Raw genomic sequence first — 55,225 nt, 5'->3', positions numbered from 1 at the left:
ATGTGGGTCGACGTGCTGACAGAACCCGGCAACTCGAAGTATCCGCTGCCCGAAGCGCCCTACGCTGCCGATACGCCGACTTATGCGCTCGTGCGGCTCGTAAACTATGACCGGGCGCGCACGAGGCACGGTAGAAAAGGCGATGGCGCGGTGTTGAATGCGATCATCGCCGACAACCGCCTTGCGAAGGATGATCCGATGCGCGTCGCCGCGCTCATTCGCCGCGCATCGGCGCGGGCGGAAGCGCAGGATCTGGCCGGAGCGCGCGCGGACTATCTGGAAACCGGACTTGACGCCCAACAATGTTCGATCATCGATGCCCGGCCCGCGATCCGCAAGACCGGCGTCAGCAGCGACGATTATCCCGAAGATCTTGTGCGGGTCGGGATCGAGGGGTGGACTCGCGTCGAGCATGACATCGCAGCCGATGGACGCACTGCCAACGTCCGCGTCATCGCCGCCTACCCGCCGATGGCGTTCAGCACCAATGCCTCGAAAATCGTCAAGGGAATGCAGTACGAGCAGAGTTATCGGCCCGTCGGCGCGCTGGGATGCAGCGGCAGCAACGCAAATATCAATTTCAAGATGCCGGAATGATCGACTGCCAAGTGCCACTGGCAAAGCGCGCGCGGCTTCCCTAGGTTGGGGGGATGGCACGGCAGGGTCGATCGAATGACTGGGGCTTTCCCCGATGGCGCAGCTATGGCGCGGCGCGCGAGGCGCAGAAGGTGCGGCTGTGCGACCGGCATGGCTGCGACAAGCCCGGTGACTGCCCCGCCCCAAAATCGCCCAACAGCCCGGAACGCTGGTATTTCTGCGCCGACCATGCGGGGGAATATAACCGGAACTGGGACTATTTTCAGGGGCTGGACGCCGAGGAGCGCGAGGCGCGCGCGCGCGACGAGCGGCGTGATGCGGGCGCATATCAGTCGAGCGCCTATAATAGCTGGGGCGGGCCGGGCGACGGCAGCCGGTCGCGCGACGAGCTTCATGCGTTGAAGGCGCTGGAACTGGAGGACGACGCCGATTTCGAGACGGTGAAGAAGAGCTGGCGGCGGCTGGCGAAGGAAAATCATCCCGACGTCAAGCCCGGCGACGCCGGGGCCGCGGTGCGTTTTCAGGCGATTCAGGCGGCCTATGAGGTTCTGCGCGCGGCGGAGGAGCGGCGGACCTGGAAGCCGCGCGGAGCGGCGGATTGAAGCCTCTCGTTCGATCCAACTGGCAGAACGCCGTGCTCGTCTGCCGCAAATGTTCCAAGAAGGTTGACGGCGGCTTCGGGCCGGAGGGCGAGGAGCGGCTGGCGAAGGCGCTGCGCAAGCATCTGGCGCTAAAGAAAGGGCGCAAGGCGGCGGCCGGCGTGGTCGAGGTGGACTGCCTGGGCGTTTGTCCCAAGGGCGCGGTAACTGTGGTGAACGGCGCGGCGAGCCGGGAGTGGCTGCTGGTGCGGCCGGGCGCCGATCTGGACGAACTGGCGCGGGAACTGGATTTGCCGCTTCAGGGACAAGGGCAGCGGCCCACTCGCTTGTCCGGGTCCGCCCGCAACGCGCCGTAGAAGCGGTCCTCCAGGGCAATGCGGGCGTCGAGCGCTTCCAGGATGAGGCGGGTTTCGGAGCAGAAGAGCGGCCATTCGCGGGTGATGCGGTCGTCGCTCCATCCGGCGGTGTAATCTGCGAACCGCTGGGCCAGACCGCCCATCTGGCGCTGAAGCAGCGCTGCCTGCGCGCGCTGATCAGCATCCAGCGACCGCTGGAGCGTGGGATAGACGATGCGGTCTTCGAGCGCGAGATGTGTCATGAGCAGCCGCGCCAGCCGCCAGCGCAACTGGCCGACGCCGGGCGGCTGGACCGACTGCGCGATCGCGTCCGCCAGCAGGCGGGCGGCGTCTGTGATTTCCGCATGTTGTGTGCGCAGCAGGTTTAGGTCCACGGCATTCCCCTGTCGTCACCCAAGACAAAAGGTAATTACGGCCGCTTAACAAATGCTTGCGCTTCGTTCACAAAGGACAAGGCCCGCCGCGCCGGCGGGCGCAGCGGGCCTTGCCTGGCCGGTCGTGGCCGGATCAGCCCTGCTGGTCCGCGCGGCTGACGCCCTGGCCGTCCAAGTTCTGGGCGGCGAAATCCCAGTTGATCGCGTCCTTCAGCACGCGATCGGCATAGTTGGGGCGCGCGTTGCGATAGTCGATATAATAGGCATGTTCCCACACATCGAGAATCAGCAGCGGCGTGTGGCCTTCATGCGCGACGGGCGTGTCGGCGTCATGATAGCTGGTGACTTCGAGCGTGCCGTCCTTGAGGATCAGCGCGGCCCAGCCGCTGGCGAAATGGCCGACGGCTTCGGCTTTCAGCTTTTCGATCAGGGCGTCGACCGATCCGAACGCCGCGTTGATCTTGTCGAGCAGCTCGCCCGAGGGCGCGCTCTTTTCGGGGCTGAGCGAATGCCAGTAGAAGGTGTGGTTCCAGATCTGGCCGACCTGGTTGAAGAGGCCACCCTTGGACGATTTGATCAGCTCGACCAGCGACTTGCCCTGGAGCGCGGGATCGGCGGCAACCAGTTCGTTCGCCTTCACGACATAGGCGTTGTGGTGCTTGCCATGATGATAGTCGAAGGTTTCGGCAGACAATATGTCGCCAAAAGCATCCTTGGCATAGGGCAGGTCGGGCAGAACAAAGGCCATGTCAGAACTCCTCGGGTTCGGTATGGGGCGGCCGCTCAACCGTCGGAGCGGCGCAAAGGTTCACGTGTCCCGGCGTGGCTGCAAGCCCGCCGCGTGCTCCATATGCGTTCCCCGGCGCGGAATGGAAGGGCTATGTGCCTATTGCGAAACGATCGCATAACTTAGCCTTGAGGCGGGCTGGTTTCGCCGATGTCGTCGCTCCTGGCTTCTTCGCCCAGCGTCAGCCCGTGGCGCAGCAGCATGGGGATGTTGGCGGCGGCGAAGACGACCGAGACGATCGTCACGCCCCACACCTTGACCGCCAGCCATGTGTCGAAGCTCATGGTGCGGCGCATCACTTCGTTGGCGATCGCCATCGCAACGAAGAAGAGCGCCCAGTTGCGCGACAGCTTGAGCCACCCGGTTTCGGTGAGGCCGTCATAGGCGGCCTGGAGCAGATATTTGAGTAGCGGCTTGCCGCGCAACAACCCGGCGAACAGCATTAGCGCGAAAAAGGCGTAGATGATGGTCGGCTTGATCTGAATGAAGCTCTGGTCATGGAAATAGATGGTGAGGCCGCCGAAGAAGAGGATCAGCAGCGCCGAGAGCCATAGCATGGGCGAGACGCGGCCGAGTTCCACCTTCGAGACGATGACGGCGATGACGATCGCGGCCATGAAGGCGGCGGTGCCGAAGGTCATGGCGGTGATCGGGTTGCCCGGACCCCATATCCAGCCAGCGCCCTTATAGGTCAGGAAGAAGACCAGCAGCGGCCCGAAATCGAGCGCGAGGCTGAGCGTGCCGTTGTGGGGGGATTTGGTGGCTGTCATCGCATCTTCCGTTCGCCCTGAGCCTGTCGAAGGGCTTCACTGTTCTTCAAGAGAAGGACTGGGCTTCGACAGGCTCAGCCCGAACGGGTTTATAGTCGTTAGCGCGCATAGGCCGTCCCCGCGATCGCCTTCGCCATGTCGCCGGGGTCGAAGGGACGCAGATCCTCGATCTTTTCGCCGACGCCGATGGCGTGGATGGGAAGCCGGTATTTTTCCGCCGCCGCAACGAGCACGCCGCCGCGCGCGGTGCCGTCCAGCTTCGTCATGACGAGGCCGGTGACCTGCGCCGTTTCCTTGAAGACCTCGATCTGGTTCAACGCATTCTGCCCCGTGGTGGCGTCCAGAACCAGCACAACGTCGTGCGGGGCGGCGGGGTTCAACCGGCCGAGCACGCGGCGCACCTTTGCCAGCTCGTCCATCAGCTCGGTCTTGTTCTGAAGCCGGCCGGCGGTGTCGACGATCAGCACGTCGATGCCGGTTTCGGTCGCCTGCTTGACCGCATCGAACACGATGCCGGCCGCGTCGCCGCCTTCCTTGCCCGCGACGATCGGTACGCCGAGCCTCTCCGCCCAGACCTTGAGCTGCCCGATCGCTGCCGCGCGGAATGTGTCGCCCGCCGCCAGCATCACGCCATAATCCTGCTCCAGGAAATTATGGGCGAGCTTGGCAATGGTCGTGGTCTTGCCCGATCCGTTGACGCCGATGACGAGGATGACCTGCGGGCGCGGGAACGCCTCGATCTCCAGCGGGCGGGCGACGGGAGCGAGCACCTTCTCGATTTCCTCCGCGATGATCTCGCGCAGATATTCTTCGGTGATTTCGCGATTGTAGCGGCCTGCCGCCAGCCGGTCGCGCACCCGCGCGGCCATGGCGGGGCCAAGGTCGGTCATGATCAGCGCTTCCTCGATCTCGTCGAGGGTCTGATCGTCGAGCGCGGCCTTGAACAGGCCGGACAGATTTTCACCGAGCTTGTCGGATGTGCGCTTGAGGCCGCCAAAGAGGCGATCGCGCCAGGAAGTTTCAGCCATGTTCAAAAACCATTGTCATTCCCGCGAAGGCGGGGATCCATCTCCCGCCATAGCCCCAAGATCGACGCTCGGGAGATGGATCCCCGCTTTTCGCAAGGATGACGGCAGATAGACGTCCCTGTCATGCAGCCTCTTGCGCGATCAGGACGCCCTTCTCAAGCCCCGTGACCATTGCGGCGACGATGGTGGAGGGCGGTTGTGGCGCAGCGAAGCGGACGGGGGCGAAATTTTCGGCGTGGCCGGTGAGGCCGCTGCGTTCGACGAGGACCGTTTGCACCGTGCCAACGAGGCTGGCGAGCCAGCGGGCGCGGCGCTCTTCGCAGGCGGCGCGCAAGGCAGCGGCGCGGGCCTTGACCGTCGCGCGGTCGACCTGCGGCATCCGGGCGGCGGGCGTGCCTTCGCGCGGCGAATAGGGGAAGATGTGGCCGTGGACGATGTCGCACTCCTCGACGAGGGCGAGGCTATTCCCGAACATCGCATCGTCCTCGGTCGGGAAGCCGGCGATGATGTCCGCGCCGATGCTGATGTCGGGACGGGCGGCTTTGAGGCGCTGGACGATGGCGAGCGCGTCGGCGCGGCTGTGGCGGCGCTTCATACGCTTGAGGATCATATCGTCGCCCGATTGCAGCGACAGATGGACGTGCGGCATCATGCGGGGTTCGTGGGCGAGCAGGTCGAACAGGCGATCGTCCATCTCCACGCTGTCGATCGAGGAGAGGCGCAGGCGGGGGAGGTCTGGCACGCCCTTCAATATGCGCTCGACCAGCAGGCCGAGCGACGGGCTGCCGGGGAGGTCGGGGCCATAGCTGGTCACATCGACGCCGGTGAGGACGATCTCGCGATAGCCAGCGTCCACCAGCTCCCGCGCTTTATCGATCACCGCGCCGGCGGGGACCGAGCGGCTGTTCCCCCGTCCATAGGGGATGATGCAGAAGGTGCAGCGATGGTCGCAGCCATTCTGCACCTCGAGGAAAGCGCGGGCATGGTCGGCGAAGGCGGACGCCATGTGGGGCGCGGTGTCGCGCACGGCCATGATATCGGCAACGCGGACTTTGGGCAGGTCCAATCCACCGTTCGCTTCGAGCGAAGTCGAGAAGTCAGATCGAGCGTAGTCGAGATCGGCTACGCTGCCTGTCCTCGACTTCGCTCGGACGAGGTTCTCGACTTCGCTCGAACTGAACGGAGAAATGTAGCTCGCGGCTTCCATTTTCTCCCGGTTGCCGATGACGGCGTCCACTTCCGTCATGGCGGCGAAGGTCTGCGGCTCGATCTGCGCGGCGCAGCCGGTGACGAGAATGCGGGCGTGCGGACGATCGCGCCGGGCGCGGCGGATCGCCTGGCGGGTCTGGCGCACGGCTTCGGCGGTGACGGCGCAGCTGTTGACGACGATCAGGTCATCCTGACCCGCCGCCATCTGCCGTATCGCCTCGCTCTCCGCGATGTTGAGGCGGCAGCCCATGGTGATGATGTCGGGACCGCTCATGTCAGAAGCGCGACCAGTCCGCCTCGCCGTCGAAGACATGGGTGGCGGGGCCGGTCATCATGATCGTGCCGCCCGGGCGCCAGTCGATGACGAGATCGCCGCCGGGCAGCGTCACGGTGACGGGGCCGGCCGTCAGCTTGCGGCGGATGGCGGCGACGGCGGTCGCGCAGGCGCCGGTGCCGCACGCGCGGGTGAGGCCCGCGCCGCGTTCCCAGACGATGAGGCGGACATGGGCGTCGCCGACGATCTGCGCGAAATTGACGTTGACGCGCTGCGGGAAGAGCGGGTCATGCTCGATCAGCGGGCCGAGGCGGGCGGTGTCCACCGCGTCCAGATCCTCGACGAAGAAGACGACATGCGGGTTGCCGACATTGACGGCGGCAGGCGCGGGCAGGTCTTCCCAGCTGGCCGCCATGGTCAGCGTGTCCATGGCGTAGGCGAGCGGGATCGCGTCCCAGTCTAAGCGAGGCGCGCCCATGTCGACGCTCGCGCCGCCGTCGATCAGCCGGGCGTCGAGCAGGCCGGCCTTGGTGCGGATCGTGACGTCGCGGCCGACGAAGAGCGGCACGCAGCGGGTCGCGTTGCCGCACGCCTCAACCTCGCTGCCGTCGGCGTTGAAGATCTGCATCGACACGTCGGCGTCGGGCGCGTTGCCGATCAGGATAAGCTGGTCACAGCCGATGCCGGCATGGCGATCGGCAATGGCGCGGGCGCGCGCTTCGCTCATGGCTATCGGCGCAGCGCGCGCGTCGATGACGACGAAGTCGTTGCCCAGGCCGTGCATTTTGGAAAAGCGTCCCATGATGGGGGCGCATGTAATGGGGGTGAGGGGAAAAGGCCAGTGATGCCGACGCGATCCATGCCGGACGCATCACCGCGATATGCCTATTGTGCCTGGGTCACGAAAGCGACGCGGAGGGTTTGCAGAAATCCTCTTGGCGCATCGGCCGGCGGCTTGATGTCGGAGACATAGCCTGACTTGAGCTGCGCACAGGCGACCGTGCCCAACTGCGACGGTGGCCCGGCGTCCTTAGTGACTTCGCAATGGGCGACGTGGCCGTCGGGTCCGATCCGGACCGAAACCGGAATGATGTGCTGGGATAGCCCGTCCGGCAGCTTTTCGACGGTCAGCGCCAAATCCGCCTGCGGCGCCTTGGGCGCGGCGGTCGTGCCGGATTGCCCGTCCTTTCGGGGCAGACGCCAGTTCAAGTTGGCTTTATACAGGTCGTGAACCCGCGCGCCGCTCTCATCTTGCGCCGGGGTGAACCGGGGTAGCCGACCGAATACGGCGCATGTCCTGGCGTCGAGGTCGGGAGAACCGCTGGACCGGGCTATGGTGCAGTCTCCGGGCCTCCCGTCGGGACCGACCATGATCGCGACTTCAACCGGACCTTCCTCGCCACGGCGCAGCGCGCCGGGGGGATAATCCATGTTCCGTATCCACATGCCCGGCGATCCGGTTGGTGTCGCGCGGGTCAGGGCGGAGGCAGCGAGGAGGGCGAGGGTGATGCTCATGCGCCCTGCTCCTTCGCCGTCGCCCTTTTCTGCCCGTAGAGAAAATAGACCAGCAGGCCCAAGGCGTTCCAGCCGAGGCAGGCGAGGATGGTCGTCGCGGGCAGGCTGGCGAAGAGATAGGCGCACCCCCCGATCGCGCCGATGCCCACCACCCAGGCGGCGGGCGCGCGGAAGGGGCGTTTCATGGCGGGCGCGCGACGGCGCAGGACGAGGAGGCAGAGGCCCACGGCGGCGAAGGCGATGAGCGTGCCGGCGTTCGCCAGCGCCGCGATCTCGTCGATGGGGAGGAGGCCCGCGATGATCGCGACGAGGATGGCGGTGACGGCGGTAATGCGCGCAGGCGTGCCGCGTTTCGAGATGCGGGCAAGGCTTTGCGGCAGGAAGCCGTCGCGGGCCATGACGAGGAAGATGCGGCTCTGGCCATAGAGGAAGCCCAGCAGCACGGTGGGGAGCGCGATCACGGCGGCGATGGCGACGATGCGGGCGACGCCGCCCTGGCCCATTTCGCGCAGGATGAGCGCGAGCGGCTCGGGGCTGTCGGCGAAGCGGGTGAAGGGCAGCGCGCCGATCGCGGCGGCGGCGACGAGGACATAGATCAGCGTGCAGACGACCAGCGATCCGACGATGCCGATGGCGAGGTCGCGGTCCGGGTTCTTGGCTTCCTCCGCTGCGGTCGAAATGGCGTCGAAGCCGTAGAAGGCGAAGAAGATGATCGCGGCCGCCGCCATCACGCCGCGCTCCACCCCGTCCGGTCCCATATGCTTGGCAAAGCCGAAGGGCATGAAGGGTTCAAGGTTCGCGGCGTCGAACGCGGGCAGCGCGTAGGCGACGAAGAGGCTCAAGGTCACGATCTTGATGAGGACGAGAATGGTGTTGAGCCGGGCGCTTTCCCGCGTCCCGACCATTAGCAGCCCGGCGACCACGGCGATGATGAAGATGGCGGGCAGGTTGATAAAGCCGCCCAGTTCCGGCCCTCTGGTCAGCGCCTCCGGGAAGCCGAGCGGGGTCAGCAGCGGCGCGGCATAGCCCGACCAGCCGACCGCCACGGTCGAGACGACGAGGCTATATTCGAGGATGAGGGACCAGCCGACGATCCAGGCGATCCCTTCGCCCAGCACAACGTAGGAGTAGCTGTAGGCGCTGCCCGCCGCCGGCATCATGGTCGACAGTTCGGCATAGGCGAGCGCCGCGCAGGCGCAGATCGCGCCCGCTATGGCGAAGGAAAGGAGAACGGCGGGCCCGGCCCGGTCCGCGCCGACGCCGATCAGCGTCAGGATGCCCGTCCCCACGATCGCGCCCACACCGAGCGCGAGCAGGTGCGGCCATGACAGGGTGCGGGCGAGCTGATGCCCGCTCTCCTGCGGCACCATCGCCTCCATCGGCTTGCGGCGTGTCCAGCTCATGGCGGTAGGCTCCCCTCTATTTTCCTCCCTTAACTTCGCACATTTCCCGCGCAATGCGACATAAAATTACCGGGGAGTGATCCTATCGGAAAGCAGGGCGCCGCGCGTGAGGATATGCGAACCGGGATAGAAGAGACAGGTCGGTGTGGGACGGGGATTGATTTGCGGCGGCTCGCTCTGCCGCTATCAGGGTCGGCGACCGTTTCAGGTTCAGGGCATCGCCATGCTGCACGTTGACCGCGAAGAAAGCTGTACGTCCATATCTACGCCGGCAGGACTGTCCGACGAAGTGGCGGGATATCAGTGGGCGCGGAGCAAGGTGGGTGAGTCAGGTGCCACGGTCTATCGACTTCATGGGAAGGCGGGAGAACCCGACCTATACCTGAAGCACGGTGAGGGACGCGCTGCGGGTGATCTTGTCGATGAGATGTGCAGGCTCCATTGGCTGGCAGGGCGCATAGCGGCCCCAACGATCCGGCATTTTTTCCACATCCCGGGAGAGTCATGGTTGCTGATGACCGCGATGCCGGGGGAAACAGCCTATCAGGTTCTGACGGCAAGGCCGGGAGAAAGGGCGTATGTTGTCGATGCGATGGCGGATTTTCTCCGGCGATTTCACGATATCCCGGTCAGCGAGTGCCCATTCAACAGTGACTATACGTACCGGCTAAGACTTGCGCGTGAGAGGATCGACGCGGGTTTGATCGATCAGGATGATTTCGACGAGGGGCGGGCGGGCTGGACGGCGGAACAAATTTGGCAAGCGATGACCGACCTGCTGCCATTGGCGCCTGATCCCGTCGTCACGCACGGGGATTTTTCGCTCGACAACCTCTTGATGGTGGACGGAGCCGTTATCGGCTGCATTGACGCAGGTCGCGTTGGCGTCGCCGACCGGTATCAGGACGTTGCTATAGCCTGGAATTGTCTGGGCGAATTTGGCGATGGTCTGCAAGATCGGTTCTTGGAACGCTACGGGACGCCCCGTCCCGACACGCGCAAGTTGCGTTTTCACCTGATGCTGGATGAGCTGTTCTGAAGTCATCGTCGGCCTCGTCCGGTGTCAATTGCTTTAGGTGGGGTTGTTGGCGCCGTTACGGCGCTGGCGGGCTGGCAGGCGTCGCTTGCACTTCCCCCCGCTTTCCCCTAAGGGCGCTCGCAGCATCGGGCGGCGTGCCGTTCGACTCTGACGACTCCAGGACGCCCAGATGGGGCATCGGATGGACGCTGGCCGGCGAGGTTTCGCCCGCCGGCGATTTTGTCGTTTGGGGATGCGACATGTTTTTCAGCGGGGCGCAAGTCCCGGTTTTGAGGTGGTGATGTTCGATTCGCTCAGCGATCGTCTAGGCGGGGTCTTCGACAAGCTGCGGGGGCGCGGTGCGCTCACAGAGGACGATGTCCGCGCCGCGATGCGCGAGGTGCGGATCGCGCTGCTCGAAGCCGACGTCGCCCTGCCGGTGGTGCGCCAGTTCGTCGACCAAGCGACCGAGCGGGCGGTGGGCAGCGACGTGCTGCGCTCCGTCACGCCCGGACAGATGGTCGTCAAGATCGTCTCCGACACGCTGACCGAGACTTTGGGGTCGGACACCAGCGACCTGCTGATCGACGTGACGCCGCCCGCCGTCATCATGATGGTCGGGCTTCAGGGGTCGGGCAAGACCACCACGACCGCAAAGATCGCCAAGCGCCTCAAGGAAAAAGAGCGCAAGAAGGTGCTGATGGCGTCGCTCGACGTGCAGCGCCCGGCCGCGCAGGAGCAGCTTGCGGTGCTCGGCACGCAGACCGACGTGGCGACGCTGCCCATCGTTCCGGGGCAGCAGCCGGTCGAGATCGCCAAGCGCGCGCTCCAGTCGGCGAAGCTCCAGGGCTTCGACGTGGTGATGCTCGACACGGCCGGCCGCCTGCATGTCGACCAGGCGCTGATGGACGAGATGAAGGCGGTCGCCGATGCGGCGAATCCGGCGGAAATCCTGCTCGTCGTCGACTCGCTGACGGGTCAGGACGCGGTCAATGTCGCGACCAACTTTACCGCGCAGGTGCCGCTGACCGGCGTCGTGCTGACCCGCATGGACGGCGATGCGCGCGGCGGCGCGGCGCTGTCGATGCGCGCGGTCACCGGCCGGCCGATCAAGTTCGCGGGCACGGGCGAGAAGCTCGATGCGCTCGAAATCTTTCACCCGGCCCGCGTGGCCCAGCGCATCCTGGGCATGGGCGACGTCGTGTCGCTGGTCGAGCGCGCGGCCGAGACGATCGACGCGGAGGAAGCGGACAAGCTCGCCAAGAAGATGGCGAAGGGTCAGTTCGACATGAACGACCTGCGCGCGCAATTGAACCAGATGCGCCGCATGGGTGGCCTCGGCGCGCTTGCCGGGATGCTGCCCGGCCTGAAAAAGGCGCAGGCGGCGATGGCGGCGAGCGGCGCCAATGACAAGACGCTGGTCCACCTCGACGCGATGATCGGCTCCATGACGCCCAAGGAGCGGGAGAGACCCGCGCTGATCAACGCCAAGCGCAAGATCCGCATCGCCAAGGGCGCCGGCCGCACGGTGCAGGACGTCAACCGCCTCCTGAAAATGCATCAGGAGATGGAAACGGCGATGAAGAAGATCCGCAAGATGGGCGGATTGAAGGGCCTCGCCAAGATGTTCGGCGCCGGAGGACTTGGGGGCGGCCTGGACGGGATGCTGGGCGGCGGCGGCGCGCCGCCGCAGGGCTTGCCGGGCCTCGGCGCACCCAACCTGCCGCCCGGCTTTCAGAATTTCATGAAGAAGTAATTTATTTCAACGCATTAGATTTGAGTAGAAAGGCAAGAAGTTAAGATGGCAACCTCCATTCGTCTGTCGCGCGGCGGCTCCAAGAAGCGCCCCTATTACCGCATCGTCGTGGCTGACAGCCGTGCCCCGCGTGACGGCAAGTTCATCGAACGCATCGGCAGCTACAACCCCGTCCTGCCCAAGGGCGACGAGAAGCGTGTCGTGCTCGACACCGAGCGCGCCAAGCACTGGATCGAAGCCGGCGCGCAGCCGACCGACCGCGTTGCTCGCTTCCTGGACGCCGCCGGCGTGAAGGAGCGCAAGGCGCGCAACAACCCGAACAAGGCCGAGCCGGGCCAGAAGGCCAAGGAGCGCGCCGAAGATCGCGCCGCCAAGCTCGCCGAGGCCGAGGAAGCCCGCAAGGCTGCCGAAGAAGCCGCCAAGGCGCCTGCTGAAGAGCCTGCCGCCGAGGAAGCCGCTCCCGCCGAGGAATCCGCTCCCGAGCAGGCCGAGGGCTGAGCGACTTGACCGACAAGCCCGTCACTCTCGCCGTGATCATCGGCGCGCATGGAGTGACGGGCGAAGTCCGTTTGAAGCTGTTCGGCGATGGGGCGGCGAGCCTCAAAAGCTACAAGAGCTTCGATGCGGGCGGGCGCGTGCTGACGCTGAAGTCGGTCCGCCCCGGCCCCAATGGCGCGGTGGCGCGCTTTGCCGAGATCGGCGATCGCAGCGCCGCCGAAGCGCTGCGCGGCACGGAACTCACCGTCCCGCGATCCGCCCTGCCGCCGCTGGGCGAGGGCGAATATTATCATGCCGACCTGATCGGCCTGCCCTGCACGTCGAGCGAAAGCGAAGCGCTGGGCGTGATTGTCGCGGTCGAGAATTTCGGCGCCGGCGACATTATCGAGATCGAGCGCCCCACGGGGAAACGCTTCATGGCGCCCATGCATGCCGTGGCCTTGGGCGACGGCGGGGCGGTGGTTGACGCGGCTTTCGTGGCGTAGTATATACGGAATGTATATACGGAGGCTGAGCCATGGGCGAGGGCTATAAGGCCAAGATTTTCAAGTCGGGCAACAGTCTGGCCTTGCGCCTGCCCAAGGCGCTGGGGCTGGAGGAAGGCACCGAAATGGTGCTGCGCGAAGAGCATGGCAAATTCACCTTCGAGCCCGCCGACATCGCGCCGCGCAAGATCGACGTCAGCAAATTCGCAGGCAAGGCGCCGTGGCTGGAGCCGCGAACCTATGAGGAAGGCGAGTTCGACGATAGCCCGCGCGATTGGCATCTGCTGGGCCGCGGCGAGGCGGAATGACGATTCGGCTGCTTGACACGAATAGCTGTATCTACGCCTTTACCGGAGCCTACCCGTCGCTGACCGCCCGCATGGCGGAACAGGCGGCGGGTAGTCTTTTCATCTCCGCCATTACCTATGCCGAGCTTGCCTACGGCACGTTTCGGGGGAAGCCGCCTTCACCGGAACTGCTCGACGCCTTCATCAGCGAAGTGGCCGTTCTGCCGTTCGACGACCCGGCGGCGAAAGCCTATGCGCAAATTCCATTCCGCCGGGGCAGCTTCGATCGTCTAATCGCGGCGCAGGCGCTGGCGCTCGGGGCGCCGCTGGTATCGCGCAACGCGCGCGACTTTGCCGATATAGATGGCCTTGTCGTGGAGGACTGGACGCAATGAGGCTTTGGCTCGCGCTGATGCTGCTCTGCCTCCCCACCGTCGCCAACGCACAGGCCGACGAAAACAAGATCGCCGCTGCCGTGCCGGAGATCGACCGGCTGTTCCAGGATTTCCGTCAAGATAGCCACGCGCCGGGCCTCATTTACGGCATCGTCGCCAATGGGCGCCTGGTGCATGTGAAGGGCTTTGGCGTGCAGGATCTGGTGCATAGCCGGCCTGTGACGCCCGACAGCCTGTTCCGCATCGCGTCGATGACCAAGGCGTTCACCGCGCTGTCGATCCTGAAGCTGCGGGAAGAAGGGAAGCTGTCGCTGGACGATCCGGCAGAGCGGTACATCCCCGAAATGCGCGCCTGGACCTATCCCACTGCCGACAGCCCGCGCATCCGCGTCCGCGATCTGCTGACCCACAGCGCGGGGTTCGTGGACGACAATCCCTGGGGCGACCGGCAGACGCCGATGGCGGAGGCGGATTTTGCCCGGCTGCTGGCGCAGGGCGTGCCGTTCAGCACCGCGCCCGGCACCCGCTACGAATATAGCAATTTCGGTTTTGCGCTGCTGGGCCGGATCGTCGCGCAGGTGAGCGGAATGCCCTATCGCCGCTATGTCGAACAGAGCCTGCTGACGCCACTCGGCATGGGGTCGAGCGGTTATGAGATCGCCGAATGGCCCGTGGAGCGGCGTGCGCGCGGTTATCGCTGGGAAACGGGGCGGTGGAAGGCAGAGCCGGACATGGTGGATGGCGCGTTCGGCGCGATGGGGGGATTGCAGACGAGCGCAACCGATTATGCGCGCTGGGTCGCCTTCCTGCTGTCGGCCTGGCCGGCGCGCGATGAGGCCGACACGGGGCCAGTGCCGCGTGCGGCAGTGCGGATGCTGGCGGAGGGTAGCAATTTCGTGCAACTCGCCCAACGCAGCGGCAAGAGCGGCGCGAGCGCGTGCCGGCAGGCGGCGGCCTATGGTATGGGAATGCGGGTGGCGCAGGATTGCGAGCTTGGCCTCACCCTGTCGCATGGCGGGGGCTATCCCGGCTATGGCAGCAATGTGATGCTGATGCCCGACCATGGCGTCGGCATCTTCGTCTTCACCAACCGCACCTATATGGGCGGGGCAGGGCCGGCCTGGGATGCGGCGCTACTACTCCAGCAGGCGGGCGCTCTCGTCGCGCGGCCGGTGGCGGTGTCGGCGCTCCTGGCGGAAGGCTATGCGGCGGCGGGTCGGATGTATGCGGCGGGCGATGTTGATGCCGCGCGCGCGAACCTTGCGATGAATTTCCTGATGGACAGTGACGCGGACAGCTGGGCGAAGAAACTTGCGGCGGTGAAGGCGGAGGTTGGGGCGTGCCGCACCGATGCGCCGGTGAAGGCGACCGGCAATCTGTCGGGCGAGTTCACATGGACCTGCGACAAGGGCAGGGTGGCGGGTAGCCTGATGCTCGCCCCTACGCCGACCGCGCAGATCCAGGAATGGAAGATCAGCGTCAAGACGCCCTGATCTGGACGCTGGCCGCGCCTTCGCCTAAGCGCGGGGCATGGCCCAGATCGTCACCGCGCTTTATCTCCTGCTCATGCTCTTTGCCGGCTGGCGGCTGTTCGGTATCGGCTGGCCACGTGGGCGGAAGATCGTGGCGGCGGTGGCGCTGGTCGCACCCATCCCGATGCTCCTGCTGATCCCCGCGCTGTTGCACCCGGAGCGCCAGTTTGCCGACGTGCTGCGCGCGGTGGGGCTGGCGCTGCTGGTCTGCGGAGCGCTGTGCATGGGCGGCGGCTGGTCGGCGGCGCGGTTGCGGGCGCGGCGGCGGTGAGTTTCACCGCGCAAATCCTCACCCTCTACCCGGAGATGTTCCCCGGTCCGCTTGGGCTGTCGTTGGCGGGGCGGGCGCTCAGCGAGGGGAAATGGACTTGCGAGCCGATCCATATCCGCGATTTTGCGACCGACAAGCATCGCACCGTGGACGACACGCCGGCGGGTGGCGGCGCGGGGATGGTGCTGCGGGCCGATGTGCTCGCCAAGGCGGTCGATCATGCGCTGGAGCGCCGCCCGGACCTGCCGGTGCTGGCGATGACGCCTCGTGGCAAACCCATCACGCAGGGGCGGGTGCGGGCGCTGGCGGAGGGGCCGGGCGCGACGATCCTGTGCGGCCGGTTCGAGGGGTTTGACGAGCGGATTTTCGAGGGCCGCGCCATCGAGCAGGTCAGCATGGGCGACATCATATTGTCGGGCGGAGAGATGGCGGCTTTGCTGCTGCTCGATGCTTGCGTGCGGCTGCTTCCCGGTGTAATGGGCGCGGCTTCCAGCGGAGTCGAGGAGTCCTTTGAAGCGGGGCTGCTCGAATATCCGCATTATACCCGCCCGGTGGAATGGGAGGGGCGCGCGATCCCTGAAGTGTTGCGATCGGGGGATCATGCGAAGATCGCCGCCTGGCGGAAACAACGGGCGGAGGACGATACACGGCTAAGGCGGCCGGACCTTTGGGAACGCCATATCGGCGTTCGGGACCAGCCGCCCTCTGGTGCGCGACGAACGACCAAGGACTGAGTTTAGACATGAACATCATCCAGCAGATCGAGGCGGAAAGCATCGCCGCTCTGGCCAAGGACATCCCCGAATTCCGCCCCGGCGACACGCTGCGCGTGGGCGTCAAGGTGATCGAAGGCGAGCGGAGCCGCGTCCAGAATTACGAAGGCGTGTGCATCGCCCGTTCGAACAAGGGCATGGGATCGAACTTCACCGTGCGCAAGATTTCGTTCGGCGAAGGCGTGGAGCGCGTGTTCCCGCTCTATTCGCCCAACATCGACAGCATCACCGTGGTCCGCCGCGGCGTCGTGCGTCGCGCCAAGCTCTATTATCTGCGCGGCCGCACCGGCAAGCGCGCCCGCATCGCCGAGCGCCGCGACAACCGCGAAGGTTGATCGGCTGGATGTCGAAGGCGCTGCGCGCGCCTTCTTCTCCGCTGTGCAAGAACACATAAAAATCGGGCGCCGAGAGGCGCCCGATTTCTTTTTGCGCTTTAGGCAGCGATCAGATTTTCACCCGCAAACGGGCGTACCAGAAGCCACCGTTGGAGCCGAAAGGCCCGCCGCTGTTGGGATAGATCTGCCCGTTCGACAGGCCGTTGGTCAGCACATAGATCGGGTTTGCGGCGGTCGCCTTGATCTTGTCCGGATAGGTGTTGAACAGGTTGGTCGCACCCACCGCCAGCGTATAATGTTCGGCGATGGTGTAGCTGACCTCTATGTCGGTCGTGAACTTCGAGCCAAAAGTCTGGCCGGGGAAGGCATCTTCAAGACCAAACGAACCGTAGAAATTCTCACGCCCGGTGATCGTGAAGTCGCCGATCGCATAGTTGGCGGTGAAGGTCGCGCGATGCTTGGGGATCGTGCCTTCGATATCCTTCTTCTGCGATGCGCTGATGATGGTCGGATCGAACTTCGTAACCTTCGTCTCATTATAGTTGTAGGCGAGCGTCAGGTTGAGGCTGCCATCGCCCAAGGTGGAGCGGTAGGTGCCGACAAAGTCGATACCCGCCGTCCGCGAGTCATAGGCGCTGGTGGGATATTGCACGTCGCCACCTTCGCCCACGGCCAGCAGGGCCGGCTGGGCGGCGATGTCCGCTGCAGTGACACTGTAGGTCTGCGACGTCCCGATGCGGTCCTTGATCTTGATCCAGTAGCCGTCCAGCGTCAGCGTCAGCGACGGGATCGGGGTGAAAACGAAGCCGAGACCATAGTTGGTCGACTTTTCCGGCTTCAACGCCGTCGCGCCATAATATTGGGCGATCGGGTTGGATACCGGATAAGTACCGGTCTGCACTTGAAGACCGTTGGTGAAAGCGGTCGTCAGGATCTGCACGTTGCTCTGTCCTGGCGACGGTGCGTGATAGCCGGTGCCGACGGTGCCACGGATGGAGAAAGTCGGCGTGGCCTTCCACAGCGCGTTCACCTTGCCCACCGTGGTGCTGCCGAAGGTGTTATAGTCTTCGTAGCGACCTGCAACGCCCATTGAGAAGGTGTCGGTCAGGTCGGCTTCCACGCTGAGGTAGCCGGCGATGTTATGCTGCGAATAGCTGGCAGCGGCGTCCGGGCTGGTGCCGCCATAGCCGCTCGCGCCGACAGGCATGGTCACCGTGGAGTCACGGGTGAACACGCCAGGTGCAGTCTGCACGTAGAGAGTCTGGCTGTAATAAGGTCCGATGCCATAGGATTGCGGATCGCCTTCGGTCGCGGTGTAGGTTTCCTTGCGATATTCGGCGCCGAACGCGATCGTTACCGGACTGGGCAGCCCAGCTTCGAGCGAGTAGACGAAATCGGCATTCAGGTTGGTTTCCTTCTGAATGAGCGATCCGAACTCGAACGTCGTCTGCGAATCCGGCCCGTAGGACGGGCTGAGCGAGTCGAACATCGAGAGTTTGAGAGCGTTGCGGCTAAGCGATCCCGACACGTCGAACGTCAGATTGTCGATCAGGTCGCCCTTGATACCCGCCACGCCGAAAGCCTGATCCTTCACACCGACGAACTGCGGCGTGAAGCCGGCGGGATAGAGGCTGGTGAAGGAATAGGTGTTGTTGTCCTTCACGAAGCCGCCGGCAGGGCAGGTGGCGTTGCCGGCCGGGCAGGGCGTCAGGTAGATCGGATGCGCAAAGGCGCTGTTGCGGGTCTGGTTGCGCACGACGCCGGCGGTGTCCGTCGCAGGGAAGGTTTCCACGGGGCGGTAGTTGAAGCTTTGCGTGATCTTCGAATGCGCGAAGTTGCCGAACGCATAGATACTGGTCTTGTCGGTCACGTCATAATGGGCGTTGACGGCGGCTTTCCAGCCCTCGGCTGGTGAATTGCCGAAGATTTGCACTGGTTTTGGGAAGTTGGGCAGTTGCGCAGCGAGTTCCGGGTGGGCTTGCGCAAACAGCAAGGCGCTCACACGGGTGACGTTACGGATCGTGCCATCATCCTTGTTATATTCGCCGGCCAACGAGAGGAAGCCACGGTCGCCGAGCTTGAAGCCGGCATAGCCTGCAACCTGGCGAGCCTTACCGTCGCCGCCACCGTCGTAGAATTGGCCGTAGCGGGTGCTGAATTCGAAGCCCTCGTCTTCCCGCAGCGTGTAGTTCAGAACGCCAGCGATGGCGTCCGTGCCATATTGCGCGGTCGCGCCTTCGCGCAGAATCTGGAGGCCGCCAAAGGCGATGGTGGGCAGCACCGCGAGGTCGGCGCCCTGCGACAGGTTGTTGGTCGGGTCGCCCGCGGCGACCTGAACCAGCGCGGAACGGTTGAGGCGCTTGCCGTTGATCATGACCAGCGTCATGTCGCCGGCAAGGCCGCGAATGGACGGCGAGCGGACGAAGGTCGATGCGTCGGAAATCTGATTTTGCGCGACGTTAAAGCTGGGGACGATGTTTTTGAGCACCTCCAGCATGTCCGCCGCCGGCTGAGTCTTGAGTTCTTGCGCCCCGATGATGTCGATCGGCGAGGCTGAATCGGTGACCGACCTGTCGGTGCGACGCGTTCCGATGACGACGATCGTGTCGTTGGGACTTTCCTCCGCCGCCTGATCGGGGGCGGCTGGAGTTTGAGAAAATGCGGGCCCGGTCATTGCGGCGAGCGCCGTCGTGGCCAGCAGCGCCTTCGTTAACCAGCGAGCAGATACATGGTTGATCATCGATAGCCCCCTTATGGTGTATGGGCCTTTCCATCCTTCCCCTGGGCGGATTCTATTTAGTCCTGACGGGTGAAACGGATCGGGCGATCGAACCCGCCATGTCCATGGAGCGGCGCGGCAAGCGGATTTCATCTATGTGTCACATAAATGCGACAGTGGCGTGGATTTCAGCGGACCCTCGCTCGCCCGGCCGGCATCGCGATTGAAAAGCGGACGGGATTTTGCAGCAAAGCAGAATGCCGCTCACCCACCGCCTCGCCACGCCCGCCGACGAGCCCCCGCTCCTCGCCGTCATGACGCTGGCGATCGAACGGCTGCAATCCGCTTTTCTGACCCCCGATCAGGTGCGGGCGAGCCATGGCTTTATGGGGCGGGACGGCCGGCTGATCGCGGATGCCAGTTATTTCGTCGTGGAGCGGGACGGAGCGGTCGCCGGCTGTGGCGGCTGGAGCCGGCGCGCGACGCCCTACGGCAACGACAACAGCGCCGGGCGCGACGACCGGCTGTTCGACCCCGCGACCGAGGCGGCGAAGGTGCGGGCGATGTACACCCATCCCGATCATGTGCGGCAGGGTGTGGGGATGGTGATCCTGTCGCTGTGCGAAGCGGCGGCGCGAGCGGAGGGCTTCCCTGCGCTAGAACTTGTCGCAACGATGGCCGGGGTGCCGCTTTATCGGCGCTTCGGTTTCGGGGAGGTGCGCGCCTTCGAGGATGGGGGCGTGCCCCTGATCCTGATGCGGAAGGTGATTTGATGTCCTATGGGTAGCGACTGGTCCACCACAGGCCCGCCAGGCTGATCGCGGCGGCGGCGCTCATGTAGAGACCCACGAGCGCCACACCCTGCGCCGCGATCAGCCAGGTGGCGACGATCGGCGCGAGCGCGCCGCCGATGATGCCGCCCAGATTGAAGGCGAAGGACGCGCCGGTATAGCGCAGCTGGATCGGGAAAAGCGCGGGCAGATAGGCGCCGAGCGGTCCATAGACGAAGCCCATCAGGAACAGCGCCAGCGACAGGATCAGGAACACCGGCAGCAGCGCGCCGGTGCCGATCATCGGGCCGAAGACAATGCCCATCAGGATCGTGCCGCCACAGCCCCAGGCGAGGACGCGGGTCGGGCTTGACCGGTCCGCCCACCAGCCGGCGAGGATGATGCTGCCTGCCATGAACAGGATCGCGCCGAGCTGGAGCGAGAGGAAGATGCTGCGGTCGATCTTGAGCGTGGTGGTGCCGTAGCCGAGCGCGAAAGCGGTGGCGATATAATAGACCGCGAAACAGGCGGCGCAGGCGAAGGTGCCAGCGATCGCCGCGCCGAGATGCGAGGAGAGGAGGGTGGCGAGCGGCACGGCGGGTGGCGGTGCTTCGGCCCTCGCAGCGGCGAATTCGGGCGTTTCGGTCAGCTTCAAGCGTACCCAGAGGCCGAGGAACACCAGCACCGCGCTGCCCAGAAACGGCAGCCGCCAGCCCCAGGCGAGAAAGTCCGCCTCCGACAGCTGCGTAGCCAGGATCAGGAACAGGCCGTTCGCGGCGATGAAGCCCACCGGCGCGCCCAGTTGCGGGAACATGCCGAAGCGCGCGCGCCAGCCGGGCGGTGCGTTCTCCACCGCCAGCAAAGCCGCGCCGCCCCATTCGCCGCCAAGGCCGAGACCCTGGCCAAAGCGCAGCAGGCACAGGATCAACGGTGCCCACCAACCGATCTGCGCGTGGGTCGGCAGGAAACCGATCAACAGCGTGCAGCCGCCCATCAGCATCAGCGACGTGACCAGCGTCGCCTTCCGCCCCACACGGTCGCCATAATGGCCGAAGATCGCCGCGCCCAATGGCCGCGCGAGGAAGGCGAGCGCAAGGCTGCCATAGGAAGCCATCAGCTGCGCGGTGGGCGACGAGGAGGGGAAGAAGAGGGCGGGGAAGATCAGGCTGGCGGCGGTGGCGTAGATGTAGAAGTCGTAGAATTCGACCGCCGTGCCGATCAGGCTGGCGGCGAGCACACGCTTGTGCCGCCACATTTCACCCATGCCGCTTGCGCTCGTCATAGTTCGCTCCCCCGATCGTCTCTGGCCGCGATGGCGCTATGCGGTGGAATTTGCAATCATAGACCGACGCGCACCCGGCGGATCACTCCGAAGCGATGCCCGGATCGCGCGCCACCGCCATCGGCAGGCGCACGACGAAGCGCGCCCCCTTCTGCGCGTCTTCCCGGTCGCCGATGCTGATGCGGCCCTGATGCCCCTCCACGATGGAGCGGGCGATGGCGAGACCGAGGCCCGAATGCTTGCCGAACGCCTCGCCCTCCGGGCGGACGCTGTGGAAGCGGCGGAAAATATGTTCGCGCTCGGATTCGGGGACGCCCGGCCCTTCATCCTCGACGCTGACCAGCACCTGGTCGTCCGCGACCGTCGCGATGATCTGGACGAGACCGCCGTCTGGCGAGAAGGAGACGGCATTGTCGATCAGATTGTCGAGCACGCGGATCAGCCGCCCTTCCTCGCCCAGCGCGACAGCGACATCCTTGCGCGGGCGGGCGAAGGCGAGCCGGACGCCACGCGGCACCCCGCGCGCCTCGCGGGCGATCACCATCTTTTCGATGAGCAGGCCAAGGTCGATCGGCTCGAAGCGGGTGCGGGAGAGTTCGGCGTCGACCCGTGAGGCTTCGGCGATGTCGGTGACGAGCCGGTCGAGCCGCCGCACATCGTCCTGCGCGATGGCCATAAGCTGAGCGCGCAGGTCGGGCTGCTCCACCCGGTCGAGCGCGTCGAGGGCGGAGCGGAGCGAGGCGATCGGGTTCTTGAGTTCGTGGCTGACGTCGGCGGCGAAGGCGTCGGTGGCGTCGATTCGCTGGCGCAGGGCGATGCTCATGTCGGAGAGGGCACGGGCGAGCATCCCGATCTCGTCGCGCCGCTCGGGCAGGCGGGGCACGGTGACTTCGCGCGCCCGGCCCAGGCGCACGCGCACCGCAGCGCGGGCGAGCCGCTGAAGCGGCTGGACGATGGTGCGGGCGAGGAACAGCGAGAGCAGCACCGAAGCGAGGATCGCCGCGGCGAGCACGATGCCCAGGCGGAAGCGCTCGGCGCGCACCACCCGGGTGATGTCGCGCGCATTCTCGGTCGCGAGCAGACTGCCGCCATCCTTCATGCGGACGGCGGCCGAGATCATGAAGGTGCGGTCGGGCGCGTAGCGGTTCGTCGCCTGCGGTCGCCCGGTGCGGCGCGCGGCGACGACTTCCGGCCAGGCGTCGGCACGGTCGATCGCCGGCTCCTCGAAATCGGGCGGGCGGTCGGCGTCCACCACTCGATCGACCATCTCGTCGAGAAACCGGGCGATGTGGCGGCGCAACTGCTCCTCTTCGGGCGACCGCAGGCGGTAGCGCGGCGCGTCCATGGTAAAGCTGTCGGCCACCAGCCGCCCGTCGCGCGCATAGCGGCGCACCCGGTCGCTCGTCTGACGCGCATAGGCGGCGATCAGGGCGTCCTGCCGGTCGGCTGGCGCATTCTCCAGGCCGATCGAGAGCAACTCCAGCTCTCGCGCCGACTGCTCCAGTCGGGCATCGAGGATGCGGGTGCGGTAGCTGTCGAGATAGAAGAAGCCGCCCGCCAGCAGCGCCAGAGCGAAAACGTTGACCGCCAGAATGCGCGGCGTGAGGCTGATCCGCCCCGACCAGCGCACCGCAAGCGGGGCGTCCTCACTCCTCCGAGAAACGGTAGCCGGCGCCATAGAGCGTGTCGATCGCGTTGAAATCGGGGTCCACCTCGCGGAATTTGCGACGCAGGCGCTTGATGTGGCTGTCGATGGTGCGATCATCGACATAGACATCGTCCTGATAGGCTGCGTCCATCAACTGGTTGCGATTCTTGACCACGCCGGGCCGCACCGCAAGCGTTTCAAGGATCAGGAATTCGGTAACGGTCAGCGTGACATCCCGTCCCGCCCATTTGACGCGGTGGCGGGCGGGGTCCATCTCCAGCCGCCCGCGCAGGATCGGATCGGCGACCGGATCGTCGGGCGTCTCGGGCGCAGTGCGGACCTCGGCGCGGCGCAAGATGGCGCGGATGCGGGCGATCAGCAGCCGTTGCGAAAAAGGCTTGGCGATATAATCGTCCGCCCCCATCGCAAGGCCCAGTGCCTCGTCCAGCTCGTCCGCCTTGGAGGTCAGGAAGATGACGGGCATCTGGCTCCGCTCGCGCAGCCGACGCAGCAGTTCGAGGCCGTCCATGCGGGGCATCTTGATGTCGAACACGGCGAGGTCGGCGGGATTGTCCAGCAGCGCCTTCAGCGCGGTTTCGGCATCGGAGTAGATGCGCGTCACAAAGCCCTCGGCCTGAAGCGCGATCGACACCGAGGTCAGGATATTCTTGTCGTCGTCCACCAGAGCGATGGTTGCGGTCATGCGGCGTCCTGCGCGATCCAAGAAGCGTTTAAGGGGGCAAGAGGTGCGTTAGACGAAGCATCGCTCGCCTGCAAGAAAGGCGCGGGCAGGGGGGCACGCGGCTACACAGGTCAAAGGACTGTCGATATTCGGCACAATCGCGCGCCTGCGCTATTTGACGGATAACGAACAAAGCCCTATGCCGCTGCTGTTCCAAAGCAAGGGATGCCGCGTGCAAAGCTGCGGCGCCTGCGGGGCGGATCGGTTGCACAAAGACACCTTGTGCGATGCGACAAACATATCAGGAGCAAAGGCGTGCAGGCCACATCCTCAATAACCCTGGCCGACCAGGGCATTTCCACCCGTGCCGATCTGCATTGGAATTTGGGCACCGCGCCGCTGGTCGAAGCGGCCGTCCGCAACGGTGAGGGCATATTGTCGAAGGACGGCCCGCTGGTCGTCAAGACCGGCAAACATACCGGCCGCAGCGCGAAGGACAAGTTCATCGTCCGCGACGCGGAGACCGAAAGCACGGTGTGGTGGGGCAACACCAACGTCCCCATGACGCCCGAGCATTTCGCAGCGCTGAAGGAAGACTTCTTCAAGGCGCTGGGCGAGAAGGACACGCTCTATGTCGCGGACCTGTTCGGCGGATCGCAGCCCGAGCATCGCGTCAATGTGCGTGTCATCAACGAGCGCGCCTGGCACAATCTCTTCATCCGCACCTTGCTGGTCCGCCCGACCGCCGAGGAGCTGGCGGGCTTCACGCCCGAATATACCATCATCGATCTGCCGACCTTCAAGGCCGATCCGGCGCGCCATGGCTGCCGGACCGAAACCGTGGTCGCGGTCAATTTCAGCGAGAAGCTGATCCTGATCGGCGGCACCGCCTATGCCGGCGAGATGAAGAAGTCGGTGTTCGGCATCCTCAATTACCTGCTGCCGGTGAAGGGCGTGATGCCGATGCACTGTTCGGCCAATATCGGCCCGGATGGCGACACGGCGGTCTTCTTCGGCCTGTCCGGCACGGGCAAGACCACCCTGTCGGCCGACGCCAGCCGCACCCTGATCGGCGATGACGAGCATGGCTGGTCGGATACGGCGGTCTTCAATTTCGAGGGCGGCTGCTACGCCAAGATGATCAACCTGTCGGCCGAGGCCGAGCCGGAGATCTTCGCCACCACCAAGCGGTTCGGCACGGTGCTGGAAAATGTCGTGATCGACGAGGATACGCGCGAGATCGACCTCGACGACAACAGCCTGGCCGAGAATAGCCGTGGTTCCTACCCGATCGACTTCATCCCGAACACGTCGGAGAAGAATCTGGGCCCGGTGCCCAAGAACATCATCTTCCTGACCGCCGACGCTTATGGCGTGCTGCCGCCGATCGCGCGGCTGACCCCCGACCAGGCGATGTATCACTTCCTGTCGGGCTATACCGCGCGCGTCGCGGGCACCGAAATCGGCGTGACGGAGCCGACCGCGACCTTCTCGACCTGCTTCGGCGCGCCGTTCATGCCGCGCCATCCGACCGTTTACGGAAATCTGCTCAAGGAGCGGATCGCCAAGGGCGGCGTCACCTGCTGGCTGGTCAACACCGGCTGGGCGGGCGGCAAGGCGACGATGCCGGGGATCAAGCGGATGCCGATCAAGGTGACCCGTGCCCTGCTTAACGCCGCGCTCGACGGCAGCCTGAACAGCGCCGAGTTCCGCACCGATCCGAACTTCGGCTTTGAGGTGCCGGTGGCGGTGAACGGCGTCGATTCGACCATCCTCGATCCGCGCGCCATGTGGGCGGACAAGGATGCTTATGATACGACAGCGGCGACGCTGGTGAAGGCGTTCGTCGACAATTTCGCCCAGTTCGAGGACCATGTGGACGACAGCGTCCGCAACGCGGCGCTCGTCGCGGCGGCCTGATCGGGCAACAGATTAGGAACAAGGGGCCGGGGGAGGAATCCTCCGGCCCTTTTTTAATATTCCCCTGTAAGGGGAGGGGGACCACGAAATGGTGTAGGGGTGTCACCCTCTCGATAGCTGGACACCCCTCCGTCAGGCGCTTCGCGCTTGTCACTCCCCTTACAGGGGAGGATCAGTTTTGCCTCGCTTCACAGACGCTGCTATCCTGCCCCCTCATCAATGCGGGAGGAACGGGCATGTTCGACGATCTGATCGGGAAGCTGGGCGGACTGGAGGCGGTCGCGGCGCAGGTCGGGCTGGAGCCGGCGCAGATGCAGGCGCTGATGAGCGAGATCGCGGCGAAGATCGGATCGGGCGAAACCAGCGTCAGCGCGCTCGCCGAGGTCGCGGCGGAGCATGGCGTCTCGGCCGACGCGCTTCAGGGGCTGCTCGGCAACCTCACCGGACCCGAAGGCTTGCTGGGCCAGCTTGGCGGCATGTTCGACCGCGACGGCGATGGCAATCCGCTTAACGAACTCGGCGGCATCGCCAAGGGCCTGTTCGGATAAAACGCGGCGGTTTAGCGTCCCCAAGTTTTTTTGCCCTTGCGCCGCGCGCGCGGACGGGCCAATTCGCAAGGCAACATCTTTATTGCGAATGATCCGCAACTGGCCGCCGGGCGGCCGGCACATATGCAAGGACGAACCTGTTGACCGACGCGACGACCGAAAAGCCGGCATTGGAGCCAACCGGCGCGCTTTCCGTGGAGACTGTGCTGTCGGTCAAGCACTGGAACGAACATCTCTTCAGCTTCCGCATCACACGGCCCGCCAGCTTCCGCTTCCGTTCGGGCGAGTTCGTGATGATCGGCCTGCCCGGCGACAATGGCAAGCCGCTGCTGCGCGCCTATTCGGTGGCGAGCCCGAGTTGGGACGAGGAGATCGAGTTCCTGTCAATCAAGGTGCAGGACGGGCCGCTGACGTCCAAGCTCCAGCTGATTCAGCCGGGCGACCAGATTTATCTTGGTCGCAAGCCGACCGGCACGCTCGTCACCGACGCACTGCTGCCGGGCAAGCGGCTGTTCATGCTGTCGACCGGCACGGGCCTCGCGCCGTTCTTGAGCCTTTCGCGCGATCCCGATGTCTATGAGTTTTACGAGCAGGTCGTGATCGTCCATTCGGTGCGGCGGGTGAGCGATCTCGCGTTTCGCGACGAACTGGAAGGCAAGTGGGCGCAAGACCCGCTGGTGTCGGAGCAGGCGCCGGAGCAGTTCCACTATGTCCCGACCGTTACGCGCGAACCATTCGAGGGCAACACGAGCCGGATCGACGCACTGGTCGAAAGCGGCGCGCTGTTTGCCGGCATTCCGGGCGCGGCAAAGTTCGACCCCGAAACCGACCGGATCATGATGTGCGGCAGCATGGAGATGATCAAGCAGTTTGCCGCCTATTTCGAGGGGCAGGGCTTCACCGAAGGCAGCAACGCCGCGCCGGGCCAGTTCGTGATCGAACGGGCGTTCGTCGGGTAAGGGCGTGCGTCGGCGGGTGAAGCGGGGCCCGCTTGTCTTACGGGTGCGCGGATGAATTCTACAGCACGTCGCCGAACATGAACCAGATCATCGCGAGCCAGGCGACCAGCCCGATCGCGCCGAGGATTACGCCGGAGCGGGCGCGGATGGCGGGCCAGAGGCCGCGTGGTTCTTCGTCGTGAACATTCATGCGCCGGGCATAGCGGCCCGGGCCGCGCCGCTCAACCGGCGGCAGGCTGCGGCTGCGGCGGCGTTTTGGCGCGATCGACGGCGGTAAGGCGATTGGTGAAGACTTCGCGCCACCAGCGTATGTCCTGGGTCTCCACACTGTCCATCATCGCGCGCCAGCGCCGCTTGCGCTCGTCCAGCGGCATGGCGAGCGCGCGCAGGATCGAATCCGACATCTCTTCCGGGCTGTAGGGATTGATGAGCAGCGCGTCCTTCAATTGCATCGCCGCGCCGGCGAAGCGCGAAAGGATCAGGACGCCGGGGTCTTCAGGGTCTTGCGCGGCGACATATTCCTTTGCGACCAGGTTCATGCCGTCGCGCAGCGGCGTCACCAGCCCGATCTTCGCCGCGCGGTAAATGCCGGCCAGTTCGTCACGCGGATAGCCCTGGTTGACGTAGCGAATGGGGGTCCAGTCGACATCGCTATATTCGCCGTTGATCCGCCCCGCTAGCGAATCGAGCGTGGCGCGGATTTGCTGGTAGCTTTCCACATCGCCGCGGGATGGCGGCGCGATCTGGGTCAGCACGACCTTGCGATGATGTTCGGGATGATCCTTCAGGAAGCGGGCATAGCCGGTGAAACGCTCCTCTAGCCCCTTGCTGTAATCGAGCCGGTCGACGCCGACGATCAGCGGCCTGTCCTGGAGCGAGGCGCGCACCTTGGCGTACATCGCCTGCGCGATGTCGCTTTCGGCGGCGTCCTTGAAATCCTGCGCGTTGATGCCGATCGGACAGGCGATCGCCTGGATCGTCCGGTCGCCCACGGTCACATAATCGCCGTCAACTGTCCCGCCCATCTCCCGCTCGACATAGTGGCGGAAGGATTCGAGCCATTCCTCGGTATGAAAGCCGACGACGTCGTAAGCGAAAAGGGTGCTGACCAACTTGCTGTGGTGGGGCAGCGATACCAGCAGACGGGTGGGCGGCCAGGGGATGTGGAGGAAGAAGCCCATCCGGTTCTTGAGGCCCCGATCGCGCAGCATCTGGCCCAACGGGATCAGATGATAGTCATGGACCCAGATGACGTCGTCCGGTTCGATCAGCGGGCTGGCCGTCTCGGCGAAGCGCTTGTTGACGCGGTTGTACCCGCCTTCGAAATCGCGGGCATATTCGGCGAGGTCGATGCGGAAGTGGAAGAGGGGCCACAACGTCTTGTTGGCGTAGCCGTTGTAATATTCGTCGACATCCTGTTCTTCCAGGTCGATCGTCGCGGTCTTGACGCCCTGATCCTCGGCAAAGCCGATATGGCCGGTAAAATTTTCGGTCGTTTCCCCCGACCAGCCGAACCAGATGCCCCGGCTTTCGCGCAGCGCCTGCGCTAGCGCGACGGCGAGGCCGCCCTGATTTCCGGATTTGTTGGGGCGACTGACCCGGTTGGAAATGACGATCAGACGGCTCAACGCATCACGCTCCATGGTTTGCTCAGCAAGACGGCGCAGTTGATGATGCCGACGAGGGAATAGGTTTGCGGGTAATTGCCCCAAAGCTCGCCGCTCTGGGGATCGATGTCTTCGGAAAGCAGCCCGGCGGCGGTGCGGCGGGACAGCATCTCCTCGAACAAGGTGCGGGCTTCCTCCGTCCGCCCGGTGCGGTGCAGCGCTTCGATCAGCCAGAAGGTGCAGACGTTGAAGGCCGTGACCGGCTCCCCGAAATCGTCGGGCGCGCTGTAGCGCAGCATGTCGTTGCCGCGCCGCAGGTCCGCCTCCAGCGCGGCGAGCGTGCCGATGAATTTGGGATCGTCGGCGGTCAGGAAGCGCAGGTCGAGCAGCTGGAGCAGCGAGGCGTCGCGCGAGTCGTCCTCGAAATTGGCGGAGATGGCGCGGCTTTCGTCGCGCCAGGCGGCTTCGAGGATGCGCGCCTTCATCGTGTCGGCGCGGTTCTGCCAATGGGCCGCGCGCAGATCGAGGCCGAGCGCGGTCGCGGCGTGCGCAAGCCGGTCGCAGGCCGCCCAGCACATGACCGCGCTGTAGCTGTGGACATGGGCGCGGGTGCGCAGCTCCCACAGGCCCGCGTCAGGCTGGTCATAGACCTGCCAGGCGCGTTCGCCGACCACCTCCAGCGCTTCGAAATCGGCATGGCCGGCCATACGGAGCAGCCGCTGGTCGATGAAGCCTTGCACCGATGAAAGGACGATCTGCCCATAGGCGTCATGCTGGATCTGGCTGTAGGCGGCGTTGCCGACGCGCACCGGTCCCATGCCGCGATAGCCGGGCAGGCTGTCGGCCTCCCACTCGGTCAGCGTCGCGTTGCCGCGCACGTCGTAGAGCGGCTGGATATGTCCGCCCTTCGCGCCATCGACGATGTTACGCAGATAGACGAGGTAGGATTCAAGGACGTCTAGGGCGCCCAGGCGGTTCAGCGCCTCGACGGTATAATAGGCGTCGCGGACCCAGCAGTAGCGATAGTCCCAGTTACGGCCACTATCGGCATGTTCGGGAATGGACGTGGTGAGCGCGGCGACAATGGCGCCGGTTTCCTCATGCTGGCAGAGCTTGAGCGTGATAGCAGAGCGGATTACCGCTTCCTGCCATTCGGCCGGGATCGCGAGGCCGCGTACCCAGAGCTGCCATTCGTTGATCGTGTCGTCCAGCATCCGCTCGATCGCCGGGCGCAGCGCGTCGGAAAAGCCTTCGTCGGGGCCCATGAAGAAGTGCATGTCGGATTCGAGGCGAAACCAGCTTTCCTGGCTGATGAGGCCAATAGGCGCGTTGGTCGACACCCGCATCGCCATGTAGGACAGGACCATGCGGATGTGATTGGAGCCGTAGGTGATCGGCACCTTGTCCGCATTCCAGCTGGTCGTCGGGCGCAGCTTCACCCGGATACGAGGGCTGCCCGCCACCGGCCGCACGATGCGGACGAACGCGACGGGGCGATACATGCGGCCCTTATGCTTGTGGCGAGGGCAGAAGTCGTAAATGTCGATCGCGTTGCCCTGCGCGTCGCGCTGGCGCGTCACCAATATGGGCGTGTTGCGAATATAATGCTGCTCGGCGGCGACGCAGCCTTCCAATTCGATCGTCCAGAAGCCGCGCGATTGGGGATCGTCCCAATCCTTGTCGTCCAGCAGAGCGGAAAAGACCGGATCGCCGTCCACCCGGGGCACACAGGCCCAAATCATCCTTCCGGCACGGTCGATCAGTGCCGATGCCTGGCAGTTACCGATGGGCCAAAGATCGAGACCGCGCTCTTTCAGGCCAAGAAAGCTGTCATTGCCGCTGCTGATGTGTCTTCCCCCGGTGGCGTTGGATCAAGCGGAGAGGCCGCCTGTCAGCCGAGCCGGGCAGCCCCTTCTGCAAGATAATGCCTGACCGCGGCAACCTGTTCCAAAGAAAAGGTTGCGGCGGTGGAACGAGGCGGACCGACCAATATGCCCGCGCCGCCCAGGTCGGCGGCTGCGGCGAAGCCTTCCTCGTCGGTGACGTCATCGCCGATGAAGACAGGAACGGCTTCGGTCATCAGAGGCAGCGCCATCAACGTCCGCACCGCGCTGCCCTTGTCCGCGCCGCCAGGGCGCAACTCGACGAGCATCTTGCCGCGCTGGACGACGAGGTCATGGGTCGCTGCGAGTAGATCGGCGAGTGCGGCGGCTTCACCCCCCCATTGCGGCCCGCCGCGATAGTGGAGGCCCACGCTGATCGACTTGCGTTCGACCAGAAGGCCGGGCTTGTCGGCGGCGAAGGCGTGGAATGCGGCCTCTACCTCATCGATGGCGGGCAGGCGGGCGGGACCGTCGATCCGTTCGCCAGGACGCGCAAATTCAAGGCCATGGGTGCCCGCGAGGAGAAAGTCGGCAAAGCCAAGGTCGCGCAGGGTCGCGACCGCCCGGCCGCTGACGATTGCAAGCCGGCCGCTCAGCCCATCCCGCAACGCCGCCAGCATGGCCAGCAGCGCATCATCGACATGGACGGCATCGGGCGAGTCCGCGAGCGGGGCCAGCGTGCCATCGAAGTCCAGGAACAGGGCGGCCCCCTCCAGCAGCGCCGGCGGCGGCGCGGGGAGGGGGTGGGCGGATAAAGCGGGGGCGGATTCGGACACGGGCGCAAAGTGGCGGCTGTGCCCGAAACTGCAACCCTGTTTTTGCTGCTCCGGCTTCAGGGGCGGCAGCGTTTCGCCGGGCTCCAGGGCGCAGACCATTGCTGGCGGTGAAGCACGCAGAAAGCCTGCATTGTCCGGCGCACCAGCCGGTCGATTGCGTTGCTGGTCTGCTTCCGGCCATATTGCCACAGCCGGTCGTCGATTTCGTCGCGCATGGCGTGATCCTTCTGATGGAGCGGATCGTTCCGCTGCCGTGCATATGCGCCTTTTCCGTAAGGACGGCCAACAAAAGGCTGGACGGCTTTGATAAGCTGAACTTATGATTTGGGTATGTCGTCGCTGCCCTCTCTGTCCGCCATCCGCGTGTTCGAAGCCGCCGCGCGTCGGGAAAATTTCACCGCTGCGGCGCAGGAACTGGGCATGACCCAGGCGGCGGTCAGCTATCAGGTGAAGCTGCTGGAGGAGCGGCTGGGCATCAGCCTGTTCCAGCGCGCCGGGCGCAAGGTGGCGCTGACCGACAAGGGGCGGGAGATCGCGCCGATCCTGACCCGCGCCTTCGACCAGATGCGCGACGGCTTCGCCGCGCTGACGCAGGATCATTCGGCGGTGTTGACGATCAGCTGCACCAACAGCTTCGCCCATCTGTGGCTCGCGCCGCGCATCGGCGCGTTCCAGATGCGGCATCCAAATTTGGCGGTGCGAATCCAGGCGGACGACGCCGTGGTCGATCTGGCTCGCGACGGCGTGGACCTTGCCGTCCGGGGCGGGCGAGGCGAATGGCCGGGGCTGGAGGCGCGGCTGCTGACGCACAACCGGCTGGTGCCCATGTGCAGCCCCGGCTGGCTCGATCAGCATGGGCCCCTGGCGGACGCAAAGGCACTGTACGCGCTGCCGCGCCTGTCGCCCGACGACATGTGGTGGCACGAATGGTTCGCCGCGATGGGGGTGGAGGATGATCCCGCCGTCGGGCCGCCGGGCATCGCGCTCGACAGCCAGGTGATGGAAGGGCGCGCCGCAATCGCAGGGCAGGGCGTCGCCATCCTCAACCATTTCCTCTGGAAGGCGGAAATAGAGGCGGGGTTGCTGGTCGAAGCGGTGCCATCCTATGTCCGCGAACTGGCGAGCTACTGGATCGTCTATCCCTCCCACGCCCGCAATACGCCCAAGGTGAAGGCGTTCCGCGACTGGATCTGCGCGGAATTCGCCGACGCCGTCAGCGCCGATCCCGACGGCGTTTACTTCCCGCGCTGACGAACGGCGCTGGCCCGCAGCGAAACCGTTTCCGTTTCGTGCTCCCTTTGCTAAGCCGTCAGGGATGACAGATTTCCGCGACCCGTTCGACGCCATCAAGGATCATCCGTTCGACGAGGCGCTCTCGCAGCGCTATCTCGTCTATGCGCTCTCCACGATCACGGCGCGGTCGCTGCCGGACCTGCGCGACGGGCTGAAGCCGGTGCATCGCCGCCTGCTCTGGGCGATGCGGTTGCTGCGGATGGAGCCGGGCGGCGCGAACCCCGATGTGCTGGTCGCCAATCCCGCGCGCAACACCACCGCCTACAAAAAATGTGCGCGCGTCGTGGGCGACGTCATCGGCAAATATCACCCGCATGGCGACGCCTCGGTCTATGACGCCATGGTGCGGCTGGCGCAGGATTTCTCGCTTCGCACGCCGCTGGTCGACGGGCAGGGCAATTTCGGCAATATCGACGGCGATAACGCCGCAGCGATGCGCTACACCGAGGCGCGGCTGACCCAGGCCGCGGCCGACCTGATGGCCGGGCTGGACGAGGGCACGGTCGATTTTCGCCCCACCTATAATGGCGAGGACGAGGAACCGGAGGTGTTCCCCGGCCTCTTCCCCAACCTGCTCGCCAATGGCGCAAGCGGCATCGCCGTCGGCATGGCAACCAGCATCCCGCCACATAACGTCGCTGAACTGATCGACGCCGCCAACCTGCTGATCGACGATGCCGACGCCGATCATGCCGCGCTGATGCAGGTGGTGCGCGGGCCTGACTTCCCGACGGGGGGCGTGCTGGTGGACAATGCCGCGATCATTTCCGAAGCCTATGCCACCGGGCGCGGCGCGTTCCGCACGCGGGCACGCTGGCACAAGGAGGATGGCGGGCGCGGCACCTGGGTCGCGGTCGTGACCGAAATTCCCTATCAGGTACAGAAGTCGAAGCTGATCGAGCAGATCGCGGCGCTGATCAACGACCGGAAGCTACCGATCCTGGCCGATGTGCGGGACGAGAGCGACACCGAAATCCGCATCGTCATCGAACCGCGCGCGCGCACGGTGGACGAGCAGGTGCTGATGGACAGCCTGTTCCGGCTCACCGACCTCGAAAACCGATTTCCGCTGAACCTCAACGTGCTGGACGCCAGCCATACGCCGCGCGTGCTGGGGCTGAAGCCGCTGCTGATCGAATGGCTGAAACACCAGATTGACGTGCTGGTGCGGCGCGCACAGCACCGGCTTGCGAAGATCGCCGATCGGCTGGAACTGCTCGACGGCTACATCATAGCCTATCTCAATCTTGACCGGGTGATCGAGATCATCCGCACCGAGGACGAGCCCAAGGCCGTGATGATGACCGAGTTCTCCCTGACCGACCGGCAGGCCGAGGCGATCCTCAACATGCGGTTGCGATCCTTGCGCAAGCTGGAGGAGATGGAACTGCGGCGCGAGCATGCCGATCTTCTCAAGGAGAAGGACGAGCTGGAGAAGCTGGTCGAGAGCCCGGCCCGGCAGAAGACGCGCCTCAAGAAGGATTTTGCCGCGCTTCGGAAGCGCTACGGGCCGGAAACGGACATCGGCCGCCGCCGGACGCTGGTGGAGGAAGCGGCCCCCGCGCGCGAAATTCCGCTGGAGGCGATGATCGAGCGCGAGCCGATCACGGTGATCCTTTCGGAACGCGGCTGGATCAGGGCCATGAGCGGCCACCGCGATCTCGCCGCCGCCGATACGCTCAAGTTCAAGGAAGGCGACGGGCCCCAATTCGCCTTCCACGCCTACACGACCGACAAGCTGTTGATGGCGACCGCGACGGGCCGCGTCTATACGCTCGCATCGGACAAGCTGCCGGGCGGAAGGGGCTTTGGCGATCCCGTGCGCTCTTTGGTCGACATGGACAATGAAGGCGCGGTCGTCACGCTGATGCCCGCGCGGATCGGCGGCGACTTGCTGCTCGCGTCGTCGGATGGGCGCGGATTCGTCGCGGCCGCCGCCGACCTGATCGCCGAAACCCGCAAGGGCAAGCAGGTGGTGAACGTTCGGGCCGGCGCGAAGCTCAGCGTCGTGCGGCCGGTTCCCGCGGAGGCGGACAGCATCGCGGTGATCGGCGAAAACCGCAAATTGCTGGTTTTTGCCCTGAGCGAAATGCCCAAGATGGCGCGGGGGCAGGGGGTGCAGATGCAGCGATATCGGGACGGCGGACTGTCCGACGCCATCGCCTTCCGCCTCGCCGATGGGCTCAGCTGGACGATGGGGGGCGAAAGCGGGCGGACCCGGACCGAAAGCGACATGCTGCCGTGGAAGGTGGCGCGCGGCGCGGCCGGGCGGATGCCGCCAACCGGCTTTCCCCGGGATAACCGATTTTGAAATGAGCCTCGGAAATCAGAGATTTCGCATTTTGCGCGGGTCGTGCCGATCGGTCGCGTAATGTTTCCCGAAAATTTACTCCTCCCCGATACAGCGGAGCCATGGAATCCGTTTCGGTGCGCAATTTGCCGGTAAAACCGGCTGACGCCCTCCCATTGCCGGGGACGGATGGGGGCTGCCGCGACCGCTGCATCGCGATGGAGCATTGGCTTTCCGCGTTGCCGCAACTCGCCGCGATCTTCGCGGTGGGCCGCGAGGGCATAGCGATGGTGTGCGGCAACGACCGCTATATCGCGATGGTGCAGGACGTTCGGGACAGCGCGGCGGTTGCGCGCATCTCGGCCGAGTTCGTCGAGCGGCTGACGTGCTTTTCGCGATCGGACCGTATTTCGGAGACCTTCGAAATCCGTCGCGACGGCAAGCTGGGGCCTGAATATTTCCTTTGCACCATTGGGCGATTGCCGACCGGCGCGAACGACACGCCCCTGTTCCTCTTCACTGCGACCGATCGCACGAGCGAGCGCGCAACCGAGAAGAATCTCCGTCGCGAATTGCTGTCCGACGGATTGACCGCACTGCCCAACCGTACCGGTTTTGGCGAGGAGATCGACGACCGGCTCAGGAACGCCGTGTGGCCCGACAACGCCCAGTTCGGCATCATCGCCATCGATCTCAGTCGCTTCAGCCGCGTCAACGAGTCGCTGGGGCCGATGGCGGGCGACGAACTGCTCATCACCGTGGCCAAGCGGCTCAAGTCCAGCCTGCGGCAGGGCGATGTGCTCGCCCGCATCGGCGGCAACGACTTCGCGATCTTTGCGCGCTTGAACAATGGCTTGTCGGACGCTCTTCAGATCGTGCAGCGGATCAAGGAAGCGCTGAGTTCACCTATTCGCCTCAGCGATCTGCAAATCCGGGTCGACTGCGCGATCGGCTGTGCCCTCTCGGCCAGCCTGGACGACGATCCCGAGGACGTGGTCCGCAAGGCGCAGGCGGCAGTGAAGATCGCCAAACGCAGCGGCAAGGTGGAAATCTATCGCAACGGCGTACTCAAGGAAGCGCATCGCCGCTTTTCGGTCGAAAGCCGGTTGCGCGACGCGCTGGCGCATGGCGGGCTGACGCTCGCCTATCAGCCGCTGATCCATCTCCCGACCGGCGAGGTGACCGGATTCGAGGCGCTGGCGCGGTGGAACGACGCGGAGCTCGGCGACGTGTCTCCGGTCGAGTTCATTGCGGTGGCCGAGGAAAGCGGCCTTATAACCCCGCTCGGGCGCTGGGCGGCCTATGAGGCGGCGCAGGCGCTGGCGCGGTGGGATGCGCAATTCGGCCAACCGCTTTCCGTAGGCGTCAATGTAAACCTGTCGGCGATCCAGATGGCGCGCGATGATGTCGCCTCGATGTTCGAGGAAGCGCTGCGCTATTCCGGGATAGATGGGGAGCGGCTGACCGCCGAACTCACCGAAAGCGCGATCATCGCGGATCCCGACAAGGCGCGCAAATTGCTCGTTGCGCTCAAGGATTTGAAGATGTCGGTCGCCATGGACGATTTCGGCACCGGCTTTTCCAACCTCGCCAGCCTGCACAGCCTACCGATCGATATTTTGAAGATCGACCGCAGCTTCGTCTCTTCCATGCTGGCGGACCACGACAAGGCGGTGATCGTGCGGACGATATTGTCGCTCGCCGAATCGCTGAACCTGAAAGTCACGGCCGAGGGGATCGAGACGCAGGATCTGGCCCATGCGTTGCAGCAGATGGGCTGCTGGCAGGGGCAGGGCTATCATTTCGCGCGGCCGATGTCGGAGGCCGACGCCTTTGCCTACTGGCGCGCGCGATGGAATTTCGAGACGATCTGATCGGCGATCGCGGCGACGCGGGACTCATCGGGGAAATCCTCCGCCACCCAGGCGCGCTCGACCGCCTGCAAGGCTTTTGCGACATCGGGGCCGGCAGTAAGGCCGCGCGCGATCAGGGCGCCGCCGCCGATGGGCAGTTGAGGCGGGGTCCAGCCCTCCAACCGGGCTAGGGCATCGAGTGGCTGGGCGGGATCGAGCAACAGCCTGTCGGTAGCGCCTTCGATCCCTACCCGATAGGCAAGCGCGCGGGGCGTTTCCGGCGCAAGCGCGGGCTCCAGCGCGGTCATCAGCCGCTTGCGGCTTTTATTCGACAATTTGAGCCGCGCGCCGATCTGGTCCGCCAGCGCGGGATCGGTCGGCAGCAGCGCGGCAAGGCGGCGGATCGGCGCGGGCGCGACGCCGGCCTCCGCCTCGCGTGCTATCAGCGCCTCCAGCCGGTCGATGCCGGCGCGGTCGATCTCCGGCAGCACCGGCATCAGGATCGCGCCGTCGATCATCAGGCGAAGCGCTGGGACGGGTGCGAAGACGCCGAGCAGCTTGAGCAACTCGTCGGCGATCCGCTCGCGCGACAGGGCCATCAGGCTGTTGGCGGCGGCGGCGCACGCGGCATAGGCAGCGTCGTCCAGCACATTGCCGCCATAGCGGGCAAGGAAGCGGAAATAGCGCAGGATGCGCAGATGATCCTCGGCGATGCGGGCGGAAGCATCGCCGATGAAGCGCAGCCGGCGGGCCTCCAGGTCGGTGACCCCGCCGAAATAGTCGCTGATCGCGCCGGTCAGCGGATCGGCATAAAGAGCGTTGATGGTGAAATCGCGCCGCGCGGCATCCTCGCGCCAGTCGTCCGTATAGGCGATGGTGGCGCGGCGCCCGTCGGTGCTGACGTCGCGCCGCAGCGTCGTGATCTCGACCGGGCCGTCGGGCAGGACGGCGGTGACGGTGCCATGGTCGATGCCGGTCGGCACCGCCTTGATCCCCGCCTTTTTCAGCCGGTCGAGCACATCATGCGGGTCGAGCGTGGTGGCGACATCGATATCGTTGACCGGCAGGCCAAGCAGCGCGTCGCGGACCGCGCCGCCGACGAAGCGCGCCCTGCCAGCGCCGGCTTCCAGCGCCTCAAGCAGTCCGCCAAGGCCCGGCCGGTGTCGCCATTCGGCGTCAGGCAGCGATGCGGTCATGGCCCAGGCGTCGCGACAGGTTGGCGAGGATGGCGGCGGTGATGCCCCAGATGCGGCGACCTTCCCAGACAATCTCGTAATAATGGCGAGCCGCGCCCGCGAACTCGATCTCGCGCCGGACGCGGTTGGCCGGATCGAGCGCATAGGCGAGCGGCAGTTCGAACCAGTTGGCCACTTCGCCTTCCTGCGCGCGCAGCGGCAGGTCCGGCGGGATGACGGCCAGCACCGGCACGATGTCGAACCCCGTGAAAGTATGGTAGCGATCCGTCGTGCCGACCACCTCGACATGGTTGGGCGCAAGCGCGATCTCCTCCTGCGCCTCGCGCAGCGCGCCGGCGATGGCGTCGATGTCGCCCGGATCGACCCGACCACCCGGAAAGGCGATCTGCCCGGCATGTTTGCGGAGCGTGGTCGCGCGTTCCGTGAGAATGAGTCCCGGTTCGGCGCGATCCGTGACGGCGACCAGCACGGCGGCAGGGGCAAGGTCGATCTCGCCCTGGATACGCGGGTCGACGAGGTCGGAGGGAGGCAGGAGGTCGGCGTTACGATGCCCTTCGTCCAGCGCGGCGCGCAGCCGCTGCGCCAGCGTCATTGCGCCCCGTCCAGTGCGAAGAAGGCCCCGTCGCTCCACAGTCCAACAGGCTCCCATTCTTCGTCCAGGGCGAGGTTCATCAACTCATAATAGACGCTGCGGGCAACCAGCGCCTCTAGCCCGCCGCGCACATGGAGATAGGGGTGCGGCCCGTCCGGCGTCTCGCGCAGGGTCACCGCATGGTCGGGGCCGGCGGTCACCAGATCGCCGCTGTTGAGGCGGAAAGCGAGGGTGCGGTCACGGCCAGCGCCCTCGCTCTTGAGTTCGACCGCCACGAACGGCGCGTCCTCCACCGCTATGTCGAGCTTCTCGACCGGGGTGACAAGGACATGGCGGCCGTCCGGCTCGCGCCGCAGGATCGATGAGAAAAGGCGCACCATCGTCTCGCGGCCGATCGGCGACCCCTGATGATACCAGGTGCCGTCGCGCGCGATCCGCATCTCGCTATCGCCGCAATGGGCGGGGTTCCATTGATCGACGGGCGGCAAGCGCTTTTCCTGCGCCAGCCGCGCGATGTCGGTCAGCGACAGGGTGGAAAGGTCGGGCAGCGGCTCCATCGGCATGAGGCGGAGATAGGAGCCTCGTCGCCCGAAGGCAAAGGGGTAATCAGGCGGCGACGGCGATACGCGGGGCAAGCATCCCCCTCCCGCCGACCGGGTGGCCATCAACCGACAACGCGAGCAGGCGGCGCCGTTCGAATGGGCCGGGCGCGTCCCAGCCGCCGGTTCCGTCAGCGGAAAAGCCCCAGAAGCGGCCATAATATTCGGGGTCGCCGATCATCATCAGAGGCTCGCTCGCCTGCACGCGGGCGGCCGCGACCACCGCATCCATCAGCGCGCGGCCATGGCCGCCCATCTGATGCGCCGGATCGACCGCAACCGGGCCGACCATGATGAGCGGCAAGCGGCCGCCGTCCGTTTGCGCCAGCGCAACGGGCCAGCTTTGCAGCGTGCCGATCAGCGTGCCGGCTTCATCCAGCGCGGCGAAGGAGAGGAGCGGGAGCCAGGCCATCCCTTCCCGGATGCGATAGGCGGTGCGGCCATGCCGGTCGGACCCGAAGGCAGCATCGAGCAGCCGTTCGATCGCGGCGGCAGGCTGGCTATCCAGGGGTACGATATGAGACACGACTTGCCGTTCCGCCATCTATGGCGCATGGGGCAGCGCCGAGCGGCGGGTTTTTAGCGCCCGGTCCGCGAAATGAAAGACTTTATTGGACCCGCCCGACAGCGCGGACGGGCCGAACATGGTGGCTATGCAGACGGGATTTGACGATTTTCTGACGCTGGAGGTGAACAACCTGCATGTCGACGTGCTGACCGGCATCTATTCGGAAGAGACGCATCTGCCGCAGCCGCTCCGCATATCGATTCGCGCGCGGCTGAGAATCGCGGACCATTATGATCCGGCGACGCCGCTAAGCCGATCGAAAAACTACATGGACCTCAAACACGCCGCATCGACGGCATTACCCGAGGGCGTCCACTTCACCCTGATCGAGGCGGTGGCCGACCATATCATCGACACCATCTTCCTTCAGGACGACAAGGTGAGCCATGTTGAGGTCAAGATCGTAAAACTGGCGCTGTCCGAACGGGGCGAGGAGATCGGCATCACCCTGGGGCGCGGGCGGCGTTAGACGCCCGGACAGCTGCGTCCTGCATCATGCAAACCAACGCAATGATGGCCGAACAATATGGCCGCTATCGTTCGGGTCGGCCGGGTTGCACCACGCCGCCCTTTGCGTGCCTGATACCCGATCACGGCAGCGAACGGTAGAAGCGGATCGTCATATCCTCCGCCAGGCAGGCAATGATCGGAGGCACCAGCCGGTCATGAAAGTCGATTTGCATGTGCGTTTCGAACGCCGCATCGTCGCGAAAGGTGGCGACGACTTCGAACAGGTCGGGATCATCGTCGGCCTGGAACAATTCATAGACGATCGCGCCGGGTTCCTGTTCGAACACCAGTTGCTTGAGTTCGGCCTGCAACGCGATGAGTTCGTCGCGCTTTTCGGGACGGGCGCGCAGGCGCGCGATGAAGCTCTTGCCCGGCATCGTCTTCAGCCCTCCCGCGCTTCAAGGTCGTGGAGCAGTTCGCGCGTGTAGGATCCGTCCATGCAGCCGACGATCCGTTCGATCAGTGGCTTGTTGTGCGGATAATCCATATGCGCCTGGTCGGCGGCCTCGTCGACGAAGCTCTCGAACACGGCGAACATGCCCGGGTCGCCCAGGCGGAAAAACTGGTAGTGCAGCGTGCCCGGTTCGTTCTTAGACAAATGCTCCATCTCGCGCACGAGCGCGATGAAATCCTCCTGCCGGTCATCGCGGATCCGGAATCGTGATAGAAAACTGAAGGGCATGGGGATCATTCTCCTCTCCATCCGGCCCGATTTCGCCGCGCCGCATACAAGCGCGCGACGGCCCGGGCCGGTGTTGGAAAACCATAGGCCAGATACAATTAAAAACAATCATGAATGTCTGCGATGGTCGGATTTTAGGGGGCCGCAGAGGGAATTTTTGTGACGGGGCGAGGTCATGTCCCGGCTTCAACAAAAAAACATACATGACTGATTGCCAAATGCTGCGCACATGATAATTCTCGTGACCGAACCCGCAACCAATGGCGGGGGTGCTAGGAGAGAGAGGCATGTTGATGAGGCAGCTTTACCGATCGTCGTGCTCGTTCGCGCTGATGGCCGCGATCGCCGGCGTTCCAGCCTTCGCGCAGGATGGCGCCGGCGCCGTGCCGCAGGCGACCGATACCGAGGCCACGACCGGCCTCGCCGACATCATCGTCACTGCGACCCGGCGGTCGACCGACCTGCAATCGACCCCGGTTTCGGTGTCGGCGGTCGACAGTTCGCTGATCGCGCAGGCATCGCCCCGCGACCTGGGCGAAATCGCGGCCTTCGTGCCCAATTTCTCGGCCGCGACGATCGCCAATTTCAACGCGGCCAGCTTCGCGATGCGCGGCGTAGGGCAGACGTCGATCATCGTCTATTTCGAGCCGCCCGTCGCTGTGCTCGTCGACGATTTTGTGGTTCCGTCGGTCCAGACGCAGCTGCTCGACACGTTCGACGTCGCCCAGGTCGAGGTGCTGCGCGGCCCGCAGGGCACGCTGTTCGGCAAGAATACGACCGGCGGCGTCGTCACCGTGCGGACCAAGCGGCCCGAACTCGACTATATCGGCGTCGAGGGCCGCGCCGAATATGGCGATTTTGGCCAGCGCAAGATTCAGGCGTCGGCCAATGTCCCGATCGGCTCGATCGCCGCGCTGCGGCTGGTCGGCGGCTACGAGAAATCGGACGGCTATTACAAGAATGGCGCCTGCTACGGCCCCGTCACCGGTTTTGTTCCCAACAAGTTCCAGGGACGCAGCGGCTGCCTTGGCGGTGAGACGCTGGGCGGCAAGGATGTGTGGCAGGCCCGCGCCAAGCTGCTGATCGAACCGTCGTCGGATTTGAGCGCGCTGTTCCAGTATGAATGGATCCGCGACACGTCCGATGTCGTCCCTTCGGTCAATGAGAACTATCTTTACACCGGCGCCAATCCATTCCTGACCGATCTGCTCGGCCTGACCGATCCCAATGCGCAGAGCAAGGATCCGCTCGACCGCGCCGCCTATACCGGCCGCAACGACGGCCTGCTGTTCATGGGCCTGGGCCAGCGCATCTCGGTCGACGGCATCTATGCCAATATAGAATATGACACCGGTATCGGCACGCTGACCTCCGTTTCTGGCTATCGCAAGCAGCGCTCGCGCATCCCCAACTCCTATGCCGGCGCAACGGCGGTCGCGGCCGACGGGCAGCGGCTGTCCTTCTTCGACGCCACCCGCGACGACAATCGCAAGACCTGGCAGCAGGAACTGCGCTTCGCTTCCGATTTCGAAGGGCCGTTCAACTTCGTCGCCGGCGGCTTCTACCAGCGTGACAAGATCGACTTCTGCGTCGGGCAGATCCTGGGCTTCCTCGACCTGACTTCCGGCCCGCTGCCCTTCGGCAACTGGAACGACACCCCCTACATCCTCTGCAACGCGCAGCGCGCCAAGTCGCGCGCGCTGTTCCTGGAGGGCACATTCAAGGCGACCGATCGCCTGACGATCACGGCGGGCGGCCGCTACACCTGGGACGACAAGACCTGGCTTGGCCGGCAACAGACGTTCATTCCCGCGCTCGGCGGCGGCTTCGATCCCAGCATCCGCCTGCGCGAATCGCTCGACGCCAGCGTCTATAATTACCCCGCCGGCGTCATTACCGTGTCCGACAAATGGCGCGAACCGACCTATCGCGTCAGTGTCAGCTATCAGGCGACCGATGACCTCTTCGTCTTCGGTGGCTATTCGCGCGGTTACAAGGGCGGGGGCTTCAACGATCAGATCGGCGGTTTCGCCGCGTTCGGCGCGGACCTCGACGCCTTCCGCGAGGCGGCACGCGCGACCGACCCGGAAAAGGCCGACAGCTTCGAACTCGGTATGAAGTCGCAGTTCCTCGACAACCGGCTCCGCTTCAACCTCACCGGCTTCTACGTGAAGTACAAGGATCTGCAAAAGCAGCTCAACGTGCCCATCCAGGTGAACGGACAACCCAACCAGGTGACGCTGTTCGTCAACGCGGCCAGCGCCACGGTCAAGGGGCTGGAGGCGGAACTGTCGGCAAGCCCGGTCGAGGGGCTGACGCTGCGCGGCGTGCTCGGCTATCAGGACGGGAAGTATAAGAGCTATACCGCCGCCAATGCCGGGTACGACCTGGCGTCAGCGCCGCTCGATCGCGCGCCCAAATGGCAATGGACGCTCGATGGCGTCTATTCGATCCCGATCGGCGACTATAAGCTGACCCTGAACGCCAATGCCGCCTATACCGGGCGGAACCTCAACACGCAGGCGATTGACGATCCGCTCGGCAACACCTTCCTCAACGCGCGGACGTTGGTGAACGGGTCGATCACGCTGGCGCAGGCCGACGACAAATATTATCTGCGCCTGATCGGCCGCAACCTCACCGACAAGCGCTATCGCGTCGGCGTCCAGAATGTCGCGGGCCTGTGGCTCAACTCGCAATATGGACCGCCGCGCTATTTCGGCCTCGAGGCCGGCGTCAAGCTCGGCAACAAGCTCTAGGCCAACTAGGGCGCGGCCGGACCTTCCACCGGCCGCGCCTCGTGGAGACATTATGACGAAGACTGACATGCAGTGGTCCGGCTGCCTTCTGGCTGCCACCCTGTCGATCGTTCTGACGGGCTGTTCCGTGTCGGGAAGGGACGATGTGAGGGCGTCAAAAGGCGCCGAACAATGGGAACGGCAACTTGACGATGCCAGCAACGGCGATGACTGGCCCGCCTTCGGTCGCACCTATGGCGAACAACATTACAGCCCGCTCGACCAGATCAACGCCGATACGGTCAAGGATCTTGGCCTTGTCTGGTCGGTGGACCTGCCGCCCGGCAATCCGGCGACCGGCCCGATCTCCGTCGACGGCACCGTCTATCTCGCCAGCGGCTATTCGGTCGTGCGCGCGATCGATGTCGCGAGCGGCAAGGTCAAATGGACGCATGATCCCAAGGCACCCGAAGCATCAGGCATCCGCCTGCGCCAGGGCTGGGGCAGCCGCGGGATCGCCTACTGGAATCACAAGGTCATCACCGCGACGCAGGACGGGCGTCTGGTCGCGCTCGACGAACGCACCGGACAGCCGATCTGGACGGTCCAGACGCTACCTGACGGCGCGCCCATGTTCATTTCCGGCCCACCGCGCGTGTTCGACGGCAAGGTGATCATCGGCAACGCCGGTTCGGACGAGAGCGCCGTGCGCGGCTTCGTGTCCGCCTTCGACGCGGATACCGGCAAATTCCTGTGGAAATTCTACACCGTTCCAGGCAATCCCGCCAACGGGTTCGAGGACGCCGCGCAGGAAATGGCGGCCAAGACCTGGCATGGCGACTGGTGGACCTATGGCGGCGGCGGGTCGGTCTGGAACGCGATCACCTATGACAAGGCCAATGACCAGATCCTGATCGGCACCGGCAATGGCGCGCCGTGGAACCACAAGATCCGGTCAATGGGGAAGGGTGACAATCTCTTTGTCTGCTCGATTGTCGCGCTCGACGCCAAGACCGGCAAATATAAATGGCATTACCAGATCAATCCCGGCGAAAGCTGGGATTTCAATGCCGCGATGGACATGGAACTGGCCGACCTTACCATCGACGGCAAACCCCGCCAGGTCGTGATGACCGCGCCCAAGAACGGCTTTTACTACGTCATCGACCGCAAGGACGGGAAACTGATTTCCGCCGAGCCGTTCGTCGACGTTACCTGGGCGAAGGGCATCGACCGCAAGACCGGGCGTCCCATCGAAAATCCGGGAATACGCTACGAAAGCGGGCGCACGACATTCCGGCCGACGCCGCTGGGCGCGCACAGCTGGATGCCGATGGCCTACAACCCCAAGGTCAACCTGACCTATATTCCCGCCATCGACCTTCAGGTGACATATGACGATAGCGGCATCACGCGCGAGAACTTCAAGTTCGCGGGCGGCATGGGCCTGTCGCCGGGCGTCGGCTATGCGATCGACGCAGGGGGCAAGGATGTCACCGGCTGGCTGATCGCGTGGGATCCGGTCGCGCAAAAGCCGCGCTGGCGGCTGCCGATGGAAACCCATGGCAATGGCGGCATCATGACGACCGGTGGCCGGCTGGTGTTCCAGGGCCGGCCCGATGGCGGCTTTTCCGCCTATGATGCCGAAAATGGCAAGCGGCTTTGGAATTTCGACGCGCGCGCGGGTGTCGTCGCGCCGCCCATCACCTATCGCTACAAGGGGCGGCAATATGTGACGGTGATCGCCGGGATCGGCACCAGCGTTGGCCTGTTCGGCCCGATGTTCGCCCGATACGGCATCGATTACCGGACGCAGGCGCGCCGCGTGCTGACCTTCGCCATCGGAGGCAAGGGCACGCTGCCCGAGCGCATTCCCTATCAGGCCACCGCTTTTGCCGACCCCGATTTCAAGCCTGACGCCGCGCTCGCCGCGCGGGGCGAGGGGATTTTCGGCGGACGCTGTTCGGTATGCCACGGCATGGGCGCGATCGCGGGTGGCACGGCGCCCGACCTGCGCGGGTCAGAAGCGGTGGCCGATGCGGCGACCTTCGCCGAAATCGTCAGGAATGGCGCGCTCGTGTCGGCGGGTATGCCGCAATTTGCCGAGTTCCGCCCCGACCAGATCGAGGCCATCCGCCAGTATCTGCGGACCCGGGCCGATATCCTGCGCCGTGGTGCGCCCGATCCCATTGCCGGATCGGCGCACAAGAAAGGCGAGTAGATCAGGCGGCCTTGGCCCCCCCACTGGCGGCGGGCCGGGCTGCGGATCGCCGGAGTTGACCGATCTGCCGTTGCGCGGTCGCCAGTCGCCCCATGTAGCGCTCGCGTGCCGGATCGCGCAGCACCAGCGTCGCGGTCTGGAGGAAACAGGCCTGCAATTCCGCGCGGCACAACGCCGCATCGCATTGCCGCAGCGACCAGCGGCGATAGACCAGAAATTCGTGCATCACATGCGTGTCGGTCACCTGATCGAGGTCCAGATCGTCGCGCACCGCGCCCTCATCGCATTGCAGGGCAAGCCACGCGCTGAATCGCGCGCGCGCGACGGAGGTCAACTCGCGCACTTCCAGCTCGCGCGGCTCCGGTGAAAAGACGAAGTCAATGACGACCCGCGCATAGAGGCTGTCGCGCTCCAGTTCGCTGACCATCCAGTCCAGTTCCGCCAGCACCACGTCGAGCGTGTAGGTCGCATTGCGGCGGGCGATATGCGCGCGCACCTCGACCATTCGGTCGATCACGGTCGCGCTGATCACCCCATCCTTGTCCCCGAACAGGCGATACAAGGTGCGCTGGGCAACCCCGGCCTCCTCCGACAGACGACGGATGGTGAGCGCCGCGACCCCGCCTTCGCCGAGCAGCCGGTGCGCGGTGTCGACGATGCGCGCGCGCCGTTCGGCCATCGCCGGGCTGGTGTAGCGGCGGCGCGCGGGCCGCTCTTTCACTGGCTGATCTTGCACTGCACCTTGTTCCTCCGCTGCCCATTCGGCCGGCAATTCCTGTGACTTCTAAGGCGCAGCGGCGAAACGGATCAAGCACATCCGGTCGTGACTTGCTGCATCGCGGAAAAACAAATCAATCATGACTGTTTTTTATCTCTTCACAAAAAGGATCATATGTACTCATTTATGCGGGCCGGTCGAGATCGCCGGTACTGATTCGAACTGCCGCCCACAGAGATGGCAGTCGGTTGGAGGGGAAGAACATGCTCAGCAGGACACATCTGAATTGCGTCTTCAAACCGTTCGCTGCCAGCCTGCTGGCCGGCGTGAGCACGGCCGCGCTGGCGCAGGCCGCGCCCGAACAGGGGGCAGCCGCCCCACAGCAGCAGGTTGGCCTGGAGGACATCGTCGTCACCGCCCGCCGCGTATCCGAATCGCTTCAGGATACGCCGGTCGCCGTCTCCGCCTTCACCTCGGCGGCGATCGAGAACAAGTTCGCGACCGACATCCGCGCGCTCGCCGGTGACGTTCCCAACGTCGTCATCACCAACGTACCCGGTTTCAACGCGGCATCGATCGGCATTCGCGGCCAATCGACGGGCGATATCATCCTGACCTTCGAGCCGGCGGTCGCGGTCGTCGTCGACGATTTCGTCCTCGCCCACGTCCAGACGCAGCTGTTCGACCTGTTCGACATCGAACGGATCGAGGTGCTGCGCGGACCGCAAGGCACGCTGTTCGGCAAGAACACGGTCGGCGGCGTCGTCAACGTCATCACCAAGCGGCCCGAGGCCGGTTTCAGCGGCGAAGTGCGCGTCGGCTATTCGAGCTTCAATACCAAGGATGTGAAGGCCGCGATCAACATCCCCTTGGCCGACAATCTCTATTTCCGGGCGGCCGGCTCCTTCCAGGAAAGCGATGGCTTCTACCGCCTGACCAAGAACAACAATGTCGATGGCATCCAGGGCGTACCCGGCCGTGGCCAGCGCTGGCCCGGCACCCGCTATTTCAGCGGCCGCGCCAAGCTGCTCTGGGAACCTTCGACCGACACCAACATCATGCTGACCTACGAAATGCTGCGCGACCGCGGCGATTCGCCGCCGTCGGTGAACGAAACTCCGCCCGGCTTCCTGTTCGACGTGCTCGGCTTTCCGGGCATCCAGACCACGGGCGCCAGCCCGTTCGACACCGGCACGACGCTGTGCGCGGGATCGGCGATCGCGCCGACCTGCCCCGGCACGCTCGACGGGCACCGGATCGACGTGGATGGCGTCTATCTGCGCGGCGAACATACGGTCGATGGCACCGGCACCTTCACCCTGGTCGGTGGCTGGCGCCGGGTGCGTTCCGCACTGCCGTCCGACTATACCGGCGAGAACGCCTATCTCTTCGTGTCCACGCGGGAGGATACGCGCAAGCAATACAGCCTAGAAGGGCGCTTCAGCTCCGACTTTTCCGATGTGCTGAAGTTCACCGTCGGCGCCATGTATTGGGGCCAGACGCTCGACGCGAACGCGACCAGCTTCCTCGGCTTCCTGCGCTTCCTGGGTGATCCAACCGCGCTGACCGACCCCAACCAGTCGACCGCCAATTACAAGGTCGATTCCTACGCCGTGTTCGGGGAAGCGGAGTATAAGGTCGCCGACCCTTTCTCGGTGTTCCTGGGCGCGCGCTATACCAAGGAGAAGAAGGACTTTTCGGTGCGCCCGCAGGTCCGCCGCTCGGTCATCGCGACGGGCTTCTGGCCCGAATATGGCGACAGCCAGAGCTTCAGCAAACCGACCTTCCGCGCGGGCTATCGCTGGGAAATCGGCCAGGGCATCAACAATTATTTCACCTACAGCCAGGGCTACAAGTCGGGCGGCTATAACGAGCAGGCCATGTCCGCCACCTCGGCGCTGCCGTTCAAGGAAGAGACGGCCGACAGCTTCGAACTGGGGTTCAAGACCGAAACGGCCGATCGCCGCCTGCGCGTCAACATCGCCGCCTTCTACGTCAAATATAATGATCTTCAGCGCGACGCCGTCGTTCCCTTCCTCGATCCCATCACCGGCCTGCCCGGACAGGAAACCCGCACCACCAACGCGGGCAAGGCGGAAGTGAAGGGCATCGAGCTGGAAATCTCGGCCGCGCCGACGCCGGGCCTTACCCTTGGCGCGGCCGTGGGCTGGCAGAAGGCGAAATATAATGAGTTCAGCACCGACGTGAATGGCGACGGCATCAATGACGATGCATCATTCCTGAAATTGCGGAACGCGCCCCGCTGGACCGCCAGCGCCAATGCCCGGTACGAATTCCCGCCGACTTCCTGGGGCACCATGTCGGTCAATGCCGACATCAATTATCAGTCGGAATATGAATCGACGACGCTGAACGCCGATTTTTCGCAGGGTGAGGCGCGGACGCTAGTGGGCGCCAGCATCGGCTGGACCGATCCATCCGAACGCTACCGCGTCGCGGTCTTCGGCCGCAACCTGCTCGACAAGGTCTATCGCGTGTCGGCGAACTCCGTCGCGGGCCTGTTCAACTTCACCAACTATGCGCCCCCTCGCAGCTTCGGCATCGAAGGCGCGGTGAAGTTCTGAGGCGATGGCGGCGGTGCGTTCCCAATGGGCAGGTGGGCAGCACCGCTCCCGCACCCTTCCCCCGGCATATGCCTCGTGCCGGGGGAGGGGCTCATCGCAGGCGGTGCGGCCGGCCGATGCCGGCAGGCACCAGGTCGAACGCGAAGCTCACCCGCTCGCCGCCGGCATCGAAAGGCAGCGTCGCGTGCCAGAGATAGGATGGGAACAGGATCATGCGCCCGGCGCGCGGCCGCAGGACGGTGACCGCACCGCCGCCGCCCAGTTCGGCGGGCAGCATCCCGATGCCGAACGCGCCGGCGTTGCCGCCGTCCCCCTCGTCGAAGGCGGGATAATAGACGCCCGACAGCCAGTTGGGCGCGTGGATATGCGCGCCGACCGCGCCGCCGGGCCGCAGGATCGTGCCCCAGAGCGTCAGCGTCCACAGGTCCGGCATTGCCCGAAGGAAGGGATGGTCGGCGGGCATCGCGCCAAGACGTTCACGCTCCACCGCCAGCCGAGCGCGCGCCACCCCGGCCAGCGCGGCGATGGCGGGGCTGGTGGCGTCGGCCAGTTCGTCGCTCTGCCGCCCGTTGCGCGTCACCAACCCCTCCGGCTCGAAGGTGAGCGAGGGGTGGGCGGCCAGTTCGTCCACCAGCGCGCGGTTGAACGCATCCATGTCTGCAAATCCCGGCACGACGGTCAGGTCGTGCACGGTCACGAACCGATCGAGCGCCATCAGCCGCGCGCGCTCGACCGCATCGCCCAGACAGGTGAGCGCGGCAAGTTTCAGGGCGAGCGGCGTGGTGACGCTGGGTTGCGTCGCGAGCAGGCGGTCGCACACGCCTGTCGCTTCACCCGCCGCGTCGCTGCGGATCAACAGGCGTGCCAGGTTGACGCCCAGCGCATGATTGGGGGCGGCAGGGGCGAACGCGGCGCGCAGCACGCCCGCACCCCCATCAGTATCGCCCAGCCCCTCCAGCAACAGCGCCAACTGGTTGGCGGCGCGAACATGGCCGGGCTCGCGGCGCAGGATGGCCGCGAGCAGGTCGCGCGCCTCCTGCGCGGCCCCCAACCGGGCGAGCGCGTCGGCCAGGTTGATGATCGTGTCGACATGCCCCGGCCGTGCGGCCAGCGACCGCCGATAGCTTGTGATCGCCCGGTCGGTCTCGCCCGTCCGCGCCAGCGCCACGCCGAGGTTGGTGAGCGCGTCGGGATGGTCTCCCGCCTCAGCCAGCACGGCGATCGCGTCGTCCAGCCGGTCCATCGCGATCAGGCAAGACCCCATGTTGGCGAGCGTCGCAGCATGGCCGGGGCGCAGGCGCAGCGCTTCTTCGAACACGCGGCACGCCTGCGCGAACGCCCCGCCATTCTTGAGCGCCACGGCCAGGTTCTGTTGCCGCGCCGGATTGGCTGGATTGCCCTCGCACGCCTGCTGGAAGGCCAGGATCGCCGCCGGGCCATCCCCGGTCCGCTGCGCCACGATCCCCGCCAGCGTCAGCGCGTCGGGATCGCCCGGACGGTCGGCCAGCAGCCGCTCGACCAGCGGCCGGGCGGCGGCGGGGTCCGGCCCCTGCGCGATCCGCGCCGCATCCTTCAGCACATCCCCCCACATCACGAAAGGTCCTTCCTATGATTGGCGTCATCATGCATGTCCGTACCAAGCCGGACAAGACCGACGACTTCATCGCGCTCACGACCCAGCTTCAGCGCGACGTGCGCGCCAACGAACCCGACACGCTGCTGTTCCAGGTGCTGCGGTCGCGGGAAGACCCCCATGTCTTCGCCTTCATGGAACTGTTCACCTCGCACGAGGCGCGCAAGGCCCATGCGCAGCAGCCCTATCATGTCGCCATGTCGGCGGCGGGCTATGCCTGCCTTGACGGTGACCCTGATATTCGCGCCTTCGATCCGCTGGGCGAGCCCGCGTTCGCGGGAGCGGCCGCATGAGCGGCGTGCTGGCGGGCCGCGTCGCCCTCGTCACCGGCTGCACCGGCGGCATCGGCAGTGAAATCTCGCGCCAGCTGGCGGGCGCGGGGGCGACCGTCGTCGGCGCCGACCTGCCCTCCGGACGGGGCGGCTGGGACGCGGGCCAGTATCTCTCGCTCGACGTCACCGACGAAGCCTCGTGGCAGGCGGCGATCGCCTCGGTCGAACAGACGCACGGGAAGCTCGACATCCTCGTCCACGTCGCGGGCATCGTCGTCGTTGAAAAGATGGAAAACACCAGCATCGAACAATGGCGCAAGCAGATGGCGGTCAATGTCGATGGCGTGTTCCTGGGAACCAAGGTTGCGACGCAACTGCTCCGCCGGTCGGGCGAGGCGCTGCCCCATGGCGCGTCGGTCATCGTGATCGCGTCGGTCGCGGGCAAGATCGGGTCGCCGCTGCATGTCGGCTATTGCACGTCGAAGGGCGCCGCCACCCTGTTCGTCAAGGCGTGCGCGATGGAGTTTTCCGCGCTCAAATACAAGATCCGCGTCAATTCCGTCCATCCCAGCGGGGTCAAGACCGGGATGGTCGACCATATCCTGCAACGCATCGTCGACAACGGCTTTGCCGGCAGCGTCGAGGAAGCCGCCGCCGGCCTTGCTCCGGCGCATCCCATCGGTCGGATGGCGGACCCGATCGACATCGCCAAGACCGTGCGCTTCCTGGCGTCCGACGATGCCGGCTACATGCACGGCTCTGAACTAATCGTCGACGGCGGGTTCACCGCGCAATGACCGGCCTTGCAGGAAAGCTCGCGCTGGTCACTGGCGGGACGAGCGGCATCGGCGCGGCCGTCTCGGCGCAACTGGTGCGATCGGGCGCGCGGGTCGCCGTGCTCTCGAACGCGCCGCAGGCCGAACTGGACGAAGCCGTCGCCGCCGGGCGGATCGTCGTCGGGCACCATGTCGACATTGCGGACGCGCAGGCGGTGGCGGCCGCAACCGCCGCGATCGAACAGGCGCTCGGCCCCGTCACCTTGCTCGTCAACAATGCCGCCATGTGGGCGCCCAACCCCGTGCCCGACAGCCCGATCGCCCTGTTCGACCGGCATATCGACGTCAATCTCAAGGGCAGCTTCTATGTGACCCAATCGGTGCTGCCCGGCATGATCGAAGCGGGCGGCGGCGCGATCGTCTTCATCGGATCGGTCAGCGGCACGGCCGGGCGGGCGGGCGACAGCGCCTATAGCGCGTCGAAGGCGGGCGTCGCCATGCTGGCGCGCACGCTGGCGGCGGAACTGGGGCCGCGGGGCATCCGCATCAACTGCGTCTGTCCCGGCGCGGTCGCGACGCCGCTCACCGCCGGGCTGCGCAAGCCCGAGGGCGAACAGGCGATCGCCGCCCTGATGGACGGCCATCCCAGCCCCCGCCGCCAATTCTTCATGGACCCCGAACAGATCGCCGATCTCGTCTGCTTCCTGCTGGAGGACCGGTCGAGCGCGGTGCACGGCGCCGTCATCGCCGCCGACGAAGGACTGACCGCCACCATGTAACGCCAGCCACTGGCAGGAGGAGAGCATCATGACGACCGCGCACGACGCCGGAAAGACCGGCGACCTCATCGTCAACATCAAGGATTGCCGCCCGGTCACGCTGGGCGCGGGCACCACCATCCGGCTGCTGCGCTACAGCGAGGAGACGGGCGACTGGGTGCTGTGGGTGCAGATGGAGCCGGGCGCGACCTTCGCCCCACACTGGCATCTGGGCCATGGCCAGTATTTCGTGACCAAGGGCGAGCTGATCTACGACGTCGGGTCCGCGCCGGCGGGCACCTATGGCTATGAACCCATCGGCTCGCGCCACAGCGAGGCGCGCTGCGAGGAGCCGACCGAATATCTGTTCATGGGCCATGGCGCGGTCGCCTTCACCGATGAGGATGGCGGCATCCGCTTCATCCTCAACCACGAATATCTGCGCGACGTGGCGCGGGGCGACATTGCGTCCGATATTTCCAACGACGCGATGGAGGAGGCGGCATGACCCCCGCGACCAATCCGCGCGCCGACCGGCTGCGCGCGATGATGGCGGCCGAGGGGCTGGACGCCGTGGTGCTCAGCCATCCACATGACGTGCGCTATGCCACCGGCTACCATTCGGTCCTCGAACGCTGGGGCCAGATGGAGGCGATGGCCGCCGCGATCGTCTATGCCGACCCGGCAAAGCCGCTGACGCTCGTCATTCCGGAGGCCAATCTGGGCCTCGTCGCGGTGCTCAATCGCGACGGGCCGACCTGCACCTTCGGCGAGATCCGCACTTTCGACATGCTCAATTTCTGCGAGGTCAGCCGCTACATCGACCCCGACCGGCCAGTCACGCGCCTTGCCGAAGATGCCGGCAGCCTCATCGGCACGATCGCGGGCGCCTGCCAGAGCGACATCGTGGCCGCGATCGCGTCGGGCCTGTCGGATCACGGCATGGCGGGGTGCGTCATCGGCTTCGACGAACATCGCGTGTCGGCCCGCATCGCCCCCGCTATGCCGCATGACCATCGCGACTTGCTCGACTTCATGATGCGCGTGCGCGTCGTCAAGACGGCGGAGGAACTCGACCGCTATCGCAAGGTCGGGCGCATCGCCGATGCGATCATCGACCATGCCGGGTCGCTGCTGCACGAGGGCGCGGACTGGAACGACGTGCAGGCGCGCATCTGCGACTTCATGGTCCGCAACCAGGTCATCCCGGTGGACGAGGGCGCGATGCTGTTCGGCGGCGCCTATGAGGCGGACGACTTCATCCCCGACCTGTTCCGCACGCGCGGCAATCGCACGCTGCGGCGCGGCGATATCGTGATCCTGGAAACGCAGGGCATCCATGACGGCTTCTGGGTCGACATCAACCGCACCGCCGTCATCGGCCCGCCCAGCGACGCCTATCGCGCGCAGCACGACATCCTGCGCGATGCGTTCCTCAAGATGGTGGATCATCTGCGCCCCGGCGTCTCGACCGCCGACCTGCCCCGGATCGGCCACGACCATCTCGCCGCGCATGGCGTCGCCACGCCCGAAAAGCTGCTCGTGGTCGCGCATGGCATCGGCCTCATGCCGCTCGAAATCCCGCTTCCCTATCCCGCTGCCGGCCTGTCGGGCGTCAAGCAGGGCTTCGTCATGGAGGAAAATATGCTGATCTCGCTCGACAGCCTGTATTTCGGCGCGAAACTTGGACCCTGCCATATGGAGAATGTCTACGCGATCACCGCCCATGGCGCGGAGCCGATGTACGCCGCCCCGCTCGCCCTGATCGAGGCACCCGTGCGGGAGATGGCGCATGTCTGACGGCGTGGCCCGGATCGGCGACAATGACCGCCGCCTCGAAAAATATCGCCGGATGCAGCGCATCCGCCAGTTCGAGACGAAGGCGGAAACCATCCATGCCGCCGGCGAAATCCCCGGCGCGCTCCACACCTATGCCGGGATGGAGGCGTCGGGCGTCGGCGCGTGCATGGCGCTGCGCGAGGACGACTATATGGTCGGCAACCATCGCAGCCACGGCCATCCCATCGCCAAGGGTGCGGCGCTGCGCCCGTTGATGGCCGAACTGCTGGGCAAGGTGACGGGCATCTGCCAGGGGAAGGGCGGGTCGATGCACCTGTCCGACTTTTCGGTCGGAAGCCTGGGCGAAACGAGCATCGTGGGATCGGGCGGCCCGGTCGCGGCCGGCGCGGCGCTCGGCGCCAAGCTTCAGGGCCTCGATCGCGTGGCGCTCTGCTTCTTCGGCGATGGCGCGTCGAGCGAGGGCGCGATCCACGAGGCGATGAACCTGGCGGCTGTCTGGCAGCTGCCCGCGATCTTCGTGTGCGAAAATAACCGGTTCGGCATGTCGACGCCGACCAGCGCGGCGGTCGCGGGCGCCAATGTCGCCGATCGCGCGCATGGCTATGGCATTCCCGGCGTCATTGTCGACGGCCAGGATGTCGACGCGGTCGAACAGGCGGTGCGCGAGGCGGTGGACCGCGCCCGCGCGGGCAAGGGGCCGACGCTGGTCGAGACCAAGACCTACCGCTATGCCGACCACGCGGTGAACATGGGCCGCGACCTGACGCCGCGCGGTCCCGAACATGACGAATGGGTGGGGCGCGATCCCATCTCGCTCTACCGCGCGCGGCTGCTGGCCGACGGGGTGCCGGACGACACGCTCGACGCGATCGACGCGGCCGTTGCGCAGGAGGTCGCCGACGCGCTCAGCTTCGCCCGCGAGAGCGCCTATCCGACCTTCGAGGAAGCGTTCGACCATGTCTTCGTCGATCGCCTGCCCATCCCCGACGATGTGCGCGCGCACGCCTGATCAGGAGAAGACCATGCCCAAGATCACATTTCTCGAAGCGATCCAGCAGGCGCAGGCGGAAGAACTGGCGCGTGAC

At 65.4% G+C, this 55,225-nt stretch carries 56 protein-coding genes (2 of these 56 cut by a window edge); 31 read left to right on the top strand and 25 right to left on the bottom strand.

What is annotated here, in order from left to right; all coding sequences use genetic code 11:
* The 3 genes in view from ACETPF_RS01575 to ACETPF_RS01565 are tightly spaced (at most 53 nt apart) and all read left to right on the top strand, a layout consistent with a single transcriptional unit that may run on beyond the window.
* A protein-coding gene (locus ACETPF_RS01575) for an energy transducer TonB (RefSeq protein WP_373932511.1) crosses the window boundary here: on the top strand, window positions 1-597 show its 3' portion. Its footprint begins 1,350 nt before the window's first position; only the last 597 of its 1,947 coding nucleotides appear in the window; the start codon falls outside the window, past its left edge; the stop codon is at window positions 595-597.
* 53 nt (window positions 598-650) lie between these two features.
* Entirely contained in the window at window positions 651-1,199 is a 549-nt protein-coding gene (locus tag ACETPF_RS01570) for a J domain-containing protein (protein WP_373932510.1), read from the top strand.
* A complete protein-coding gene (locus tag ACETPF_RS01565; protein WP_373933042.1) occupies window positions 1,172-1,552 on the top strand; it encodes a (2Fe-2S) ferredoxin domain-containing protein in 381 nt (126 codons plus the stop codon). Before ACETPF_RS01570 ends, ACETPF_RS01565 begins: the two co-directional genes overlap by 28 nt.
* On the opposite strand, the gene ACETPF_RS01560 is transcribed toward ACETPF_RS01565, so the two are convergent.
* The 8 genes from ACETPF_RS01560 to ACETPF_RS01525 form a co-directional block, all read right to left on the bottom strand.
* Window positions 1,495-1,926, bottom strand: coding sequence for a hemerythrin domain-containing protein (locus tag ACETPF_RS01560; protein ID WP_373932509.1), 432 nt, complete (start codon window positions 1,924-1,926; stop codon window positions 1,495-1,497). The genes ACETPF_RS01565 and ACETPF_RS01560 overlap by 58 nt on opposite strands.
* 133 nt (window positions 1,927-2,059) lie before the next feature.
* Window positions 2,060-2,674 (bottom strand): superoxide dismutase, encoded by a 615-nt coding sequence (locus tag ACETPF_RS01555; RefSeq protein ID WP_373932508.1) that lies wholly within the window; start codon window positions 2,672-2,674, stop codon window positions 2,060-2,062.
* A gap of 161 nt (window positions 2,675-2,835) precedes the next feature.
* Window positions 2,836-3,483, bottom strand: a complete 648-nt coding sequence (gene ispZ, locus ACETPF_RS01550) for a septation protein IspZ (protein ID WP_373932507.1) — start codon at window positions 3,481-3,483, stop codon at window positions 2,836-2,838.
* A gap of 98 nt (window positions 3,484-3,581) precedes the next feature.
* Window positions 3,582-4,511, bottom strand: a complete 930-nt coding sequence (gene ftsY / locus ACETPF_RS01545) for a signal recognition particle-docking protein FtsY (protein ID WP_373932506.1) — start codon at window positions 4,509-4,511, stop codon at window positions 3,582-3,584.
* Between the two features lie 121 nt (window positions 4,512-4,632).
* Entirely contained in the window at window positions 4,633-5,994 is a 1,362-nt protein-coding gene (gene mtaB / locus ACETPF_RS01540) for a tRNA (N(6)-L-threonylcarbamoyladenosine(37)-C(2))-methylthiotransferase MtaB (protein WP_373932505.1), read from the bottom strand.
* A gap of 1 nt (window position 5,995) precedes the next feature.
* Window positions 5,996-6,796, bottom strand: coding sequence for a diaminopimelate epimerase (gene dapF, locus ACETPF_RS01535; RefSeq protein ID WP_373932504.1), 801 nt, complete (start codon window positions 6,794-6,796; stop codon window positions 5,996-5,998).
* An 83-nt stretch (window positions 6,797-6,879) separates the two neighbouring features.
* Window positions 6,880-7,509, bottom strand: a complete 630-nt coding sequence (locus tag ACETPF_RS01530; RefSeq protein ID WP_373932503.1) for an energy transducer TonB — start codon at window positions 7,507-7,509, stop codon at window positions 6,880-6,882.
* Window positions 7,506-8,912, bottom strand: coding sequence for an amino acid permease (locus ACETPF_RS01525; protein ID WP_373932502.1), 1,407 nt, complete (start codon window positions 8,910-8,912; stop codon window positions 7,506-7,508). The genes ACETPF_RS01530 and ACETPF_RS01525 overlap by 4 nt, the downstream gene beginning before the upstream one ends.
* Window positions 8,913-9,135: 223 nt before the next feature.
* On the opposite strand from ACETPF_RS01525, the gene ACETPF_RS01520 reads away from it, so the two are divergent.
* The 10 genes from ACETPF_RS01520 to rplS all read left to right on the top strand — a co-directional run bounded on the left by ACETPF_RS01520 (window position 9,136) and on the right by rplS (window position 16,262).
* The gene (locus ACETPF_RS01520) at window positions 9,136-9,951 is read left to right on the top strand and encodes an APH(3')-I family aminoglycoside O-phosphotransferase (protein ID WP_373932501.1); all 816 of its coding nucleotides are present in this window, start codon (window positions 9,136-9,138) and stop codon (window positions 9,949-9,951) included.
* Between the two features lie 280 nt (window positions 9,952-10,231).
* Complete coding sequence (gene ffh / locus ACETPF_RS01515; protein WP_373932500.1) at window positions 10,232-11,686, top strand: signal recognition particle protein; 1,455 nt, start codon at window positions 10,232-10,234, stop codon at window positions 11,684-11,686.
* 45 nt (window positions 11,687-11,731) lie between these two features.
* Window positions 11,732-12,184: a 30S ribosomal protein S16 gene (rpsP, locus tag ACETPF_RS01510; RefSeq protein ID WP_373932499.1), complete on the top strand. Its 453-nt coding sequence runs from the start codon at window positions 11,732-11,734 to the stop codon at window positions 12,182-12,184.
* A 5-nt stretch (window positions 12,185-12,189) separates the two neighbouring features.
* Window positions 12,190-12,669: a ribosome maturation factor RimM gene (rimM, locus tag ACETPF_RS01505; RefSeq protein WP_373932498.1), complete on the top strand. Its 480-nt coding sequence runs from the start codon at window positions 12,190-12,192 to the stop codon at window positions 12,667-12,669.
* Between the two features lie 32 nt (window positions 12,670-12,701).
* Window positions 12,702-12,977, top strand: a complete 276-nt coding sequence (locus tag ACETPF_RS01500; RefSeq protein ID WP_373932497.1) for an AbrB/MazE/SpoVT family DNA-binding domain-containing protein — start codon at window positions 12,702-12,704, stop codon at window positions 12,975-12,977.
* Entirely contained in the window at window positions 12,974-13,351 is a 378-nt protein-coding gene (locus tag ACETPF_RS01495; RefSeq protein WP_373932496.1) for a type II toxin-antitoxin system VapC family toxin, read from the top strand. The genes ACETPF_RS01500 and ACETPF_RS01495 overlap by 4 nt, the downstream gene beginning before the upstream one ends.
* Window positions 13,348-14,844: a serine hydrolase domain-containing protein gene (locus ACETPF_RS01490; RefSeq protein WP_373932495.1), complete on the top strand. Its 1,497-nt coding sequence runs from the start codon at window positions 13,348-13,350 to the stop codon at window positions 14,842-14,844. Before ACETPF_RS01495 ends, ACETPF_RS01490 begins: the two co-directional genes overlap by 4 nt.
* Before the next feature lie 37 nt (window positions 14,845-14,881).
* The gene (locus ACETPF_RS01485; RefSeq protein WP_373932494.1) at window positions 14,882-15,154 is read left to right on the top strand and encodes a hypothetical protein; all 273 of its coding nucleotides are present in this window, start codon (window positions 14,882-14,884) and stop codon (window positions 15,152-15,154) included.
* A complete protein-coding gene (trmD, locus tag ACETPF_RS01480) occupies window positions 15,151-15,888 on the top strand; it encodes a tRNA (guanosine(37)-N1)-methyltransferase TrmD (RefSeq protein ID WP_373933041.1) in 738 nt (245 codons plus the stop codon). The genes ACETPF_RS01485 and trmD overlap by 4 nt, the downstream gene beginning before the upstream one ends.
* Window positions 15,889-15,896: 8 nt before the next feature.
* Complete coding sequence (rplS, locus tag ACETPF_RS01475) at window positions 15,897-16,262, top strand: 50S ribosomal protein L19 (RefSeq protein WP_373932493.1); 366 nt, start codon at window positions 15,897-15,899, stop codon at window positions 16,260-16,262.
* A 109-nt stretch (window positions 16,263-16,371) separates the two neighbouring features.
* On the opposite strand, the gene ACETPF_RS01470 is transcribed toward rplS, so the two are convergent.
* The gene (locus ACETPF_RS01470) at window positions 16,372-19,002 is read right to left on the bottom strand and encodes a TonB-dependent receptor plug domain-containing protein (RefSeq protein WP_373932492.1); all 2,631 of its coding nucleotides are present in this window, start codon (window positions 19,000-19,002) and stop codon (window positions 16,372-16,374) included.
* Window positions 19,003-19,238: 236 nt separating this feature from the next.
* On the opposite strand from ACETPF_RS01470, the gene ACETPF_RS01465 reads away from it, so the two are divergent.
* Window positions 19,239-19,754, top strand: coding sequence for a GNAT family N-acetyltransferase (locus ACETPF_RS01465; protein WP_373932491.1), 516 nt, complete (start codon window positions 19,239-19,241; stop codon window positions 19,752-19,754).
* A 4-nt stretch (window positions 19,755-19,758) separates the two neighbouring features.
* Here ACETPF_RS01465 and ACETPF_RS01460 read toward each other — a convergent pair whose 3' ends face one another.
* The 3 genes from ACETPF_RS01460 to ACETPF_RS01450 form a co-directional block, all read right to left on the bottom strand.
* Window positions 19,759-21,033 (bottom strand): MFS transporter, encoded by a 1,275-nt coding sequence (locus ACETPF_RS01460; protein WP_373932490.1) that lies wholly within the window; start codon window positions 21,031-21,033, stop codon window positions 19,759-19,761.
* An 82-nt stretch (window positions 21,034-21,115) separates the two neighbouring features.
* Entirely contained in the window at window positions 21,116-22,711 is a 1,596-nt protein-coding gene (locus ACETPF_RS01455; RefSeq protein ID WP_373932489.1) for a sensor histidine kinase, read from the bottom strand.
* Window positions 22,680-23,384, bottom strand: a complete 705-nt coding sequence (locus tag ACETPF_RS01450; RefSeq protein WP_373932488.1) for a response regulator — start codon at window positions 23,382-23,384, stop codon at window positions 22,680-22,682. Before ACETPF_RS01450 ends, ACETPF_RS01455 begins: the two co-directional genes overlap by 32 nt.
* 294 nt (window positions 23,385-23,678) lie before the next feature.
* On the opposite strand from ACETPF_RS01450, the gene ACETPF_RS01445 reads away from it, so the two are divergent.
* The 3 genes from ACETPF_RS01445 (at window position 23,679) to ACETPF_RS01435 (ending at window position 26,790) form a co-directional block, all read left to right on the top strand.
* Window positions 23,679-25,283: a phosphoenolpyruvate carboxykinase gene (locus ACETPF_RS01445; protein WP_373932487.1), complete on the top strand. Its 1,605-nt coding sequence runs from the start codon at window positions 23,679-23,681 to the stop codon at window positions 25,281-25,283.
* 236 nt (window positions 25,284-25,519) lie between these two features.
* Window positions 25,520-25,831, top strand: a complete 312-nt coding sequence (locus ACETPF_RS01440; protein WP_373932486.1) for a hypothetical protein — start codon at window positions 25,520-25,522, stop codon at window positions 25,829-25,831.
* A gap of 140 nt (window positions 25,832-25,971) precedes the next feature.
* Complete coding sequence (locus ACETPF_RS01435; protein WP_373932485.1) at window positions 25,972-26,790, top strand: ferredoxin--NADP reductase; 819 nt, start codon at window positions 25,972-25,974, stop codon at window positions 26,788-26,790.
* Window positions 26,791-26,848: 58 nt separating this feature from the next.
* On the opposite strand, the gene ACETPF_RS01430 is transcribed toward ACETPF_RS01435, so the two are convergent.
* The 5 genes from ACETPF_RS01430 to ACETPF_RS01410 form a co-directional block, all read right to left on the bottom strand.
* Window positions 26,849-26,980 carry a hypothetical protein gene (locus ACETPF_RS01430; RefSeq protein ID WP_373932484.1) on the bottom strand — a complete coding sequence of 44 codons (132 nt, stop codon included), beginning with the start codon at window positions 26,978-26,980 and terminating at the stop codon, window positions 26,849-26,851.
* Between the two features lie 31 nt (window positions 26,981-27,011).
* The gene (otsA, locus tag ACETPF_RS01425; RefSeq protein WP_373932483.1) at window positions 27,012-28,418 is read right to left on the bottom strand and encodes an alpha,alpha-trehalose-phosphate synthase (UDP-forming); all 1,407 of its coding nucleotides are present in this window, start codon (window positions 28,416-28,418) and stop codon (window positions 27,012-27,014) included.
* Window positions 28,415-30,184, bottom strand: a complete 1,770-nt coding sequence (locus ACETPF_RS01420) for a glycoside hydrolase family 15 protein (protein WP_373933040.1) — start codon at window positions 30,182-30,184, stop codon at window positions 28,415-28,417. Before ACETPF_RS01420 ends, otsA begins: the two co-directional genes overlap by 4 nt.
* Before the next feature lie 104 nt (window positions 30,185-30,288).
* Window positions 30,289-31,056 (bottom strand): trehalose-phosphatase, encoded by a 768-nt coding sequence (gene otsB, locus ACETPF_RS01415; protein ID WP_373932482.1) that lies wholly within the window; start codon window positions 31,054-31,056, stop codon window positions 30,289-30,291.
* A gap of 56 nt (window positions 31,057-31,112) precedes the next feature.
* Window positions 31,113-31,271 carry a hypothetical protein gene (locus tag ACETPF_RS01410; RefSeq protein WP_373932481.1) on the bottom strand — a complete coding sequence of 53 codons (159 nt, stop codon included), beginning with the start codon at window positions 31,269-31,271 and terminating at the stop codon, window positions 31,113-31,115.
* Window positions 31,272-31,386: 115 nt separating this feature from the next.
* Between ACETPF_RS01410 and gcvA the strand changes: the two genes are divergently transcribed.
* The 3 genes from gcvA to ACETPF_RS01395 all read left to right on the top strand — a co-directional run bounded on the left by gcvA (window position 31,387) and on the right by ACETPF_RS01395 (window position 36,513).
* A complete protein-coding gene (gcvA, locus tag ACETPF_RS01405) occupies window positions 31,387-32,307 on the top strand; it encodes a transcriptional regulator GcvA (RefSeq protein WP_373932480.1) in 921 nt (306 codons plus the stop codon).
* A gap of 64 nt (window positions 32,308-32,371) precedes the next feature.
* Window positions 32,372-34,660 carry a DNA topoisomerase IV subunit A gene (gene parC, locus ACETPF_RS01400; protein ID WP_373932479.1) on the top strand — a complete coding sequence of 763 codons (2,289 nt, stop codon included), beginning with the start codon at window positions 32,372-32,374 and terminating at the stop codon, window positions 34,658-34,660.
* 101 nt (window positions 34,661-34,761) lie between these two features.
* Entirely contained in the window at window positions 34,762-36,513 is a 1,752-nt protein-coding gene (locus tag ACETPF_RS01395) for a putative bifunctional diguanylate cyclase/phosphodiesterase (protein WP_373932478.1), read from the top strand.
* Here the strand turns inward: ACETPF_RS01395 and ACETPF_RS01390 are convergent.
* Genes ACETPF_RS01390 through ACETPF_RS01375 form a run of 4 tightly spaced genes read right to left on the bottom strand, consistent with a single transcriptional unit; the run spans window position 36,477 to window position 39,423 of the window.
* Window positions 36,477-37,688 (bottom strand): CCA tRNA nucleotidyltransferase, encoded by a 1,212-nt coding sequence (locus ACETPF_RS01390; RefSeq protein ID WP_373932477.1) that lies wholly within the window; start codon window positions 37,686-37,688, stop codon window positions 36,477-36,479. The genes ACETPF_RS01395 and ACETPF_RS01390 overlap by 37 nt on opposite strands.
* Window positions 37,669-38,280 carry a CoA pyrophosphatase gene (locus tag ACETPF_RS01385; RefSeq protein WP_373932476.1) on the bottom strand — a complete coding sequence of 204 codons (612 nt, stop codon included), beginning with the start codon at window positions 38,278-38,280 and terminating at the stop codon, window positions 37,669-37,671. Before ACETPF_RS01385 ends, ACETPF_RS01390 begins: the two co-directional genes overlap by 20 nt.
* Entirely contained in the window at window positions 38,277-38,843 is a 567-nt protein-coding gene (locus tag ACETPF_RS01380; RefSeq protein WP_373932475.1) for a DUF1285 domain-containing protein, read from the bottom strand. Before ACETPF_RS01380 ends, ACETPF_RS01385 begins: the two co-directional genes overlap by 4 nt.
* A 43-nt stretch (window positions 38,844-38,886) precedes the next feature.
* On the bottom strand, window positions 38,887-39,423 hold the full coding sequence (locus tag ACETPF_RS01375) for a GNAT family N-acetyltransferase (protein WP_373932474.1): 537 nt from the start codon (window positions 39,421-39,423) through the stop codon (window positions 38,887-38,889).
* 109 nt (window positions 39,424-39,532) lie between these two features.
* On the opposite strand from ACETPF_RS01375, the gene ACETPF_RS01370 reads away from it, so the two are divergent.
* Window positions 39,533-39,916: a dihydroneopterin aldolase gene (locus ACETPF_RS01370; protein ID WP_373933039.1), complete on the top strand. Its 384-nt coding sequence runs from the start codon at window positions 39,533-39,535 to the stop codon at window positions 39,914-39,916.
* 121 nt (window positions 39,917-40,037) lie between these two features.
* Here ACETPF_RS01370 and ACETPF_RS01365 read toward each other — a convergent pair whose 3' ends face one another.
* Together ACETPF_RS01365 and ACETPF_RS01360 are read right to left on the bottom strand one after the other, a co-directional pair.
* Complete coding sequence (locus ACETPF_RS01365) at window positions 40,038-40,334, bottom strand: putative quinol monooxygenase (protein WP_373932473.1); 297 nt, start codon at window positions 40,332-40,334, stop codon at window positions 40,038-40,040.
* A 5-nt stretch (window positions 40,335-40,339) separates the two neighbouring features.
* The gene (locus ACETPF_RS01360) at window positions 40,340-40,648 is read right to left on the bottom strand and encodes a putative quinol monooxygenase (RefSeq protein ID WP_373932472.1); all 309 of its coding nucleotides are present in this window, start codon (window positions 40,646-40,648) and stop codon (window positions 40,340-40,342) included.
* A 278-nt stretch (window positions 40,649-40,926) separates the two neighbouring features.
* Here ACETPF_RS01360 and ACETPF_RS01355 point away from each other — a divergent pair, with 278 nt between their 5' ends.
* Together ACETPF_RS01355 and ACETPF_RS01350 are read left to right on the top strand one after the other, a co-directional pair.
* Complete coding sequence (locus ACETPF_RS01355; RefSeq protein ID WP_373932471.1) at window positions 40,927-43,398, top strand: TonB-dependent receptor; 2,472 nt, start codon at window positions 40,927-40,929, stop codon at window positions 43,396-43,398.
* A 52-nt stretch (window positions 43,399-43,450) separates the two neighbouring features.
* Window positions 43,451-45,598: a PQQ-dependent dehydrogenase, methanol/ethanol family gene (locus ACETPF_RS01350; RefSeq protein WP_373932470.1), complete on the top strand. Its 2,148-nt coding sequence runs from the start codon at window positions 43,451-43,453 to the stop codon at window positions 45,596-45,598.
* A 1-nt stretch (window position 45,599) separates the two neighbouring features.
* Here ACETPF_RS01350 and ACETPF_RS01345 read toward each other — a convergent pair whose 3' ends face one another.
* Window positions 45,600-46,334, bottom strand: coding sequence for a TetR/AcrR family transcriptional regulator (locus ACETPF_RS01345; RefSeq protein ID WP_373932469.1), 735 nt, complete (start codon window positions 46,332-46,334; stop codon window positions 45,600-45,602).
* 245 nt (window positions 46,335-46,579) lie between these two features.
* Between ACETPF_RS01345 and ACETPF_RS01340 the strand changes: the two genes are divergently transcribed.
* Window positions 46,580-48,901: a TonB-dependent receptor gene (locus tag ACETPF_RS01340; RefSeq protein ID WP_373932468.1), complete on the top strand. Its 2,322-nt coding sequence runs from the start codon at window positions 46,580-46,582 to the stop codon at window positions 48,899-48,901.
* A gap of 91 nt (window positions 48,902-48,992) precedes the next feature.
* On the opposite strand, the gene ACETPF_RS01335 is transcribed toward ACETPF_RS01340, so the two are convergent.
* Window positions 48,993-50,492, bottom strand: a complete 1,500-nt coding sequence (locus ACETPF_RS01335; RefSeq protein ID WP_373933038.1) for a 2OG-Fe(II) oxygenase family protein — start codon at window positions 50,490-50,492, stop codon at window positions 48,993-48,995.
* A gap of 17 nt (window positions 50,493-50,509) precedes the next feature.
* Here ACETPF_RS01335 and ACETPF_RS01330 point away from each other — a divergent pair, with 17 nt between their 5' ends.
* The 7 genes in view from ACETPF_RS01330 to ACETPF_RS01300 are tightly spaced (at most 28 nt apart) and all read left to right on the top strand, a layout consistent with a single transcriptional unit that may run on beyond the window.
* Entirely contained in the window at window positions 50,510-50,827 is a 318-nt protein-coding gene (locus tag ACETPF_RS01330) for a putative quinol monooxygenase (RefSeq protein WP_373932467.1), read from the top strand.
* On the top strand, window positions 50,824-51,603 hold the full coding sequence (locus ACETPF_RS01325; protein ID WP_373932466.1) for an SDR family NAD(P)-dependent oxidoreductase: 780 nt from the start codon (window positions 50,824-50,826) through the stop codon (window positions 51,601-51,603). The genes ACETPF_RS01330 and ACETPF_RS01325 overlap by 4 nt, the downstream gene beginning before the upstream one ends.
* Window positions 51,600-52,361 (top strand): SDR family NAD(P)-dependent oxidoreductase, encoded by a 762-nt coding sequence (locus ACETPF_RS01320; protein ID WP_373932465.1) that lies wholly within the window; start codon window positions 51,600-51,602, stop codon window positions 52,359-52,361. The genes ACETPF_RS01325 and ACETPF_RS01320 overlap by 4 nt, the downstream gene beginning before the upstream one ends.
* Window positions 52,362-52,389: 28 nt before the next feature.
* Window positions 52,390-52,848 (top strand): cupin domain-containing protein, encoded by a 459-nt coding sequence (locus ACETPF_RS01315; protein ID WP_373932464.1) that lies wholly within the window; start codon window positions 52,390-52,392, stop codon window positions 52,846-52,848.
* Window positions 52,845-54,140, top strand: a complete 1,296-nt coding sequence (locus ACETPF_RS01310; protein ID WP_373932463.1) for a M24 family metallopeptidase — start codon at window positions 52,845-52,847, stop codon at window positions 54,138-54,140. Before ACETPF_RS01315 ends, ACETPF_RS01310 begins: the two co-directional genes overlap by 4 nt.
* Complete coding sequence (locus ACETPF_RS01305; protein WP_373932462.1) at window positions 54,133-55,149, top strand: thiamine pyrophosphate-dependent dehydrogenase E1 component subunit alpha; 1,017 nt, start codon at window positions 54,133-54,135, stop codon at window positions 55,147-55,149. The genes ACETPF_RS01310 and ACETPF_RS01305 overlap by 8 nt, the downstream gene beginning before the upstream one ends.
* A gap of 13 nt (window positions 55,150-55,162) precedes the next feature.
* Window positions 55,163-55,225 carry the 5' portion of an alpha-ketoacid dehydrogenase subunit beta gene (locus ACETPF_RS01300; RefSeq protein ID WP_373932461.1) on the top strand. It continues 933 nt past the right edge of the window, so the window shows 63 of its 996 coding nt (coding positions 1-63); the start codon lies at window positions 55,163-55,165; its stop codon lies beyond the right edge, outside the window.

Origin of the sequence: Sphingobium agrisoli (assembly GCF_041877245.1) — a bacterium.
GTDB lineage: Bacteria > Pseudomonadota > Alphaproteobacteria > Sphingomonadales > Sphingomonadaceae > Sphingobium.
Note: the sequence above shows the minus strand (reverse complement) of the source record. Positions and strands in the feature narration are given on the sequence as shown.

What these genes read in the sequence shown, in the direction of transcription:
- ACETPF_RS01570 (WP_373932510.1), top strand. Translation starts at nt 651, where the DNA reads ATGGCACGGCAGGGTCGATCGAATGACTGGGGCTTTCCCCGATGGCGC.
- ACETPF_RS01555 (WP_373932508.1), bottom strand. Translation starts at nt 2,674, where the DNA reads ATGGCCTTTGTTCTGCCCGACCTGCCCTATGCCAAGGATGCTTTTGGC.
- ispZ (WP_373932507.1), bottom strand. Translation starts at nt 3,483, where the DNA reads ATGACAGCCACCAAATCCCCCCACAACGGCACGCTCAGCCTCGCGCTC.
- ftsY (WP_373932506.1), bottom strand. Translation starts at nt 4,511, where the DNA reads ATGGCTGAAACTTCCTGGCGCGATCGCCTCTTTGGCGGCCTCAAGCGC.
- mtaB (WP_373932505.1), bottom strand. Translation starts at nt 5,994, where the DNA reads ATGAGCGGTCCCGACATCATCACCATGGGCTGCCGCCTCAACATCGCG.
- dapF (WP_373932504.1), bottom strand. Translation starts at nt 6,796, where the DNA reads ATGGGACGCTTTTCCAAAATGCACGGCCTGGGCAACGACTTCGTCGTC.
- ACETPF_RS01530 (WP_373932503.1), bottom strand. Translation starts at nt 7,509, where the DNA reads ATGAGCATCACCCTCGCCCTCCTCGCTGCCTCCGCCCTGACCCGCGCG.
- ACETPF_RS01525 (WP_373932502.1), bottom strand. Translation starts at nt 8,912, where the DNA reads ATGAGCTGGACACGCCGCAAGCCGATGGAGGCGATGGTGCCGCAGGAG.
- ACETPF_RS01520 (WP_373932501.1), top strand. Translation starts at nt 9,136, where the DNA reads ATGCTGCACGTTGACCGCGAAGAAAGCTGTACGTCCATATCTACGCCG.
- ffh (WP_373932500.1), top strand. Translation starts at nt 10,232, where the DNA reads ATGTTCGATTCGCTCAGCGATCGTCTAGGCGGGGTCTTCGACAAGCTG.
- rpsP (WP_373932499.1), top strand. Translation starts at nt 11,732, where the DNA reads ATGGCAACCTCCATTCGTCTGTCGCGCGGCGGCTCCAAGAAGCGCCCC.
- ACETPF_RS01500 (WP_373932497.1), top strand. Translation starts at nt 12,702, where the DNA reads ATGGGCGAGGGCTATAAGGCCAAGATTTTCAAGTCGGGCAACAGTCTG.
- ACETPF_RS01495 (WP_373932496.1), top strand. Translation starts at nt 12,974, where the DNA reads ATGACGATTCGGCTGCTTGACACGAATAGCTGTATCTACGCCTTTACC.
- ACETPF_RS01490 (WP_373932495.1), top strand. Translation starts at nt 13,348, where the DNA reads ATGAGGCTTTGGCTCGCGCTGATGCTGCTCTGCCTCCCCACCGTCGCC.
- ACETPF_RS01485 (WP_373932494.1), top strand. Translation starts at nt 14,882, where the DNA reads ATGGCCCAGATCGTCACCGCGCTTTATCTCCTGCTCATGCTCTTTGCC.
- rplS (WP_373932493.1), top strand. Translation starts at nt 15,897, where the DNA reads ATGAACATCATCCAGCAGATCGAGGCGGAAAGCATCGCCGCTCTGGCC.
- ACETPF_RS01470 (WP_373932492.1), bottom strand. Translation starts at nt 19,002, where the DNA reads ATGATCAACCATGTATCTGCTCGCTGGTTAACGAAGGCGCTGCTGGCC.
- ACETPF_RS01465 (WP_373932491.1), top strand. Translation starts at nt 19,239, where the DNA reads ATGCCGCTCACCCACCGCCTCGCCACGCCCGCCGACGAGCCCCCGCTC.
- ACETPF_RS01460 (WP_373932490.1), bottom strand. Translation starts at nt 21,033, where the DNA reads ATGACGAGCGCAAGCGGCATGGGTGAAATGTGGCGGCACAAGCGTGTG.
- ACETPF_RS01455 (WP_373932489.1), bottom strand. Translation starts at nt 22,711, where the DNA reads ATGGCGCCGGCTACCGTTTCTCGGAGGAGTGAGGACGCCCCGCTTGCG.
- ACETPF_RS01450 (WP_373932488.1), bottom strand. Translation starts at nt 23,384, where the DNA reads ATGACCGCAACCATCGCTCTGGTGGACGACGACAAGAATATCCTGACC.
- ACETPF_RS01440 (WP_373932486.1), top strand. Translation starts at nt 25,520, where the DNA reads ATGTTCGACGATCTGATCGGGAAGCTGGGCGGACTGGAGGCGGTCGCG.
- ACETPF_RS01430 (WP_373932484.1), bottom strand. Translation starts at nt 26,980, where the DNA reads ATGAATGTTCACGACGAAGAACCACGCGGCCTCTGGCCCGCCATCCGC.
- ACETPF_RS01410 (WP_373932481.1), bottom strand. Translation starts at nt 31,271, where the DNA reads ATGCGCGACGAAATCGACGACCGGCTGTGGCAATATGGCCGGAAGCAG.
- gcvA (WP_373932480.1), top strand. Translation starts at nt 31,387, where the DNA reads ATGTCGTCGCTGCCCTCTCTGTCCGCCATCCGCGTGTTCGAAGCCGCC.
- parC (WP_373932479.1), top strand. Translation starts at nt 32,372, where the DNA reads ATGACAGATTTCCGCGACCCGTTCGACGCCATCAAGGATCATCCGTTC.
- ACETPF_RS01395 (WP_373932478.1), top strand. Translation starts at nt 34,762, where the DNA reads ATGGAATCCGTTTCGGTGCGCAATTTGCCGGTAAAACCGGCTGACGCC.
- ACETPF_RS01390 (WP_373932477.1), bottom strand. Translation starts at nt 37,688, where the DNA reads ATGACCGCATCGCTGCCTGACGCCGAATGGCGACACCGGCCGGGCCTT.
- ACETPF_RS01385 (WP_373932476.1), bottom strand. Translation starts at nt 38,280, where the DNA reads ATGACGCTGGCGCAGCGGCTGCGCGCCGCGCTGGACGAAGGGCATCGT.
- ACETPF_RS01380 (WP_373932475.1), bottom strand. Translation starts at nt 38,843, where the DNA reads ATGCCGATGGAGCCGCTGCCCGACCTTTCCACCCTGTCGCTGACCGAC.
- ACETPF_RS01375 (WP_373932474.1), bottom strand. Translation starts at nt 39,423, where the DNA reads ATGGCGGAACGGCAAGTCGTGTCTCATATCGTACCCCTGGATAGCCAG.
- ACETPF_RS01370 (WP_373933039.1), top strand. Translation starts at nt 39,533, where the DNA reads ATGCAGACGGGATTTGACGATTTTCTGACGCTGGAGGTGAACAACCTG.
- ACETPF_RS01365 (WP_373932473.1), bottom strand. Translation starts at nt 40,334, where the DNA reads ATGCCGGGCAAGAGCTTCATCGCGCGCCTGCGCGCCCGTCCCGAAAAG.
- ACETPF_RS01360 (WP_373932472.1), bottom strand. Translation starts at nt 40,648, where the DNA reads ATGATCCCCATGCCCTTCAGTTTTCTATCACGATTCCGGATCCGCGAT.
- ACETPF_RS01355 (WP_373932471.1), top strand. Translation starts at nt 40,927, where the DNA reads ATGTTGATGAGGCAGCTTTACCGATCGTCGTGCTCGTTCGCGCTGATG.
- ACETPF_RS01350 (WP_373932470.1), top strand. Translation starts at nt 43,451, where the DNA reads ATGACGAAGACTGACATGCAGTGGTCCGGCTGCCTTCTGGCTGCCACC.
- ACETPF_RS01340 (WP_373932468.1), top strand. Translation starts at nt 46,580, where the DNA reads ATGCTCAGCAGGACACATCTGAATTGCGTCTTCAAACCGTTCGCTGCC.
- ACETPF_RS01335 (WP_373933038.1), bottom strand. Translation starts at nt 50,492, where the DNA reads ATGTGGGGGGATGTGCTGAAGGATGCGGCGCGGATCGCGCAGGGGCCG.
- ACETPF_RS01330 (WP_373932467.1), top strand. Translation starts at nt 50,510, where the DNA reads ATGATTGGCGTCATCATGCATGTCCGTACCAAGCCGGACAAGACCGAC.
- ACETPF_RS01325 (WP_373932466.1), top strand. Translation starts at nt 50,824, where the DNA reads ATGAGCGGCGTGCTGGCGGGCCGCGTCGCCCTCGTCACCGGCTGCACC.
- ACETPF_RS01320 (WP_373932465.1), top strand. Translation starts at nt 51,600, where the DNA reads ATGACCGGCCTTGCAGGAAAGCTCGCGCTGGTCACTGGCGGGACGAGC.
- ACETPF_RS01315 (WP_373932464.1), top strand. Translation starts at nt 52,390, where the DNA reads ATGACGACCGCGCACGACGCCGGAAAGACCGGCGACCTCATCGTCAAC.
- ACETPF_RS01310 (WP_373932463.1), top strand. Translation starts at nt 52,845, where the DNA reads ATGACCCCCGCGACCAATCCGCGCGCCGACCGGCTGCGCGCGATGATG.
- ACETPF_RS01305 (WP_373932462.1), top strand. Translation starts at nt 54,133, where the DNA reads ATGTCTGACGGCGTGGCCCGGATCGGCGACAATGACCGCCGCCTCGAA.